The 57,671-nt window shown below is 73.3% G+C and carries 38 protein-coding genes (1 of these 38 running past the window's edge); 23 read left to right on the top strand and 15 right to left on the bottom strand.

The window, feature by feature from the left end:
* A protein-coding gene (locus ACWCYY_RS34640) for a DUF7927 domain-containing protein (protein WP_449798282.1) crosses the window boundary here: on the bottom strand, positions 1-10,601 show its 5' portion. Its footprint begins 298 nt before the window's first position; only the first 10,601 of its 10,899 coding nucleotides appear in the window; its start codon is at positions 10,599-10,601; the stop codon falls past the left edge of the window.
* 294 nt (positions 10,602-10,895) lie between these two features.
* Between ACWCYY_RS34640 and ACWCYY_RS34635 the strand changes: the two genes are divergently transcribed.
* Together ACWCYY_RS34635 and ACWCYY_RS34630 are read left to right on the top strand one after the other, a co-directional pair.
* Complete coding sequence (locus tag ACWCYY_RS34635) at positions 10,896-11,813, top strand: alkaline phosphatase family protein (protein ID WP_449798281.1); 918 nt, start codon at positions 10,896-10,898, stop codon at positions 11,811-11,813.
* 114 nt (positions 11,814-11,927) lie between these two features.
* Positions 11,928-12,947 (top strand): TolB family protein, encoded by a 1,020-nt coding sequence (locus ACWCYY_RS34630; RefSeq protein WP_449798280.1) that lies wholly within the window; start codon positions 11,928-11,930, stop codon positions 12,945-12,947.
* 29 nt (positions 12,948-12,976) lie between these two features.
* Here ACWCYY_RS34630 and ACWCYY_RS34625 read toward each other — a convergent pair whose 3' ends face one another.
* Positions 12,977-13,654 carry an NAD(P)H-binding protein gene (locus tag ACWCYY_RS34625; protein WP_449798279.1) on the bottom strand — a complete coding sequence of 226 codons (678 nt, stop codon included), beginning with the start codon at positions 13,652-13,654 and terminating at the stop codon, positions 12,977-12,979.
* 128 nt (positions 13,655-13,782) lie between these two features.
* On the opposite strand from ACWCYY_RS34625, the gene ACWCYY_RS34620 reads away from it, so the two are divergent.
* Positions 13,783-14,982 (top strand): hypothetical protein, encoded by a 1,200-nt coding sequence (locus tag ACWCYY_RS34620; RefSeq protein ID WP_449798278.1) that lies wholly within the window; start codon positions 13,783-13,785, stop codon positions 14,980-14,982.
* Positions 14,983-15,071: 89 nt separating this feature from the next.
* Here the strand turns inward: ACWCYY_RS34620 and ACWCYY_RS34615 are convergent, their stop codons facing one another.
* Positions 15,072-18,371 carry a tetratricopeptide repeat protein gene (locus ACWCYY_RS34615; RefSeq protein WP_449798277.1) on the bottom strand — a complete coding sequence of 1,100 codons (3,300 nt, stop codon included), beginning with the start codon at positions 18,369-18,371 and terminating at the stop codon, positions 15,072-15,074.
* Positions 18,372-18,478: 107 nt separating this feature from the next.
* On the opposite strand from ACWCYY_RS34615, the gene ACWCYY_RS34610 reads away from it, so the two are divergent.
* Together ACWCYY_RS34610 and ACWCYY_RS34605 are read left to right on the top strand one after the other, a co-directional pair.
* On the top strand, positions 18,479-19,393 hold the full coding sequence (locus ACWCYY_RS34610) for a hypothetical protein (protein WP_449798276.1): 915 nt from the start codon (positions 18,479-18,481) through the stop codon (positions 19,391-19,393).
* A gap of 73 nt (positions 19,394-19,466) precedes the next feature.
* Positions 19,467-19,847 carry a hypothetical protein gene (locus ACWCYY_RS34605; RefSeq protein ID WP_345282324.1) on the top strand — a complete coding sequence of 127 codons (381 nt, stop codon included), beginning with the start codon at positions 19,467-19,469 and terminating at the stop codon, positions 19,845-19,847.
* On the opposite strand, the gene ACWCYY_RS34600 is transcribed toward ACWCYY_RS34605, so the two are convergent.
* Positions 19,840-21,405 (bottom strand): alpha/beta fold hydrolase, encoded by a 1,566-nt coding sequence (locus ACWCYY_RS34600; RefSeq protein WP_449798275.1) that lies wholly within the window; start codon positions 21,403-21,405, stop codon positions 19,840-19,842. The genes ACWCYY_RS34605 and ACWCYY_RS34600 overlap by 8 nt on opposite strands.
* Before the next feature lie 70 nt (positions 21,406-21,475).
* Here ACWCYY_RS34600 and ACWCYY_RS34595 point away from each other — a divergent pair, with 70 nt between their 5' ends.
* A complete protein-coding gene (locus ACWCYY_RS34595) occupies positions 21,476-22,411 on the top strand; it encodes a MerR family transcriptional regulator (RefSeq protein ID WP_449798274.1) in 936 nt (311 codons plus the stop codon).
* Between the two features lie 155 nt (positions 22,412-22,566).
* Here the strand turns inward: ACWCYY_RS34595 and ACWCYY_RS34590 are convergent, their stop codons facing one another.
* Both ACWCYY_RS34590 and ACWCYY_RS34585 read right to left on the bottom strand, forming a co-directional pair.
* Positions 22,567-23,613: an acyltransferase family protein gene (locus ACWCYY_RS34590; protein ID WP_449798273.1), complete on the bottom strand. Its 1,047-nt coding sequence runs from the start codon at positions 23,611-23,613 to the stop codon at positions 22,567-22,569.
* A 62-nt stretch (positions 23,614-23,675) separates the two neighbouring features.
* Positions 23,676-23,981 carry a hypothetical protein gene (locus ACWCYY_RS34585; RefSeq protein ID WP_449798272.1) on the bottom strand — a complete coding sequence of 102 codons (306 nt, stop codon included), beginning with the start codon at positions 23,979-23,981 and terminating at the stop codon, positions 23,676-23,678.
* Positions 23,982-24,468: 487 nt separating this feature from the next.
* Here ACWCYY_RS34585 and ACWCYY_RS34580 point away from each other — a divergent pair, with 487 nt between their 5' ends.
* The 3 genes from ACWCYY_RS34580 (at position 24,469) to ACWCYY_RS34570 (ending at position 28,384) form a co-directional block, all read left to right on the top strand.
* Complete coding sequence (locus ACWCYY_RS34580; RefSeq protein WP_449798271.1) at positions 24,469-27,075, top strand: tetratricopeptide repeat protein; 2,607 nt, start codon at positions 24,469-24,471, stop codon at positions 27,073-27,075.
* A gap of 139 nt (positions 27,076-27,214) precedes the next feature.
* A complete protein-coding gene (locus tag ACWCYY_RS34575) occupies positions 27,215-27,988 on the top strand; it encodes an SDR family NAD(P)-dependent oxidoreductase (protein WP_449798270.1) in 774 nt (257 codons plus the stop codon).
* Positions 27,989-28,039: 51 nt separating this feature from the next.
* On the top strand, positions 28,040-28,384 hold the full coding sequence (locus tag ACWCYY_RS34570) for a hypothetical protein (protein WP_345282312.1): 345 nt from the start codon (positions 28,040-28,042) through the stop codon (positions 28,382-28,384).
* 21 nt (positions 28,385-28,405) lie between these two features.
* Here the strand turns inward: ACWCYY_RS34570 and ACWCYY_RS34565 are convergent, their stop codons facing one another.
* Complete coding sequence (locus ACWCYY_RS34565) at positions 28,406-28,975, bottom strand: helix-turn-helix domain-containing protein (RefSeq protein ID WP_345282310.1); 570 nt, start codon at positions 28,973-28,975, stop codon at positions 28,406-28,408.
* Between the two features lie 153 nt (positions 28,976-29,128).
* Here ACWCYY_RS34565 and ACWCYY_RS34560 point away from each other — a divergent pair, with 153 nt between their 5' ends.
* The 5 genes from ACWCYY_RS34560 to ACWCYY_RS34540 all read left to right on the top strand — a co-directional run bounded on the left by ACWCYY_RS34560 (position 29,129) and on the right by ACWCYY_RS34540 (position 33,540).
* Complete coding sequence (locus ACWCYY_RS34560) at positions 29,129-29,899, top strand: ABC transporter permease (RefSeq protein WP_345282308.1); 771 nt, start codon at positions 29,129-29,131, stop codon at positions 29,897-29,899.
* Positions 29,896-30,624, top strand: coding sequence for an ABC transporter ATP-binding protein (locus ACWCYY_RS34555; RefSeq protein WP_449798269.1), 729 nt, complete (start codon positions 29,896-29,898; stop codon positions 30,622-30,624). Before ACWCYY_RS34560 ends, ACWCYY_RS34555 begins: the two co-directional genes overlap by 4 nt.
* A gap of 28 nt (positions 30,625-30,652) precedes the next feature.
* Positions 30,653-31,642 carry an ABC transporter substrate-binding protein gene (locus ACWCYY_RS34550; RefSeq protein WP_449798268.1) on the top strand — a complete coding sequence of 330 codons (990 nt, stop codon included), beginning with the start codon at positions 30,653-30,655 and terminating at the stop codon, positions 31,640-31,642.
* Between the two features lie 32 nt (positions 31,643-31,674).
* Positions 31,675-32,784 carry an aryl-sulfate sulfotransferase gene (locus tag ACWCYY_RS34545; protein WP_345282302.1) on the top strand — a complete coding sequence of 370 codons (1,110 nt, stop codon included), beginning with the start codon at positions 31,675-31,677 and terminating at the stop codon, positions 32,782-32,784.
* Positions 32,785-32,877: 93 nt separating this feature from the next.
* Positions 32,878-33,540, top strand: coding sequence for a deoxynucleoside kinase (locus tag ACWCYY_RS34540; protein WP_345282301.1), 663 nt, complete (start codon positions 32,878-32,880; stop codon positions 33,538-33,540).
* A gap of 73 nt (positions 33,541-33,613) precedes the next feature.
* Here the strand turns inward: ACWCYY_RS34540 and ACWCYY_RS34535 are convergent, their stop codons facing one another.
* Complete coding sequence (locus tag ACWCYY_RS34535; RefSeq protein ID WP_345282299.1) at positions 33,614-34,873, bottom strand: extracellular solute-binding protein; 1,260 nt, start codon at positions 34,871-34,873, stop codon at positions 33,614-33,616.
* Positions 34,870-35,748 (bottom strand): class II fructose-bisphosphate aldolase, encoded by an 879-nt coding sequence (locus tag ACWCYY_RS34530; RefSeq protein ID WP_449798289.1) that lies wholly within the window; start codon positions 35,746-35,748, stop codon positions 34,870-34,872. Before ACWCYY_RS34530 ends, ACWCYY_RS34535 begins: the two co-directional genes overlap by 4 nt.
* A 268-nt stretch (positions 35,749-36,016) precedes the next feature.
* Here ACWCYY_RS34530 and ACWCYY_RS34525 point away from each other — a divergent pair, with 268 nt between their 5' ends.
* The 4 genes from ACWCYY_RS34525 (at position 36,017) to ACWCYY_RS34510 (ending at position 45,228) form a co-directional block, all read left to right on the top strand.
* Entirely contained in the window at positions 36,017-38,563 is a 2,547-nt protein-coding gene (locus ACWCYY_RS34525; protein ID WP_449798267.1) for a phosphocholine-specific phospholipase C, read from the top strand.
* Positions 38,564-38,753: 190 nt separating this feature from the next.
* Complete coding sequence (locus ACWCYY_RS34520) at positions 38,754-41,876, top strand: TIM-barrel domain-containing protein (protein WP_449798266.1); 3,123 nt, start codon at positions 38,754-38,756, stop codon at positions 41,874-41,876.
* Positions 41,877-41,990: 114 nt separating this feature from the next.
* A complete protein-coding gene (locus ACWCYY_RS34515) occupies positions 41,991-43,946 on the top strand; it encodes a family 20 glycosylhydrolase (RefSeq protein WP_449798265.1) in 1,956 nt (651 codons plus the stop codon).
* Between the two features lie 61 nt (positions 43,947-44,007).
* Entirely contained in the window at positions 44,008-45,228 is a 1,221-nt protein-coding gene (locus ACWCYY_RS34510) for an aminotransferase class V-fold PLP-dependent enzyme (protein ID WP_449798264.1), read from the top strand.
* Here ACWCYY_RS34510 and ACWCYY_RS34505 read toward each other — a convergent pair.
* Positions 45,225-46,409 carry a cytochrome P450 family protein gene (locus tag ACWCYY_RS34505; protein ID WP_449798263.1) on the bottom strand — a complete coding sequence of 395 codons (1,185 nt, stop codon included), beginning with the start codon at positions 46,407-46,409 and terminating at the stop codon, positions 45,225-45,227. The genes ACWCYY_RS34510 and ACWCYY_RS34505 overlap by 4 nt on opposite strands.
* Before the next feature lie 146 nt (positions 46,410-46,555).
* On the opposite strand from ACWCYY_RS34505, the gene ACWCYY_RS34500 reads away from it, so the two are divergent.
* Positions 46,556-47,113 carry a GNAT family N-acetyltransferase gene (locus tag ACWCYY_RS34500; protein WP_449798262.1) on the top strand — a complete coding sequence of 186 codons (558 nt, stop codon included), beginning with the start codon at positions 46,556-46,558 and terminating at the stop codon, positions 47,111-47,113.
* A gap of 119 nt (positions 47,114-47,232) precedes the next feature.
* Here ACWCYY_RS34500 and ACWCYY_RS34495 read toward each other — a convergent pair whose 3' ends face one another.
* On the bottom strand, positions 47,233-47,859 hold the full coding sequence (locus ACWCYY_RS34495) for a carbonic anhydrase (protein WP_380150256.1): 627 nt from the start codon (positions 47,857-47,859) through the stop codon (positions 47,233-47,235).
* A gap of 67 nt (positions 47,860-47,926) precedes the next feature.
* Between ACWCYY_RS34495 and ACWCYY_RS34490 the strand changes: the two genes are divergently transcribed.
* Positions 47,927-49,024, top strand: a complete 1,098-nt coding sequence (locus ACWCYY_RS34490; protein WP_449798261.1) for a barstar family protein — start codon at positions 47,927-47,929, stop codon at positions 49,022-49,024.
* A 43-nt stretch (positions 49,025-49,067) separates the two neighbouring features.
* On the opposite strand, the gene ACWCYY_RS34485 is transcribed toward ACWCYY_RS34490, so the two are convergent.
* The 4 genes from ACWCYY_RS34485 to ACWCYY_RS34470 all read right to left on the bottom strand — a co-directional run bounded on the left by ACWCYY_RS34485 (position 49,068) and on the right by ACWCYY_RS34470 (position 52,801).
* The gene (locus ACWCYY_RS34485; RefSeq protein WP_380150258.1) at positions 49,068-49,508 is read right to left on the bottom strand and encodes a hypothetical protein; all 441 of its coding nucleotides are present in this window, start codon (positions 49,506-49,508) and stop codon (positions 49,068-49,070) included.
* A 218-nt stretch (positions 49,509-49,726) separates the two neighbouring features.
* Positions 49,727-50,959 (bottom strand): NAD(P)/FAD-dependent oxidoreductase, encoded by a 1,233-nt coding sequence (locus ACWCYY_RS34480; protein ID WP_449798260.1) that lies wholly within the window; start codon positions 50,957-50,959, stop codon positions 49,727-49,729.
* A gap of 17 nt (positions 50,960-50,976) precedes the next feature.
* Positions 50,977-52,308 carry a cryptochrome/photolyase family protein gene (locus ACWCYY_RS34475; protein ID WP_449798259.1) on the bottom strand — a complete coding sequence of 444 codons (1,332 nt, stop codon included), beginning with the start codon at positions 52,306-52,308 and terminating at the stop codon, positions 50,977-50,979.
* A 166-nt stretch (positions 52,309-52,474) separates the two neighbouring features.
* The gene (locus ACWCYY_RS34470; protein WP_380150261.1) at positions 52,475-52,801 is read right to left on the bottom strand and encodes a rhodanese-like domain-containing protein; all 327 of its coding nucleotides are present in this window, start codon (positions 52,799-52,801) and stop codon (positions 52,475-52,477) included.
* A 39-nt stretch (positions 52,802-52,840) separates the two neighbouring features.
* Here ACWCYY_RS34470 and ACWCYY_RS34465 point away from each other — a divergent pair, with 39 nt between their 5' ends.
* The 3 genes from ACWCYY_RS34465 (at position 52,841) to ACWCYY_RS34455 (ending at position 57,464) form a co-directional block, all read left to right on the top strand.
* A complete protein-coding gene (locus ACWCYY_RS34465) occupies positions 52,841-53,464 on the top strand; it encodes a TetR/AcrR family transcriptional regulator (RefSeq protein ID WP_449798258.1) in 624 nt (207 codons plus the stop codon).
* Positions 53,465-53,683: 219 nt separating this feature from the next.
* The gene (locus tag ACWCYY_RS34460) at positions 53,684-55,396 is read left to right on the top strand and encodes a cation:proton antiporter (protein WP_449798257.1); all 1,713 of its coding nucleotides are present in this window, start codon (positions 53,684-53,686) and stop codon (positions 55,394-55,396) included.
* A 166-nt stretch (positions 55,397-55,562) separates the two neighbouring features.
* Positions 55,563-57,464 (top strand): stealth family protein, encoded by a 1,902-nt coding sequence (locus tag ACWCYY_RS34455; protein WP_380150264.1) that lies wholly within the window; start codon positions 55,563-55,565, stop codon positions 57,462-57,464.
* The last annotated feature ends 207 nt before the right edge of the window (positions 57,465-57,671 follow it).

Here is a 57,671-nt window from a genome sequence, read left to right as displayed (position 1 = left end):
GCCGCGCCCACGGCGAGGTCGCCGGTCCAGGTGAGCTTCGGTGCGGCGTAGGCGGTGGTGCCGGTGCCGGCCTTGGCGTCACCGTTGTAGGTGGCGCTGCTCAGGACGCCGCTCAGGTCGTCGGCGAAGGTCGCGCCCGGGTAGGCGGCGGTGCCGTCGTTGGTGACCGTGACGGTGTAGGTGACCCGCTCGCCGGCCTCTGCGTACTGCTTGTCGGCCTTCTTGGCGACCCGCAGCTGACGGACCGTCTGGTGGGTGGTGCAGTCGGGGTCGTAGGGGACGGCGGCCCGGGTGAGGCGGCGGGGTTCCATCGGGATCGGGCAGTTGCTGTCCGGGACGACGGCCGCGTTGTCGAGCAGCTTGTCACCTGCGGCGGTGACGGTCACGGAGTAGGTGATGACGGCCTTGGCGCCGACCTTGAGGTCGCCGGTCCAGCCGATCGTCGGTGCGGTGTAGGAGGCGGTGCCGGTGGTGGCGGCGGCGTCCTGGTTGTAGGTGGCGTCGTCCAGCACCTTGGAGAGGTCGTCGGTGAGGGTGGCGCCGGCGTAGTCGACGGCTCCGGTGTTGGTGACGGTCACGGTGTAGGTGATCTTCGAGCCGACCGTGACGGTGGTGACGTCGGAGGTCTTGGTGACGTCCAGCTTCTTCACCGGGGTGACGGTGGTGCAGGCCGGGTCCGTGGAGTCGGGCGGGCAGTTGCTGTCCGGGACGGCCACCAGGTTGGTCAGCTGGTCGGCCCGGACGGGGGTGCGGAGGGTCACGGAGTAGGTGACGGTCACCTTCTGACCGATCGCCAGGTCGCCGGTCCAGGAGAGGTGCGGAGCGCTGAACGAGGCGCGGCCGTGGGTGGCGGCGTGGTCGTTGTTGAAGTCGGCGCCAGCGATGACCTTGCTCAGGTCGTCGCGGAACGAGGCGCCGGGGTAGGCGGTGCCGCCGTCGTTGAGGACGGTGAGGGTGTAGGTGACCTTGTCGCCGGCCTTGGCCTCGGTGCGGTCGGCGGTCTTGGAGACCGTCAGGTGCCGGACCGGGACGACGGTCGAGCACTCCGGGTCGGTGGAGCCGGGCGGGCAGGTGGAGTCCGGCGCGACCACCGCGTTGGTGAGGACGCCGTCGCCGCTGATCGGCTTGTTGACGGTGACGGAGTAGGTGACGGTCGCCGAGGCGCCCACCGCCAGGTCACCCGTCCAGGACAGGGTCGGCGCCGCGTACGACGCCGTACCGGCCGAGGCGGTGTGGTCGTTGCCGTAGGTCGCGTCGTCCAGCACCTTCGACAGGTCGTCCGAGAAGGACGCACCCGGGTAGGCGGCCTTGCCCGTGTTGGTCACGGCGACCGTGTAGGTGATCTTGGAGCCGGGCATCGCCGACGTGTGGTCGGAGGTCTTCTTCACCGTCAGGTGCTTGACCGGGACCACCGTCGAGCAGTTCGGGTCGGTGGAGCCGGGCGGGCAGGTGGAGTCCGGCGCGACCACCGTGTTGGCGAGCTGCTTGTCGCCGGTGGCCGGGTTGTTGACGGTGACGGAGTAGGTGACGGTCGCCGAGGCGCCCACCGCCAGGTCACCCGTCCAGGACAGGGTCGGCGCCGCGTACGACGCCGTACCGGCCGAGGCGGTGTGGTCGTTGCCGTAGGTCGCGTCGTCCAGCACCTTCGACAGGTCGTCCGAGAACGAGGCGCCCGGGTAGGCGGCCTTGCCGTCGTTGGTCACGGTGACGGTGTAGGTCACCTTGTCACCGGGCTTGGCCTGGGCCGGAGCCGAGGTCTTCTTCACCGTCAGGTGCTTGACCGGGACGACGGTGGAGCAGTTCGGGTCGGTGGAGCCGGGCGGGCAGGGGCCGTCCGGGGAGACCACGGCGTTGGTGAGGACGCCGTCCCCGGTGATCGGGTTGTTGACGGTGACCGAGTAGGTGACGGTGGCCTTGGCCTTGGCGGCCAGGTCGCCGGTCCAGCTCAGGGTCGGCGCCGCGTACGAGACGGTGCCGGTGGTGGCGGCGGCGTCCTGGTCGTAGGTGGCGTCGTCCAGCACCTTGGTCAGGTCGTCGGAGAAGGAGACGGCGGTGGCGGGCTCGTCGGCCAGGTTGGTGACGGTCACGGTGTAGGTGAGCTTCTGGCCGGCCTTGGCCTCGGTGGCGCCGGAGGTCTTCACGATGGTGATGTTCCGGGCCGGGACGACGGTGGTGCAGGCCGGGTCCTTGGAGTCCGGCGGGCAGTTGGAGTCGGGCGAGACCACGGTGTTGGCGAGCTTGCCGTCCCCGCTGACGGGGGTGTTGACCTTCACGGTGTAGGTGACGGTGGCGGAGGCGCCGACCGCGAGGTCGCCGGTCCAGCTCAGGGTCGGCGCCGCATAGGTGGCCGTGCCGGCCGAGGCGGTGTGGTCATTGCCGTAGGTGGCGTCGTCCAGCACCTTCGACAGGTCGTCCGAGAAGGACGCGCCCGGGTACGGGGCCTTGCCGTCGTTGGTCACGGTCACCGTGTAGGTGACGGTGTCACCCGGCTTGACCGCCGCCTTGTCGGAGGTCTTCTTCACCGTCAGGTGCTTGACCGGGACCACGGCGGAGCAGTTCGGGTCGGTCGAGTTCGGCGGGCAGTTGGAGTCCGGTGAGGTCACCGTGTTCGCCAGCTCGCGGTCCCCGGACGGCGGGTTCTTCACCGTCACCGAGTAGGTGATGGTCGCGGAGGCGCCCACCGCCAGGTCACCCGTCCAGGACAGGGTCGGCGCCGCGTACGAGGCGGTACCGGCCGAGGCCGTCGCGTCGTTGCCGTAGACGGCGTCGTCCAGCACCTTCGACAGGTCGTCCGAGAACGAGGCACCGGGGAAGGCCGTGCCGCCGTCGTTGGTGACGGTGACGGTGTAGGTGACCTTGTCACCGGGCTTGGCCTCGGCGGGGGCCGCGGTCTTCTTCACCGTCAGGTGCTTGACCGGGACCACCGTCGAGCAGGCGGGGTCGGTGGAGCCGGGCGGGCAGTTGCCGTCGGGCGAGGTCACCGTGTTGGCGAGCTGCTTGTCGCCGGAGAGTGGGGAGTTGACGGTGAAGGAGTAGGTGACGGTGGCGGTGTCGCCGGGCTTGAGGGCGCCGGTCCAGGTGAGGGTCGGGGCCGCGTAGGAGGCGGTGCCGGTGGAGGCGGTGGCGTCCTGGTTGTAGGTGGCGTCGTCCGTCACCGCGGAGAGGTCGTCGGAGAAGGTGGCGTCGGGGGCGTCCGCGGTGCCGTCGTTGGTCACGGTCACCGTGTAGGTGACGGTGTCGCCCGGCTTGACCACGGTCCGGTCGGAGGTCTTCTTCACCGTCAGGTGCTTCACCGGGACGGTCGTCGAGCAGGCTGGGTCGGTGGACCCGGGCGGGCAGTTGGAGTCCGGCGAGGTGACCGTGTTCGCCAACTGGCGGTCGCCGGACGGCGGGTTGTTCACCGTCACCGAGTACGTCACGGTGGCGGAGGCGCCCACCGCCAGGTCACCGGTCCAGGAGAGCACCGGGGCCGCGTACGAGGCGGTGCCGGCCGAGGCGGTGTGGTCGTTGTTGTAGGCGGCGGTGTCGATGACCTTCGACAGGTCGTCGGAGAACGAGGCGCCGGGGTAGGCGGCGCTGCCGTCGTTGGTGACGGTGATGGTGTAGCTGACCTTGTCACCGGGCTTGACCTCGGTGGTGTTCGCGGTCTTGCGGACCGTCAGGTGCTTGACCGTCACCGTGGTGGAGCAGGCCGGGTCGGTGGAGCCGGGCGGGCAGGTGGAGCCCTCGGCCTCGACCTTGTTGACGCCCGGGGTGGCGGTGACCTTGCTGACCTTCACCGTGTAGGTGATGACCACGCTACCGCCCTTGGCCACGGTACCGGTCCAGCTCAGCTTGGGCGCCGTGTACGTGGGGGCGGTCAGGGCCGCGCCGGTGCCGTCCTTGGCGGCGGCGTCGTTCTGGTAGTCGCCGAGGGCGAGCGTCCCGGTCAGGTCGTCGCCGATGACCGCGCCGGTGAAGTCGGCCGCGCCGGTGTTACGGGCGGTGATGGTGTAGGTGACGGTGTCACCGAGCTTGGCCGGGTTGGGAGTTGCCGTCTTGGTCAGCTCCAGGCGGGGCAGCGGGGTGACGGTGGAGCAGTTCGGGTCGGTGGAGCCGGGCGGGCAGACGTCGGGGACGTTGGTGGTGACGGCGTTCTTCAGGGTGGTGCCGTCGGCCGGGACCGGGTTCTTGACCTTGACGGTGTAGCGGATGGTGACGCTTCCGCCGGCGGCCACGTCCCCGGTCCAGGTCAGCTGGGGCGAGGCCCAGACCGGCGCGGTGAGCGGGGCACCCGCACCGTCGACGGCGGTGGCCGTGCCGGTGTAGTCGGCGCCCTTGAGCACGCCGGTCAGGTCGTCGGCGATCCGCAGGCCGGGGTAGGCGCCGGTGCCGCTGTTGGTGGCGGTGACGGTGTAGGTGACGGTGTCACCGGGCTTGGGGTTGGTGGGGGTCGAGGTCTTGGCGACCTTGAGGGCGGGGGTGGGGACCACCGTGCGGCACTGCGGGTCGGCCGGGTCCGGCGGGACGCAGTTGGAGCCCTCGGAGGTGACGGTGTTGATCAGGGTGACCCCGACCTTGGCGACGGTGACGCTGTAGGTGAAGGTCACGGTGGCGCCGGTGGCGATCGGGCCGGTCCAGTTCAGGGTGGTGCCGGTCACGGTCGGGGCGGTGCGGGTGGCGCCCGCGCCGTCCTTGGCTGCGGCGTCGCCGTTGTAGGTGGCCGCGCCGCCCGCGCCGTCGGAGCCGTTGAGCACCTTGGACAGGTCGTCGCTCACGGTGGCGTCCCGGTAGTCGCCGGGGCCGCTGTTGGTGACGGTGACGGTGTAGCTGACCTTGTCACCGACGTTCAGCGGCGTCGTCGACTGCGGGCTGACCTGCTTCTTGATCTCCAGGCGGGGCAGCGGGGTGACGGTGGAGCAGTCCGGGTCGGTGGAGCCGGGCGGGCAGACGCCGGGGACGTCGGTGGTGACGGCGTTCTTCAGGGTGACCCCGTCGGCCGGCACCGGGTTCTTGACCTTGACGGTGTAGCGGATGACGATATTCGCCCCGGCGGGCACCGATCCCTTCCAACTCAGCTTGGGCGAGACCCAGTTCGGGGCCGGGGTGGTGGAGCCGTCACTGGCGTTCGCGGTGGCCGTGCCGGTGTAGTCGGCGCCCTTGAGCACGCCGGTCAGGTCGTCGGTGACGGTGGCGTCCGGGTAGGCGGCGGAGCCGCTGTTGGTGACGGTCACCGTGTAGGTGACGGTGTCACCGGGCTTGGGGTTGGCGGGGCTCGCGGTCTTGACCACGCTCACCTTGGCGAGCGGCACCACCGGGTTGCACCGGGGTTCGGTGTTGCCGGGCGGGCAGTCGGAGCCGGAGGCCTCGACGTGGTTCTTCAGGCTGGTGCTGGTCGCTCCGGTGGCCTTCACCGTGTAGGTGATCACCACCTGCTCGCCCTTGGCGATCGGGCCGGTCCACTTGATCTTCGGAGCCGTGTACGTGGGCGCACCGAGCATGCCGCCCGCGCCGTCGGAGGCGGCGGCGTCACCGTTGTAGGTGGCACCGGTCAGCACGTTCGTCAGGTCGTCGGTGACCTCGGCGCCGGGGAAGTCGGCCTCGCCGGTGTTGCGGGCGGTGATGGTGTAGGTGACGGTGTCACCGACCTTGGCCGGGTTGGGAGTTGCGGCCTTGGTCAGCTCCAGGCGGGGCAGCTTGACGGTGGTGGAGCAGTTCGGGTCGGTGGAGCCGGGCGGGCACATGTCGGGGTCGTCGGTGGTGACGGCGTTCTTCATGGTGGTCCGGCCCGCCGGGACGGGGTTGGCCACCGTGACGGTGTAGCCGATCCGCACCAGGCCGCCGGCCTTGACGGTGCCGGTCCAGCTCAGCTTGGGCGCGGCGTAGGCCGGGGCCGGGGTGACCGCGGCGCCGGAGCCGTCGGTGGCGGCCGCGTCACCGTTGTAGGAGGCCGCGCCGAGCACGCCGGTCAGGTCGTCCTCGACCCGGTACCCGGTGGCGTCGGTGCCGCCGGTGTTGGAGACGGTGATGGTGTAGGTGACCTTTCCGCCGGGCAGCGGGTTGCTCGGGCTCGCGGTCTTCACCACCCGGACGGCGCCGACCTGGGCGCAGGCCTCCTTGGTGGTGGTCTCGCCGTTGATGGTGGCGGTGGCCCGGTTCAGGGTGCCGGTGCCGGATTCGCCGGCGTCCAGGGTGCAGTCGCCGGAGCTGTTGGTGACGGCGGCCCGGTCCAGGGTGTAGCGGACCGTGATCCGCCACAGGTGCTCGGTCTCGCCCGGGAGTTGGGCACCGCTCTTGATGAGGGTCTTGTCCCGGCCGTTCCAGTCGAAGGCGTCGGCCTCGTACGGCTCGGCGGGGGTGAGCGCGGCGGAGACCACGGTGACGCCGGTGCCGTAGGCGAGCCTGTCGCTCAGGTCGTAACTTCCGGCACCGGCGCCGGTGTTGGTCACCTTGACGTCGTAGACCAGGTCGTAGGTGTCGGCCTGCCCGGCGACCTGGGTCGGGCCGCTGGAGACGGTCTTGTCGACGGCGATGTTCGGGGTGCGGCGGCAGGCGACGCTGGTGCCGATCTCGCCGGCCACCGTGGTGGTGGCCTCGTTGGCCAGGCCGGTGCCGCTCTCGCCGCTGCCGAAGGTGCAGTCGGTGGAGGCCGGGTCGGCGGTGCCGCCGGCGGGCAGCTTGACGGTGACCGTGACGGTGTAGCTGTGGGTGGCACCGGCGGCGAGCTGCTGGTCCGTCACCACCCGGGTGTCGCCCTGGCCGTTCCAGCTCGCCGAGGGCGTCACGCCGGTGGCGGTGGTCGCCACGGCGGGGGTGGGCTGGACGGTGATCCCGGCGCCGAAGCGGAAGCGGTCGTCGAGCGTGTAGCGCCCGTCCCCCTTACCGCTGTTGACCACGTCGATCCGGTAGGTCTGGGTCCAGGTGCCGTTGCCGTTCGGGGTGAGGTCCAGGCTGGTCTTGGTGGTGCGGATCAGCGGGGTGCCGGCGCAGGCGGTGGTCTCGCTCTTGGTGCCGTTGGTGTCGATGCCGGCCTGGTTCAGGGTGCCGGTGCCGCTCTCGCCCGCGTCCAGGGTGCAGTCGGTGGACTTCTCGGTGGCGGTCGTGCTGTCCACCGTGTACCGGACGGTGACGGACCAGACGTGGGTGGTGCGGGCGCCCAGGGCCTCGGTGTTGCTCAGCTGGGTCTTGGAGGTGCCGTTCCAGTCGGGGCGGACGGCCAGGCCGCCGGGGGTGGTGTTGGCGCCGGTGGCGGAGGTGACGGTCAGTCCGGTGCCGTACTTGAGGGTGTCGCTCAGGGTGTACGAGCCGGGGCCCGCACCGGTGTTGGCCACCGTGAGGTCGTAGCGGACCTCGTAGGTGCCGGCCTGCCCGGGGACGGCGGTGGGCTGCTGGGTGAAGGTCTTGGTGACGGTGACGCTGGGGGTCTCCACGCAGGCCCGGCTGGTCTGGGTGCCGCCGGAGGAGGAGGTGGTCGCGGTGTTGGAGAGGCCGGTGGCGCCGTTCTCGCCCGGGTCCTCGGTGCAGTCGGTGGACTTCGGGTCGGTGACGGACGCGGGGACCTTGGCCACCACGGTCACCGTGTAGCTGTGGGTGGTGTTGGCCGGGACGGCCTGGCCGGTGACGATCCGGGTCCTGTCCTGGCCGTTGAAGGCCGGGTCCACGGTCAGCGAGCCGGGGGCGGTGTTGGCGGCCCGGGCGGAGACCACGGTGATCCCGGCGCCGAAGTTCAGCTTGTCGTCCAGGTCGTACGCACCGCTGCCGCCCCCGGTGTTGGCGACGTCGATCCGGTAGGTGACGGTGGTGGTGCCGTCGCCGTTCGGGGTGGAGCGCTGCACCGTCTTGGTGGTCTTCAGCAGCGGCACGCCCGCGCAGGTGGTGTCGGTGGAGGTGCGGCCGTCGGTGGTGACGCCCGCGGTGTTCATGGTGCCGGTGCCGGACTCGCCGGCGTCCAGGGTGCAGTCGGTGGACTTCTGGGTGGCGGTGGCCTGGTCGACCCGGTACCGGACGGTGACGGTGTAGACGTGGGTGGCCGAGCCCGCGATGGTCTGGCTGTCGGAGACCTTGGTGTCGCTGGTGCCGTTCCAGCCCGCGTTGACGGCCAGGCCGCCGGGGGCGGTGTTGGCGACGGCGGTCGAGACGGTGGTCACGCCGGTGCCGAACTTGGTGGTGTCGTTGACCAGTTGGTAGGTGGTCGGGGCGGAGCCGGCGTTGGTGACGGTGAGGTCCCACTTGATCTCGTACACGCCCGGGCTGCCCGGCACGGCGGTGGGCTGCTGCGAGATCTTCTTGCTCATCGACACGTTGGAGGTGGCCTTGCAGGCCTGCTTCTTCTCCTCCTTGCCGTCCACGGTGGTGGTCGACTCGTTCAGCAGGCCGGTGCCGCTCTCCCCCGCGTCCAGGGTGCAGTCGGTCGACTTGGGTTCGGCCGGGTTGGCGGGCACCTGGGCGGTGATGGTCACCCGGTAGGTGTGGGTGGTGCCGGCGCCGATCGCCTGGTCGGTGACGATCCGGGTGGTGCCCTGGGCGTCCCAGGCCGGGTTGGTGGTGACGCCGGCCGGGGCGGTGGTCACCTTGGCCGAGCTGACGGTGGTACCGGCGCCGAACCGGGCCCGGTCGTCCAGCGAGTAGGTGCCGGGCGCGGCGCCCTTGTTGGTGACGGTGATCTCGTAGACCGCCTCCCACTGGCCGCCGCTGGTCGGCTTGCCCGAGACCAGGGTCTTCTCACTGGTGACGGCCGCGACCGGGCTGCAGGCGTCCTTGCTGGAGGTGGTGCCGCCGGAGGTGGCGCTGGCCTCGTTCCGGGTTCCGGTGCCGCTCTCCCCCGCGTCCAGGGTGCAGTCGGTGGACTTGGAGGTGGCCTGGCCCGGGTCCACGGTGTACCGCACCGTCACCCGCCAGACGTGGGTGGCCGGGGCGGCCTCGGTACCGGCCGCGATGGCCTGGTTCTGGGCCACCTTGACCTGGCCGCGCCCGTCCCAGCCGGCCACCGGGCTCAGCCCGCCCGGGGTGGTGTTGGTGACGGAGGCGGAGGTGACGGTCAGTCCGGTCCCGTACTTGAGGGCGTCGTTGAGGTCGTAGGTGGTGGCCGAGCCCGCGTTGCCGACCTTCAGCTCGTACTGGGTCTCGTAGGTGCCGGGGCTGCCGGGCACCGGGGCGGGCGCCTTGGTGACGGTCTTGTCCAGGGTGACCCGGACCGGGGCGGGCCCGGCCGGGATGGTGACCTGGCGCTGCGGGGTGGTGACCTCGGTGCCGTTGGGGTCCTTGCCCTTGGCGGTGGCGTGGTTGGTGACGCTGCCCGCCGTGGCGTCGGCGGCGGTCACGGTGTAGGTGGCGGTGCAGGTGGTGCTCTCGCCGACCAGCAGGGTGGTCTTGGCACAGCTGACCGCTCCCGGCGCGGTGATCTTGTCGTCCGCGACGGTGATCGAGCTCACGGTGATGTTGCCGGTGTTGGTGACGGTGTAGCCGTAGGAGATGGTCTCGCCGGGGTTGGCCTTGCCGTCGCCGTTGGTGTCGTTCAGCTTGCCGGTCTTGGCGAGGTCGAGCTTGGGGTCGGCCTTCGGCTCGAAGGTGAAGCCGACCACGCCGTAGCCGATCTCCTCGATCGAACTCTCCCGGCCCTGCACGACGGAGAAGGTCCGGGTGGTCGGGGCGATGGAGGTGATGTCGATGGTGTCGACGTCCATGTCCGGGCAGGGCATCGCGACATTGCCCCAGCCGGTGCCGGAGCTAGGGTTCCGCCCGGGGATGTCGTTGCCGTACTGGGTGCAGGTGCCGTTGGCCCAGTCGGTGGCCGGGTTGGCCGAGTCCGAGACCTGGCGGCCGGCGACCTGGATGGAGTCGCCGTAGTTGACGTCGCCGTAGGTGGCGGTGGCGTAGATCGAGGCCCGCTTCAGCTGGGCGCCCGAGTAGGGGGTGACGCCGAGGTCGAAGGTGTTGCTGACGGCGGTGCCGTTCATCCGGGCCCACTGGTCGCAGAGCGCCACCTGCGTCATCGGCGCGCTCGGCGAGGAGTAGACGACGGCCAGCGCCCAGCCGCCGAAGCCGCGGCTGCCGTAGTTGGTGTAGTAGGGCGTGTCGCCGAAGCCGTAGCTGCCCGAACCCCCGGCCCGGACCAGGGCGGTGACGTCGCGGTAGGCCTGGTGGTTGTTGCCGTAGGTGCCGTTGTTGTACAGCACGTTGTCCACGCCGTCGGCGGTCAGCCGCTGGTAGTCGGCCGCCGGGGTGCGCATCTGGAAGGTGTCCGGGTTGGCGTAGTACGGGCTGCCCGGCGCGTAGTACTGGCTGCCGTAGACGTAGGCCATCGCCTTGACCACCGTCGCGTCGGCCGGAAGCACCAGATCGGCGCGCGAGGAGTCGTTGCGGGTGGTGTAGGCGTAGTTGGTGGACTGCCCGGTGAGGTTGTCGACGTTGGCCGGGCCCTTGCCGTTCTGGAACAGCAGGCCGTTGCCGGTCATCACCATCCCGCCCTGGAGCGTGTCCTTGTAGCGGCACGTCAGGCCGGTGCGCTCGGCGTGCGCGGGGAACGCGGGGACCATCACCGCCGCCACCGAGAGCAGGGTGGTGAGCAGCACGGAGAGGACGCGGTGCAGCAGGTCCGCTACGGGCCGGGCGCGGTGTTCCATGGTCGATCGCCTCACTGACGACGGGGCAGCACGCAGGACGCCGCCGGTGACGGGGCGTCAGCCCAGAAATACGTCATAAACGATCAATCCGATCTACCGGACACCACACCATCGGGAGAGTCGTCCCCACGACCACCCGGACGGCCGCCCCCGGGCCCCGCGCAGGCTTTACCAGACCATGTACTCCGTTCTTCCTTCCTTCACCCGCGCAGCGGGTACGCGTCAACTGCAGCGCCCTAGGGTTACGCCCGCTCTCACCCCGTGCACCGTCACCCCCTCACCAGGAGACCGGCCATGACTGCTCCTCAGGCTCCGCAGGACCAGCAGACCGCGCAGCCCCCCAAGCGCACCCGGCGCACCCTCACCGCCATCGGCAGCGCCGTCGCGCTGGCCGCCGGTTCGCTCGGCGTCTGGGCCGCCACCGGCACCGCCGCCCGGGCGGCCGCGCTCCCCGCCCCGGACCACATCGTGGTCGTGGTGATGGAGAACCACGCCTACACCCAGGTGATCGGCAGCTCCAGCGCGCCGTACATCAACAACACCCTCAAGGCGGGCGGCGCCAACCTCACCCAGTCCTTCGGCCTGACCCACCCGTCCGAGCCGAACTACTACATGCTGTTCTCCGGCTCCAACCAGGGCCGCACGGACGACAGTTGCGTGGGCGTCGGCTCGATCTCGGCACCGAACCTGGCCTCCGAGCTGATCGCCGCCGGCAAGACCTGGAAGAGCTACAACGAGGGCCTGCCGTCCCAGGGCTCCACCACCTGTTCCAGCGGCAAGTACGCGCAGAAGCACAACCCGTGGTTCGGCTTCTCCAACGTGCCGACCAACACCGCGCTCACCATGACGCAGTTCCCGACCGACTACACCACGCTGCCGAAGGTCTCCTTCGTGGTGCCGGACCTGTGCAACGACATGCACGACTGCTCGGTCGGCACCGGCGACACCTGGGTCAAGAACAAGCTGGGCGCGTACGCGACCTGGGCGCAGACCCACAACTCGATGCTGGTCGTCACCTTCGACGAGGACAACCGCCTCTCGGGCAACCGCATCCCGACCGTCTTCTACGGCCAGCACGTCACCCCCGGCAGCTCCACCGCCACCACCTACAACCACTACAGCGTGCTGCGCACCCTGGAGGACCTGGCGGGCCTGTCCACCCACGCGGGCAACGCCGCCTCCGCCACCACCATCACGGGCATCTGGAACTGACGCCCCGCCGTGCCGCCCCGGGCGCCGGCCCGGGGCGGCACACCCCCGTACCGCCGACCTCCGACCTCCGACCTCCGACCGCTGACCTCCGACCGCTGACGAGGTGTCACCCGCATGACGCGTACCACCCGCCTGCTCGTCCTCCTGTTCGCCGTCCTGCTGCTCGGCGGGGTGGGCACGGGGGCCGTCCTGTACGCCGCCGACCGCGCGGACCGCAAGGACCAGGAGCAGGTCGGCGGCCCGCCCGTCCGCCCGGGCACCGTCACCCTGGCCGGCGGCCAGGGGCAGCTGCTCTTCCGCAACCTGGCCTGGGGGCCGCACCGGGACGAGATCGTCACGGTCCCGGCCGGTGAGCCGGGCTCCACCCGCACCTCCTCCGGCCTCAAGTGCCTGCGCTTCCACGCCGCCGCCGGGACGGGCATCTGCCTCCAGGCCGTGCACGGCACGCTGGACGACACCTACCGCGCCGTCGTACTCGACGACAGGCTGCACGAGCTGCGCTCCTTCCCCGCCGCCGGCATCCCCTCCCGAGCCCGGGTCTCCCCCTCCGGCCGGCTGGCCGCCTGGACCGTCTTCGTCAGCGGCGACTCCTACGCGGGCTCAAACTTCTCCACCCGGACCGCGATCGTGGACACCCGTGACTGGCGGTTCGAGTCCAACCTGGAGGAGTTCGCCTTCCTGGTGGACGGCCGGCCCCAGCGCGCCTCCGACCTCAACGTCTGGGGCGTCACCTTCGCCGACGACGAGCACTTCTACGCCACCGTCGCCACCGGCGGCACCACCCACCTGGTCCGGGGCGACCTGACCGCCCGCACCCTGACCTCCCTGCACCAGAACGTCGAGTGCCCCTCGCTCTCCCCCGACGGCACCCGGGTCGCCTACAAGAAGCGCGTCCCCGGCGCCTCGCCGGACGCCCCCTGGCGCCTGTACGTCCTCGACCTGGCCACCATGGCCGAGACCGCCACCGCCGAGCAGCGCAACATCGACGACCAGGCCCTCTGGGCCGACGGCTCCACCCTGGTCTACTCCCTCCCCGGCGAGTACGGCGCCGACCTGTGGACCGTCCCCGCCGACGGCACCGGCGCCCCCGCCACCCTCGCCGCCTCAGCCGTGGCCCCGGCGTACCTGCGCTGACGGTCGGCGGAGGCGAGGCCGATGCTCCGTCAGCGGCCCTCGGTGGCGGCCCGGTTGATCTCGGGACTGCGCAGGACGTGCTCGCCCGCGCCGTTCCGTCCGGCGACGGCGATCATCGCGCGGGCGATGTTCTCGGTGGTGGTCACCCGGCCGGGGGCCAGGCGGCGCAGCAGCGGGAAGAGCAGCGAGAGCACCGGGTAGAGCCGCCGGTAGGCCGGGGTCCTGGAGACCTCACCGTGCACGGCGTGGATGTACGCCGGGCGGAACATGTAGGCGTGGAAGTCCATCGCGAGCAGCTCGTTCTCGGTGCGGCCCTTCACCCGGGCCCACATCAGCCGACCCTGCTCGGTGCTGTCGGTGCCGTCGCCGGAGACGTAGACGAAGGTGAGTGGGGCGTCCGGCCGCACGGGCAGCGCGCGGGCGGCGGCGAGCGTGTAGTCGTGGGTGATCCGGCGGTACTCGTCCTCCCGCTTGCCGGCCGAGGTGACGCCCAGGCAGAAGAAGCAGGCGTCGACGTCCGCGAACTCCCGCTCCAGGGAGCTGAAGTCGGTGAAGTCGGTGTGCACCAGCGAGGTCAGCTTGGGGTGGCTCACCTCCAACGGCCCGCGCACCACGGCCTGCACGCCGGTGACCCGGTCGTCGAGCAGGCACTCGCGCAGGACGCCCTGCCCGACCATGCCGGTGGCGCCGAAGAGCAGCACGTTCACGGGGTTCTCCGTCCCTTCCCAGGTGGTGGCCCCCAGTCTGCCCGGTCCACGGCCCGGCGCCCGCCGACGGGGCCGACGGCCGGCAATCAGGTGGCGGCGGCCTCGCCGACCGGGCATCGTGCGGGCCGATGACTGACGACGACACGATGCCCTACCGCCCCGTCAACTCGCTGGCCGGCATGCTGCAACGCGGCCACGGCAGTGGCGCCCGGTCGGCACTCGGCCACCCGGACCACGCCGCGCCGCTGGTCCTCGACATGATCCGCAGGGACTGGCGCTGGGACTCCACCGACGACCGCGCCCTCTACCTCGCCCGGCTGGTCCGCGACCTGGCACTTCCCCGGGGCCCGATCGCCGCTCTGCTCGGGGAGGACGATCAGCAGACCGAACGGGCCTGCGAGGTCCTGGAGTTGCTCGCCCTGGACGGTGACGGGGAGGCCCGGGAGGCGCTCCGCTCGTACGTCCGGGCGGGGGCGCACTGGGTACCGGTGCTGGAGTCGCTGGCCGGCCGGTGGCCGGTCACCTGGTGGGAGGAGTTCGGGGAGGTCGCGCGGGAGCGGATCGGCGCTCACCCCGATCCGCTCTGGATGACCGAGCCGTGGGCCCGGTTCGGCATCCCGACGGAGCGGTGTGCGGCGCGTCCGGCGGCACCGGACCTCTCCGGGCCGGCCGACGGCGAACTCCTCGCCCTGCTCGCCACCGGGGCCGGGGACAGGACGGCCTCCCTGCGTGAACTCGCCCGCCGCGCGCCGACGGAGGAGCTGCTCCCGCTCGTCCCCTCGCCGGCCACCCCGGACGGCCGGCGCCCGCTCCCCCTGCTCCGCCGGGCCGTCGACCGCCTCGGCCCGGCGGCCGTCCCGGCGGCGCGGCGCTGGGTGGGCGACGAGCGGCCGTGGTTGGCCCGGCTCGGCGCGGACGTGCTGGCCGATCACCTGGGCCCCGAGGTGATCCCGCACCTGGTGGCCCAGCTGGCCGAACAGCGGGCGGCCCGCGCCTGGTGCGGGCCCGATCTGACGGCCCGGCGGCTGGCCCGGTTCGGGCCGGAGGCGGCCGGCGCGGCGGCGGACCTCCGGTGGTTCTGGCTGCGCACCCCGCACTCGTACGAGCGGGCCGCCTACCTGGAGGCCCTGGCCGCGATCGTCCCGGCGGGTCTGCAGCAGGGGTACCTCCTCTCGCTCTGGGACTGCGAGGAGGCGTCCAGGCTGCTGGGCGTCGCCCGCGCTCCGGACGGTCCCGAGGTGGCGGCACGGCTCGCCGAGCTGCGTGACGACCCGATGGAGGAGCCCGAGGTGCGGGCCTCAGCCCGGGCACGGCTGGCCACCCCCTGACTCTCCCGAGATTTTGCCGCCGCCCTTGCCCTGCTCCCCCTGGCTCCTACTCCTGGCCGCTCACCGTCGCCGCCCCGTAGGGCACCGCGTCAGTCGTCCGCACGGGCCGCGACCGCGGCCAGGCGCTCGCGGGTGGCACGGGTCTGCGGGTGGTCGGCGCCGCTGCGGGCCTCCTGGGCCGGGACGGTCACCCGGAGGAGTTCGGAGGCCTCGTGGAGGGAGGGGCCGCCGAGGAGGGTCAGCAGGTGGCCGAGGCGGGAGGCGGCGTCGAGCGTCTCGGGGTGGTCGGGGCCGAGGGCGCGGGTGCGGCCGGCCACCACGGCGCGCAGGAGGGTGACCCCGTCCTCGGGGGCGCCGTCCAGGGCCGTCCACCAGCCGAGGCCGAGCCGGAGGGTGAGCAGGTCGGGGTGGTCGCCCTCGCCGTGGTGGGCGAGGAGGACGCGCTGGACCTCCGCCAGCTCGGCCCGGGCGCGGCCGGTGTCCCCCAGGTCGCCGTGCAGCCAGGCCGCGTACTGCCGCGAGGTGAGCACCGCCGGGTGCTCGGGGCCGACCACCCGCTCCTGAACCCGCATCAGTTCGTCCAGCAGCTCCAGCGCTTCGGTCCGCCGCCCCACCTCGCCCACCAGCCGGGCGACGTACTGGCGCACCAGGAGCGTGTCGGGGTGCTCCGGCCCCTTGTGGCGGACGACCTCGGGCAGCAGCTGCCGGTAGGCCTCCAGCGCCTCCCGGTGGTGGCCCGCCTCGTAGGTGAACTTGCAGATGTTCATCCGGCTGTAGACCACCTGCTCGTGGTCCTCGCCGAACTTCGCGATCCGGTCCCGCAGCAGGACCCGGTGCCGCTCCAGCGCCTCGTGCGGCCGGCCGAGCCGCCCGTACCAGTAGGCGATGTAGTGGCGGGACTCCAGGACGTCCTGGTCCTGCGGTTCCAGGCAGCGGAGCTGGTCGGCGAGGAGTTCCTCGTGCATCCGCAGGCTGTCGGCCATCTCCCCGCCGCGGCCGGTCCAGTAGGCGAGGTGGTGCCGGGTCTCCAGGGTGCGGCGGTCGTCGGGGCCGAGCACCCGGGTCTGGTCGGCGAGCAGGGCCCGGTGCAGCTCGACCGCCCGGCGGAAGTGGGCGGCCTTCCCGGTGGCGTAGGCGATCCGGTGGCGGCTCTCCAGGACCTCCTCGTGGTCGGGGCCGAGCACCCGGATCTGAAGCGGCAGCAGCTCCTCGTACATCGCGCGGGAGCGGGCGTAGAGGCCGGCCCGCCCGGCCCAGTAGGCGGCGGCCTGCCGCGCCCGGAGGGTGACGGGCGAGTCCGGGCCGGGGCGGCCCGGTTCGGAGAGGCGGTCGCACCAGGCCAGCCAGCGTTCGGAGTTGACGGTCGCGTCGGGCGAGCGGCGGCGGGTCAGGACCTCCAGGACCCTTTCGTACTCGCCGAGCTCCCAGCAGTGCCGGGGCTCGGCGTCCTCGGCGTAGGCGTGCAGCGGGTCGGTGGCGTCGTGCTGGTCCATGGGAGCCAGTGTGGCAATCGCGCGGACCAGGGCGTGGTGGCCGCGCGCGGGTCGCACGTCCGGTTCGTGGCGCAGCAGGTGCTCCAGCAGCGACTGGTGGTGGATGCCCAGGTACTCCTGCACCTCCGCGTCGGGCACCCGGTCGAGCAGGCCCGGCAGCAGGGCCAGCAGGGCGTCGAGCGGGCCCCGGCCCGCCCCGGCGGCCGGGTCGGCCGGGGCGGCGAACTCGGTGGGGTCGGCGAAGTCGGCCAGGTCGGCGAGGGCCGCCTCCAGCAGCGGCCGGGGCAGCGCGGGGCCCTGGCCGGCGGCGCACAGCACGTCCAGCAGGGCGTCGACCCCGGCGGGGTCACCGTCCGGGGCGAGGCGGCGGGCCCGGTCGAGGTCCGCGTCGTACAGGGCGTGTGTGGTCGGTGCCTCGTCCGCGCTGGGCCCCGAGGCGGCCAGCAGCGCCGCCAACTGCCAGTGACCGGCCGCCTGGTGGCGGATGAGCCGGCGGTCCCCGGCCGACCAGGCCGAGTGCGCCTCGACGAAGGCCTCGATCTGCGCGTCCGAGGCGGCGGCCATCGCCACCGGGTGCCAGGGGCCGGGCAGCGGCAGGCCGGTGCGCGCGGTGGTGATCACCCCGAACCAGTCCGGCGAGTCGGCGACCAGCACGCCCAGGCTCTCCAGCAGCCGGGGCGCGGTGCCGGGCCCCAGCTGGTCCAGGGCGTCCACCACCACGCGCACGGGCCGGCGCACGGCCATCCGCGCCAGCGGCTCGGTGACCAGCCGTCGGATGCCGGGCAGGGCGTTGCGCTCCAGCTCCGGCACCTCCTGTTCGAAGGCGGCGACCGCGGCGGCGAAGCCCGGCAGGTAGGCGGTGAGCTGGCGGCGCAGCTCGTCGGTCACCCGCTGCTCCAGCGAGACCTCGGACAGCTGGACCAGTCCGACCACCGTGAACTCCGGTTCCTTCAGCAGGAGTTCGGGCCTGCACAGCGCCGCCGCCAGCACGCTCTTGCCCTGCCCGCTGTGCCCGACCAACACCACCGCGCGCCGCTCGGCCAGCACCTCTACCGTCCGCTCCAGGGCCGACGAGGACTGGAACAGCCGCAGCTGCGCCAGCTGGGCCAGACCGGCCGGGGAGGCCGCCAGCAGGCTGAACGGCCGCAGGTGCGCCGCGTTCCGCGCCACCCAGACCAGCCCCTGGGGCCCGGCCGCCGGGCTCGCCAGGCCGGTGTGCCCGGCGCTCTGCGGCTGCTGCCCCGACACCTGGAGGCCCAGCACCCAGCGCAGCCCGTCCGGCTGCAGCAGGCGACCCAGCCTGGCGTGACCGCCCGTCAGCACGCGGTTCAGGCCGCGGACGAACGCCAGGTCATACGCCCGCTGGTCGACTCCGGCCGAGGTGAGCAGGGCGACCTCGCGCCCCCGCTCCACCGAGGCGGGCAGCCACTCGGGCAGGCCCGTGAGCACCGTCGTGCCCGAGTCGCAGGCGTCGACGACCGCCACCAGGCCGAGCACGTCGCCGTGGCGCTCCAGGCCTCGGCGCAGCCCGGTCGGCACCGCGTAGGCGGTGTGCGCGTCGGGCGGGGACGGGCTGTCGAGGACGGGGAACAGGAAGTCGTCGGCCCGTACCGGGTGGCCGTGGCCCACGAAGGCCAGTAGCAGCGTGCCGGGCTCATCCGATCGCTCGCCGCCCGGGGAGGAGCCGCCGGACCCGTCACCGCCGGCCCGGGCGAACGCGGCGTCCACCGCCTCGGCCACCTCCGCGGCCGAGGCCGGGTTCAGCAGCAGGCCGTCGCCGTGCGCGGGCAGGCAGCCGCCGAGGGCCGGGTCCACCAGCGCGTCGCGCAGCGCTTCGGCCTGCTCGGCCAGCCGCGGCAACTCCACGCCCGAGGCCCGCCACTGGGAAGCGATCACCAAGGCATACCGGATCGTCACCGCACTACATCTACAATAGGCGCGCTCGAGAAGCCAGTTGACGGCACGTCAAGGGGCTCGCCGCACCGGTGAAGAGGAGTGTCCCTTTGGCTGAGGTGGTCTTCGTCCACGGCATCGGGCCGGTCGGCCAGAGCGCCGAGGACCTGCTCGCCGACTGGCGCACGGCCCTGGTGGCCACCCTGCGCGGGGCCGAGGAGCACGCACTCGCCGAGCGGCTGGAGGGCGGGGGCACCGACCTCGCCATGGCCTACTACCGCCACCTGTTCCGGCCGTACGACCCCGCCGACCAGTGGGACGTCAAGCTCTCGCCCGAGCAGGCCCGGACCGCCACCGAGGTCGGCGTCGGCCTGCTCGGCGGCATCGAGGAGCACGCCGGCCGGGAGCGCGACCGCGACGAGGCCGCCCGCGAACTCACCGCCTTCCGCACCGAACTCGGCCCCGCCCAGGGCCCGCCCGAGCTGCTCCGCCTGGCCGTCGGCGGCCTCGCCCGCTGCGGGGTGGTGGCCCGGGCCGGCTTCGCCGCGCTCAAGACCGTCCTGCTGCGCGACCTCTCCCAGGTCGCCGTCTACCTCGACGACGAGGACGTCCGCGAACGCGCCGTCGCCGCGCTGCTGGAGCTGATCGGCCCCGACACCCGCGCCGTGTACGCCCACTCCCTCGGCAGCGTGGTCGCCTACGAGGCCGTCCACCGCCTGGAGCACCCGCTCCCCCTGCTGGTCACCTTCGGCTCCCCGCTCGGGCTGCGCACCATCGTCCGCGAACGCCTGCGCCCCCAGCCACCCGCCGTGCCGCCCACCGTGAAGCGCTGGGTCAACCTCGCCGACCGCGACGACTTCGTGGTCGCCCTGCTCAACCTCGACAGGGTCTTCGGCGACGGCACCGGCGTGCTGGAGCCGACCGTCAAGGTCACCAACCCGGGCTTCGACGCCCACGCGGCCACCAAGTACCTCGGCCACCGCCAGGCCGTCGCACCGCTGGTGGAGGCCCTGCGCGGACTCTGACGCGGTGTCAGTGCCGCCTGGTACAACTGTGCCCGGGCCTGCTCCACGGACGGGGCGGGGGGAAGGAGTCGAGATGTCGACGGCGATGCGGCGTTCGATCGCGGCGGCGGCGACCGTGGTGGTCGCGGCGGGGACCGGGATCGTCACCAACGTGGCGACGGACAGCCCCAGCGCGGGGTGGTGGGTCGCGCTCGGGGTGCTGGTGGTGCTCGGGGGGATCCTGCAGGTGTACCTGACGACCTCTTCGGGCGGACCGGTGCCCGTGACCGCCTCCGGACCCGGGTCGATCGCCATCGGTGGCAAGGCGACCGGCGCGTTGAAGACGAAGGTGCGGGGCGCCTCCACCGCCGCCTCCGGCCCCGCCCCGGCTCCGGGCGGGGTCTCGGCCACGGGCGCGGGCACCATCGCGGTCGGCGAGGGCGCCGAGGGCCCGGTCGAGACCGACGTCACCTGAAGCGCACACCGGCCGTCCTGGCCGACGGCGTCGGCGCGGGCGTGCTCCTCACCTGAGCCTGAGCACCCGTCAGCAGGTGGCGCCGGACCGCCGCGTGGGCGTCGGTGACGGCTCGGCGTGACGCCGGGGTCGGGTCGGCCACGTCGAAGGCGTGGCCGCCGGTGGGGTGGTCGATCAGGTCGAGCGGGGTGCCGGCGGCCCGGGCGGCCGTCAGGAAGGCGTCGACGGTGGCGCCGATGGGTGGCTGCTCCAGGCCGGCGCGGGTGAGGACCAGCGGGAGGCCGGGGCCGGGGGTCGGGCGGAAGCGGGGCGGGACGGTGGCCCAGCCGGGGAGCGGGGCCAGGACGGGGTAGCTGAAGGCGACGCAGCGCAGCCAGGCCGGGGGCGCGGCGAGGTGGTCGGCGGCGAGGAGTCCGCCGCCGGAGAAGAACCAGAGGGCGATCCGGTCCGGGTCCACCCGGGGGTCGGCGCGGAGGGTGTCGAGGGCCGTGCTCAGGTCGTCTGCGGCCTGCGGGTAGTCGGTGAGGGCGTGCAGGCGGTGGTCGAGCACGGCGCCGACCAGGCCGAGGCTCGCCGCGTGGGCGGCGTGGCCGGTGTAGAGCGGCCAGTCCCGTGGGGTGGGGCGGGCGTCGGCGGGGAGCGGGCCGCCGTGGACCAGGAGGACGGCAGGGCGGGGCCCGTCCGCCTCCGGGAGGTGGAGGTCGAGCGCGCCGGTGCGGATGCGCGGGCGCGCGGGGACGTCCAGGACGAAGGGCCGCTGGTGGGGCGGGGCGGTGTCGGGAGCGGCCGTGATCCGGTGGCCCTCGTCGGCGGCGGCGCGCAGCAGAGCATCGGTCAGGGCCGGCGGGTCGGAGAGCATCGGCCAGTGGCCGGTGGGGAGTTCGACGAAACCGACCCGGGGGTCGGCGAGGGCGCGCAGGTGCGGCGGGCCGAAGCGGACGGCAGTCTCGACGGTGGCGAGGTCGGTGCCGCCCCCGGCGGTGCAGAGGATACCGGTGGTGGGCCAGGGCGCCGGGTCGCCGCCGAGGCGGAGCGGCTGGAGCAGGGTGGCGGCGGGCTGCGGTGCCGCGTACCGGTCGAGGAGGTCGAGCGCTTCGGGGGTGAGCCCGGCGGTGGAACCCCAGCGGTGCCACTGGTCCGGATCCGGGACGGGGACGGTGGCCGCCGGCCCGCCGGGAGCGGTGAGCAGCTCGCGGGTGAGGTGATCGGGCGTCAGGGCGAGCGCGGTGTCGCCGTCCCGGGGCAGGCCGGCGTCGAGGTGGACGATCCGGCCGATGCGTTCGCGGCGGCGGTCGGCGGCGCCGAGCACGGGGTGGATGGCGTAGCCGTGGCCGACCAGGACGAGCAGCTCGGGGCCGTCCAGGTGGTCGATCTGCTGGACCACGTCCTCGACGTGGGTCTCCAGGTCGGTGCCGGGGCCGGCCAGGTGGCGGCGTTCGCCGAGGCCGGTGAGGGTGAGCGGGTGGGCCTGCGCGCCCGCGCGGCGCAGCAGTTCTGCGGTCTCCCGCCAGATCCAGCCTCCGGTGAAGGGGCCGGAGACCAGGACGAACACCGTCATGTGGGACCTCCTGAGGGACGGTTCGGGTTCGCCGGTACGGTAGGAACTCCCCCTGAGGGAGGTTCAACCCTTGTCCGCTGAAGGCGATGTGTGGAGCATCGGCGAGCTCGCCGAGCGGGCCGGTACCACGGTGAAGACGGTCCGGTTCTACTCCGACCGGGGTCTGCTGCCCGAGGCCGGGCGCAGCTCGGGCGGCCACCGGCGGTACGGGCCGGAGGCCCTGGAGCGGCTGCGGCTGATCCGTTCGCTGCGGGCCCTGGACCTGCCGGTGCCTGAGGTGGGCCGGGTGCTGGAGCACGGGGACGGGCTGACGGCGGGTCTGACGGACGCCATCGACGGGCAGTTGCGGGTGCTGGGCGGGCAGTTGACGGCGCTGCGCTGGCGGGAGGCGGCGCTGCAGCTGCTCCGGGACACCCCGGTCGAACTGCGGGCGGAGCGGCTGCGGCTGGTCGGTGCGCTCTCCGCCCCGCCGGGGACGACGGCACTGGCCCGGTTCTGGCGGGCGGCGCTGCCCGCGCGGCTCTCGCGGCCGTTGGTCGCGGCGGTGCTGGACCACGCCGTGCCGCAGCCGCCCTCCGATCCGTCCCCGGCGCAGGTGCTGGCCTTCGCGGAGCTGCACGCGATCGCGACCGCTCCGTGCGGGGAGGGCGGGCGCTCGGGGACGGTGTGGACGGACCGGGTGCGGCGGCCGGACGTGCTGTACGACGGCCTGTTCGAGGCGTACTCCCTGGCCGTGCCGGAACTGACGGCGGATCGGGCACCCGGCCGGGGAACGGTGTTGGAGCGTTTCGTCGCGGCCCACGCGGAGAGCCGCTCGGAGCCGGACGGGCCCGGCTTCCGGCGGCGCCTGCACGGCCTGCTGTCCGCCGCCACCGATCCGGCGGTGGAACGCTACTGGGCACTGACCACCGCGTTCGCCCCGGCCGGGCGGACACCGACGGTGGGCGCCGCGCACGCCTGGATGCGGGACGCCCTCGCCGCGGACGTGGCGGCCACCGGCGGCTGAGCGACTGAGCGGCTGAGCGGCTGAGCGGCTGAGCGGCTGAGCGGCACGGTCCCGCTGGACGGCACCGGCCCGGCGGGACCGCCCCTGGGGCGGCAGACCACGGTGCGGGTCCTCGGCGGCGCCGTGCCACCGGTGTCACCGCGAGCGGTACCGGGTCACCTCCCCCGAATCAGCCGCTCGGCCGGGCGTTCGACGGCGTGGTGGCAGAGCGCCGCCAGCGCCGTTCCGGCCGCCAGCCAGCAGAGCCAGAGGAGGGCGGACGGCCAGAGGCCGTACCCGGCCTCGCCGTACGGGCCGATGCCGAGGCTGCGGGCGGTCAGGTGCAGCAGCGGGTAGTGCACCAGGTAGAACGCGAAGGACCACTGCCCCAGCAGCACGAACGGCCGCCTCCGCAGACCGAGTTGCGGACGGCCGCGCAACTCGCCGGCTGCCACCGCCGCGATCAGCAGCGCGAAGCCGGGAGCCAGCGCCTGATCCGACCACCAGTGGCCCCACCAGCCGAGCACGCGGCCCGACCAGACGGCCGCCAGGGTGCAGGCGATCAGGCCGAGCGCGGTCGGTGCACCGCAGCGGGGCCGCCACCCGCGGCGCATCGCCAGCGCGGCCGCCACGCCGAGGACGAAGGCCGTGATGCGGTAGGCCGGCAACCGCAGCACGAGGACCAGAACCGGTGTCGGCATCGGCTCCAGCAGGTGGAAGGCCAGCCACCGGTAGACCCAGGCGACGGCTACGGCGGCCACCGCCACGGCCGCCAGGGAGCGGCGGGAGAGGCGCAGTCCGCAGACCACGAGCAGCGGGAACAGCGCGTAGAAGTAGGCCTCGCAGGACAGCGACCAGCTGACCGGGTTGCCCGCAGGCGGCCCGCCCGGCAACCACGCCTCCAGCAACAGCAGGTTGCGCACGACACCCGGCCAGGCCGCCGACCACGCCTCGCCGAGTGCGGGCACGGCGAGCAGCGTGCCGAGCGCGAGCAACGGCCAGACCCGGGCGAACCGCCGGCGGTAGAAGGTGCCCACGGGTGTCCCCGGCCGCCAGGACCAGGACAGGACGAACCCGGAGAGGACGAAGAAGAACGTGACACCACCGTCGGCACACATCTCGGCCAACGAGGACGGCGTGCTCGCCGTCAGTTCCCGGGCGTGGCAGGCGAAGACCGCCAGTGCCGCGAACCAGCGCAGCGCGGTGAGCGACTCCAGTCGCACGCCCGGCCCGGACACCTGGGCGCCCGGGTCTCGGACGACGGCGCCACGAAGGGTGGCCAGGCTCAGCGCGAGCCCGCCTCGGCGGCGACGGTGGCCTGCGGGGCAACGACCGCGACAGTGGCCTGGGGAGCGACGACCGCGACGGTCGCCTGCGGACGCGGCGCAGCGACGGTGGCCTGCGGGCCCACGACCGCGACGGTGGCCTGCGGGGCGGCGACGGTGGCCTGCGGGCCCGGGGCACCGACCTGGGTGGCGCGCGGCTGCGGGCTCGTCGCACCGGAGGCCGACACGTTGCCTGCCAGGAAGCCGAGCGTGGCGAGGGCGGCCGTGCCGACCCCGGCCGTGATCAGACCGGCTTTGATGCGCATGGGAATTCCTCCGTCAGAAGTCGCCGGACGACGGCTCCGGGGCATGGTCCGCCCAGCCATCGCGGCGTGTCGTACACGTATCGGCCCAGGTGAAGGGCGTTTGACCGCAGCATAGTTGATCATCAGGAAGGTTCCCGCGCCATTGCCCGCCCGGCACCGAAGGTCTGCCTGAAGAGGCAGTTCGTCCCGATCCGGGCCCGCGGTGACGGTGGTCCACCGGTCGACGGCCCCGGCCTTCCCGGACGCATGGCGGCCGGGACCCGCGTGGTCACTGCCTTTCCACGGCACGGCTTCTGACGGCATCTCACAGGGGTCAGGTCGGTGGCGGCTGGTAGAACTGGGGCGGGTCCGCTCCAGCGGGCGGGCAGAGGGGGTGCGGGATGACGTCGGGTGTGCGGCTTTCGATCGCTGCGGGTGGGGCGGTCGTGGTCGGTGTGGTCTCGGTGGGCGACGGGTCGACCGGGCCGATCGAGACCGGCGTCGCCGCATGAAGCGTGCGCCGACCGTCCGGGCCGACGGGACGAGCTCGGTCGCGGTGGGCGGGGACGCCCACGGGCCGATCCTCACCAACCCGGTGTTCAACGTCTTCGCCGCGCCGGGGCCGGAGCGGCCCTCGGCCCTCCCCCGCACCCTGCCGCCGCAACCGGCGGACTTCACCGGGCGGGAGGAGGAGATCGGCCGCATCCTCGGCCGGGCCGGCGACCGCTCCGTCAGCGGATCGGGAGACGGCTCGGGAGGCCACTCCGGCGATCGCCCCGGCGGCGCCGCCGGGGACGGCCCCGGCCCGGAGGGGGCGGACCGAGTGGTGGTGATCACCGGCAAGCCGGGGGTCGGCAAGACCGCCCTCGCGCTGCACCTTGCGCACCACCCGGACGGCGACTTCCCCGACGGTCGGCTCTACGCCGACCTGCGCGGCATGGCCGACCGACCGTCCACGCCCGAGGACGTGATGGCCCGCTTCCTGCTCGCCCTCGGCATCCCGCAGGCCGAACTCCCCGGCAATCCGGACCGGTTGCTGGACGCGTACCGGCTGGCGCTGTCCGGCCGCCGCCTGCTGCTGGTGCTCGACAACGCCGCCGAGGAGCAACAGGTCCGCCCGCTGCTCCCGCCCGGGGGCGACGGAGCTCTGGTGCTGGTCACCAGCCGCAGCCGGCTGGCCGGGCTGGAGGGCGCGGACCGGCTCGACCTGGACACCTTCACCCCGGGGACGGCGCTGCGCTTCCTCCGGCAGGTCTGCGGTGCCGAACGGATCGACCGTGACCTGCTCGCCGCCGAGGCCGTGGTCGGCTACTGCGGCGGCCTCCCGCTGGCGCTGCGGATCACCGCCAACCGGCTGGTCACCAACCCCCGGCTGGGCACGGCGGCCCTGGTCCGCGAACTGCGCGACGAGCACGACCGCCTGGAGGCCCTGGAGGCGGGTGACCTGACGGTCCGTGCGGCCTTCGGACTCTCCTACGGCAGGCTGAACAAGGCGGCGAAGAGCACCTTCCGACGGCTGTCCCAGGTGCCGGGCGAGGACTTCGGCCCCGGCGTCTGCGCGGCCCTCACCGGCTTCGGGCTCCGCGAGGCCGCCAAGGCGCTCCGCAGGCTGGCCGAGGCCAACCTGATCGAGCCCGCCCCGGGCGACGAACGCTACCGGCTGCACGACCTGCTCCGGCTCTACTCGAAGGAGCAACTCGCCGAGGAGGGTGCCGAGTCGGTCACCGCCGCCGCCCGGCGGATGTACGAGTGGTACTTCCACGCGGCCGAAAGGACGCTGTGCCACCTCAACGGAATGCCGATGCCGCAGGCCCTCCAGGAGGGCGGTGCACCGGAGATCGCTTCCTCGGAGGACGCCGTCCGCTGGGCCGAGGCGGACCTCTCCGGCGCGATCCCCGCCCTCCGGCAGTTGCTGCGGCTGGCCGCACCCGACAGCGTCGTCAGCTTCGCGAGCGCCTTGGCGGACGTGGGTGAGATGACCGGCCGCTGGCGCGAGTGGGACGAGGCGATCACGGTCGGCCTCGAAGCCGCCGAGCAGGTCGAGAACCAGGACTTCAAGGCCGTTCTCCTGCTGCAGCGAGCCGAACTGGCCCGGGCCCGAAGGCAGTTCCGGGAGGGCATGGAGATCGCCCAAGAGGTCAGCGCCCTCGCCGAGGCCGAGGGCAATGCCCTGCTGCTCGCCACCTCGGACAACCTGGTGGCCCTCCTGTACATGTCCCTCGGGACCCCGGCGCAGGCGCGTCCCCTGCTGGAGCGGTCCCTACGACTGTCGCAGGAGCTCGGAGACCACCGCCTGGCCAGCAGGGTGCTCTTCAACCTGGGCACCGTGCACAGGGCGCAGGGCGACTTCGAGACGGCCGTCGAGTACTTCCGCCGTGACCTCCGGTTCTGCGAGGAGGTGCAGGACACACCGGGCACCGCCGAGGCGCTCAACACGCTGGCCACCACCCTGGTGGAGGTCGGTGACCGGGCGGCCGCCGAGCCCTACCAGCGAAGGGCCCTGGACATCTTCCGGCAGCTCGGCAACGGGTACAAGGAGAGCATGGTCCTCAACGACCTGGCGGTGACGATCCGTCACCAGGGCAGGTACGAAGAGGCGCTGGGCATGCATCTGGCGGACGCCGAGCTCTGCGCCGGTCTGGGGCACCGCTCCGGCGAGGCACTGGCCAAGTCGAACGCCGCGATCGTCCTCACCTCTCTCGGCCGCAACGAGGAGGCGCTTCCGCTCGCGGAGGAGGCCGTCGCCGTGCTCGCCGAGCTCGGTGACGACCAGTGGTTGGTGCAGGGCCTCGGCATCCACGCGGTCGTGCTCTTCGCCGTCGGGGAGGACGACGAGGCGGGGCGGTCGGCCGGGCGTGCGCTGGAGATCCTCGACCAGCACGGGTGGCACAGGGGCCGGGCCGAGCTCCATTTCAACCTCGCGATCGGGTACGACAAGGCGGGCTGCCCCCGAGAGACCCTCGATCATGCCGAAGCCTTCCTCTCCCTGCGGGAACGGCCGTCCGAGCAGCTCCGTACGCCCGCCCTCGTGATGGCCCGTGGGGCCGCCGCCGAGCTCGGCGACGAGGCCAAGGCCCTTCGCTACGAGGAGTTGCTGTCCACCACCGGGCCCTGAGCCTCCGGCGGCCCTGCCGGCCACGGGTGTCCGACGGGCCGTCAGGTCCGTGACGGCCGTGTAGCAGACTGCTGGTGATCAAGGCGGCCGTGCCGGAGCTCCGGGGCGGCCGCCCCGCCGTCCTCGGAGGAGCACCGTCATGACCTTTCCCGCCACCGGCCGCCGCGTCCTGATCAGCGGGGCCTCCCGCGGCCTCGGCCGCGCCGTCGCCCGCGCCTTCGCCGCCAACGGCGACCGGGTCGCCGTCCACTACGGCTCCCGGGAGGAGGAGGCCCGGGCCACCCTGGACTCGCTCGACGGCACCGGGCACGTCCTGGTCGGCGGCGACCTGACCGATCCGGCCGGGGCGGGGGCCGCCGCGGTGGTGGGGGCCGCAGCGGAGGCGCTCGGCGGGATCGACGTCCTGGTCAACAACGCGGCGGTGAACACCCCGCACCCGCCTGCCACCACGCCCTACGAGGACTGGGTCGCCGCCTGGCAGCAGCACGTCTCGGTCAACCTGCTGGCCACCGCCCACCTCAGCCACCTGGCCGCCCGGCACATGATCGACCAGGGCGGCGGCGGACGGATCGTCAACATCGGCTCCCGCGGCGCCTTCCGCGGCGAGCCCGACCACCCCGCCTACGGCGCCACCAAGGCCGCCGTCCACGCCCTCGGCCAGTCCCTGGCCGTCGCCCTCGCCCCGCACGGCATCGCCGTCGCCTCCGTCGCCCCGGGCTTCTTCGCCACCGAACGCGTCGCCGCCCGCCTCGACGGCCCCGAGGGCGCCGCAATCCGCACCCAGAGCCCCTTCGGCCGCGTCGCCACCCCCGAGGAGATCGCCGCCGCCGTCGCCTGGCTCGCCTCCCCCGCCGCCGAGTGGTCCTCCGGCACCATCCTCGACCTCAACGGCGCCTCCTACCTGCGGACCTGACGCCCAGGAATGTCGAAGCGGGCCGGTGTGCACGCATGGCACCCTGACCGGATGGCAGCGGAAACGGAGCACACCACGGCAGCGGGCTGGATCTGGCGCGTCCATCTCCAGGCGTTCCTGGGCCTGGTGGCCCGGTACGTGGGCCACGACTTCGACGCCACCGACTGGCAGGCCGTGTCCGTCGGCCTCGAGTCCACCGACGACGACCTCCCCGATCGCTGGTTCGCCTACCCGTTGGCCGGCACGCGTCACCGGGTGGACGTCCACCTCGCCAACGCCGTCGGAGGTGACGAGGTCTCCGTCCGCGTCCTGGGCTCGACGGACCGAGAACTGGTGCTGCGCGTGGACACGTTGATGGCCGCGTACGCCGCCGCTCCGCCCTGCCGGCCCACCTGACGCCGCCAGGACGGCCGGGGTTCAGGGAGTGGCGATGACCAGGAGGGTGCGGGCGGGGGCCGGGGTGGCGAGGCGGCAGCGGTGGGGGACGTCGCCGCGGTGGTGGGCGCTCTGGCCGGCTTTGAGGGTGAGGGGTGGCTGGCCTTCGACCTCGAGGACGATCTCGCCCTCCAGGACGTAGAGGAAGTCCTCGCCGGGGTGTTCGAACCAGCCGCGTTCGCCGAGACCGGGTTCGAAGTGGTGCTCGTAGGCCTCCATCAGGGTGCTGCTGCCGCCGGGGATGAGGACGCGGGCGATCTGGCCGGCGGCCTCGCTGACGCGGATGACCTGGGGGTCGCTCTCGTGGCTGACGGTGCCGGGGCGCTCCGGCGGGCGGAGGAAGGCGCCCGGGGGGACGTCCAGGGCCTCGGCGATGCGGTAGATCGAGGTGAGGCTCGGGGTGGTGAGGCCGCGTTCGAGTTGGCTCAGGAAGGGCTGGGAGAGTCCGGAGCGGGCGGCGAGCACGGCCATGGAGACGCCGCTCTCCTTGCGGCGGCTGCGGACCAGCCGGCCGACGGCGAGCGCCTCGGGTGCGGGTTCGGGTCGGGACACGCTGGTGAACGTACCCCATCGGTTCCTGACGGCCCGTCGGCCCGGAGAGGTTTCGCACGGCCGCAACACGGCGTTGATAAGTGACGTCAATTATTGACCTCACTTATATCGGCCCCGGCGGACGACGCCGTGGCTCCCCGAGGAGACGTCCGCGTGCACCCCACCGCTTCACCGCCGCTCGCCCGGCTCGCGCCACCCCTGCTGGCCGCGCTCGCCGTGCTGGCCGGCTGGACCGCCCTGGCCGGCTCCGGCGCCCTGGCGCCCGGCCTGCTGCCGACCCCCGCCGCCACCTGGCGGGCGCTTGAGGAGAGCGCCCGCACCGGCACGCTGTGGAGCGACCTCGCCGCCAGCCTCGGCCGGGCCGGACAGGGCTTCGCCCTCGGCGCGGCAGCGGGCTGCGCGCTCGGCTTCGCCACCGGCTACCTGCCCCGGCTGTCCGCCGCCGTGACGCCGCTGGTCTCCTTCCTGCGCCCGATCCCGGCGATCGCGCTGGTGCCGCTGGCCACCGCCTGGTTCGGCATCGGCGAGACGGCCAAGCGCCTGCTGATCGCCTACGCCGTCCTGCTGGCCGTCTGGCTCTACGTCCACGACGGCGTCTCCCGGGTGCCCGCCGCCCACCTGCGCGCGGCCCGTTCGCTCGGCGCGCCGCTGCACCGCCGCTTCGCCGAGGTGCTGCTCCCGGCCGCCGCCCCGGCCCTGCTGGCCGCCCTGCGCTACGGCGCCTCGGTCGCCCTGCTCGCCCTGGTGGCCGCCGAACTGGGCGGCGCCCAGGCGGGGTTGGCGTACCGGCTGCAGGTCGACGGGCAGTTCCTGCGCACCGACCGGATGTTCGCCGGGCTGCTGGTGCTGGGCCTGCTCGGCGTCACCGTCGACCTGCTGCTGGCCGCGCTGGGCCGCCGCGTCGTGCACTGGAGCGCGGCATGAGCCAGTCCATCCGCCTCGACGCGCTGACCGTCGGATACGGATCCCGCCGCCGCCCCACCACCGTCCTCGACGCGACCGAACTCACCCTCCCCGCAGGCTTGTTCACCGCCCTGCTCGGCCCGAGCGGCTGCGGCAAGTCGACCGTGCTGAACGCCGTCGCGGGCTTCGTCCGCCCCACCGCCGGCCTGGTGCTGGTGGGCGGCGAGCCGGTCACCGCCCCCGGCGCGGACCGCGGCGTGGTCTTCCAGCACTACGCGCTCTTCCCCTGGCTCACCGCCCGGGGCAACGTCGAGTTCGCCCTCAAGCGGCTCGGCCTGCCGCGCGCCGAACGCAGGCGCCGCGCCCTCGAAGCCCTGGCCGAGGTCGAGCTGGCCGACGGTGCGGAGAAGTACCCCGCCCAGCTCTCCGGCGGGATGCAGCAGCGCGTCGCGCTGGCCCGGGCGATCGCCGCCGAACCCCAAGTCCTGCTGCTGGACGAGCCGTTCGGCGCGCTCGACGCGCTGACCCGGCCCCGGATGCAGGAGCTGCTCATCCGGCTCTGGCGCCGCACCGGCCCGACGGTCCTGTTCGTCACCCACGACATCGACGAGGCGCTGGCCCTCGCCGAGCGGGTCGTGGTGCTGGGCGGCCGGCCCGGCCGGGTGGTCGCCGACCACACCGACCCGTCCGCTCCGGGGCTGCGCGAGCTGATCTCGCGGCAGCTCGGCCATGGCCACGAAGCCTGAACCCCCCTCCCCCGTAAGGAAGTCCACCGTGCTCCGCAGACCCCGTACGCTCGCCGCCGCCCTGCTCACCGTCCTGTTCACCGCCACCGCGTGCGCGGGGACGGAGCAGCCGACCGCCACCCCCGCCGTCACCATCGCCGGCAGCGACTACCTGGGCGGCGCCCCGGTCTACCTGGCGCAGGACCGCGAGCTCTGGCCGGCCGAGGGCGTCCGGGCCACCCTCCAGTCCTTCCCCACCGGCCGCGACGCGCTCAACGCCGTCCTCGGCGGCCAGGCCCAGCTCGGCGTGGTCGGCGACCTGCCCGCCGTCACCGCCGCGCTCTCCGGGCGCGACCTGCGCGTGGTCGCCGACCTGTCGCGCTTCGCCGACTGGCGGCTGCTCACCCGCACCGACCACGGCATCACCGGCTTCGACCGGCTCAAGGGCCGCAAGATCGGACTGCCGCAGGGCACCAACGTCGAGTACGCGCTCTCCCGGATGCTCGCCTCCGCCGGCCTGACCCCGGCCGACGTCCAGGTGGTCAACCTCGCGCCCAACCAGCTGCCCGCCGCCCTGACCCGGGGCGACGTGGACGCCGGGCTGACCTTCCCCAGCTCCTACGACGCCGTCCGCACCGCCCTCGGCGAGCGCTACGCCGAGCTGCGCTTCACCGGATACACCGCCCGCACCCTGCTGGTGGCCGGCCCCGCCGCCACCGACGACGCCCGCACCACCGCCGTCCTGCGCACCCTGCTGAAGGCCCAGGGCGAACTCACCGCCGACCCGGCCGGTGCCCGCCGCGCCGTGCTGGCCCAGTCCAACGGCACCCTGCGGAGCGGGTACGTGGAGGCCTTCCAGCCCGCCTACGAGTACCGGCCGACCCTCTCCGCCGAGCTGCTCCAGCAGCTCCAGGACGAGGCCGCCTGGGCCAAGGCCGCCCAGGGCCTGCCCGGCTCCGCCGACCGCGCCGCGCTGCTGGCCCGGCTGCACACCGCCCCGCTCGCCGCGGCCGACCCGGCCGCCGTCACCGTCCGCTGAACACCGTCGAACTCCCGTCCAGGAGAAGGAACATGACCGTCGACCAGAACACCCTCCGCCGCCGCGGCCTCGGCCTGCGCGCCCACGACCCCGAGCGCAGCTGGGGCGGCTACACCCTCTACACCCCGATCGCCGGCCCCGGCGAGGTGAAGCTCCTCGACATCCACGGCGAGGCCGTCCACACCTGGACGCTGGCCCACCCGCCCGGCCGCCACGGCCAGTTGCTCCCCAACGGGAACCTCTTCTACCAGGGCAAGGACACCGAGGGCCCCAGCCTCTTCCCGATCTGGGACGTCTACCACGGCGGCATCCTCCAGGAGGTCGCCCCCGACGGCACCGTGCTGCGCGAGGTCCGCCACCCCTTCCACCACCACGACGCCTCGGTGCTGCGCAACGGCAACCTTCTGGTGCTCGGCGTCGAGCCGCTGTCCACTTCCGACGCGGCCCGCATCCGCGGCGGCATCCCCGGCTCGGAGGCGCCGGGCGGGGTGATCTACGGCGACGTGGTGTACGAGCTGACCTGGGACGGCGAGGTGCTCTGGCGGTGGGCCGCGATCGAGCACCTGGACCCCGAACTCACGCCGCTCAACCCGCACTTCGCCCGCGAGCACTGGCCGATGGCCAACACCGTCAACGAACTCCGGGACGGCGGCGTGGTGGTGGGCTTCCGCAGCGCCTCCACCGCCGTCGCGGTGGACCGCGCGGACGGCTCGGTGCGCTGGCGGATCGGCCCGGAGGTGCTGGCCCAGCAGCACTACCCGCACGAGCTGGCCAACGGCAACGTGCTGGTATTCGACAACGGCACCTACCGCGACACCACCTCGGTGCCGTACTCCCGGGTGGTGGAGGTCGACCCCGCCGACGGCCGGACGGTCTGGAGCTACGAGGACAACCCGCCGCAGAACTTCTACAGCCCCTACATGTCCAGCGCCCAGCGGCTGCCCAACGGCAACACCTTCGTGGCCGAGGGCTCCTTCGGCCGGCTCTTCGAGGTGACCCCGGACGGCGACGTGGTCTGGGAGTTCGTGGTGCCCGAGTTCGGGGCCTTCGGACGGGGCGTCGGGCTGGAGTCCTCCCGGGGTGCGCAGAACGCGGTGTTCCGCGCCTACCGGTACTCGGCGGAGCAGGTCCCCTGGCTCTGAGCGCTCCGCACGGACACGTATGATTCTCGCTTGCCCTGGTTGGGGCGCTCGCCCGGTCCACCCACGGACAGACCCCCCAGGGAGAAGTGAGGAATGCCAGTGATCTGCGTCGGAGGCATGATCGGCATCGGCAAGACCAGCGTCGCCGAGCTGCTCGCCAAGGAGCTCGGCAGCGAGGTCTTCTACGAGAGCGTGGACGAGAACCCGATCCTGCCGCTCTTCTACACGGCGAGCCCCGAGGAGATCCAGGCCAACCGGTACCCCTTCCTGCTGCAGCTGTACTTCCTGCAGACGCGCTTCGCCGCGATCAAGGAGGCGTACAAGCAGGGCGACAACGTCCTGGACCGCTCGATCTACGAGGACTGGTACTTCGCCAAGGTCAACCACGACCTGGGCCGGATCAGCTCGCTGGAGATGCAGGTCTACGAGGGCCTGCTCGCCGAGATGATGCGCGAGATCGACGGCCTTCCGTACCGCAAGGCGCCGGACCTGATGGTCTACCTGAAGGCGGACTTCGAGACGGTGCTGCACCGGATCGGGCTGCGCGGGCGGGACTTCGAGCAGGACGAGGGCCTGGTGGAGTACTACCGGACGCTCTGGTCCGGGTACGACGACTGGGTCAACAAGCACTACTCGGCGAGCGAGGTGCTGGTGATCGACATGAACGACACCGACGTGGTGCACATCCCCGAGGATGCCGCCCGCGTGGCGCAGCAGGTGAAGGACGCCCTCGCGGCGGTCCGTCAGCCGGTCTGACCCCCGCCTCGTCCCGCGTCCCGTCACCACCGGGCCCGGCCCGCTCCCCCGAGCCGGGCCGGGCCCGGTCGCTTCACTTGGCGGGCGCGGCGGCCTTCGTCCTGGCCTGGAGCGCGCCGAGGACCTTGGCCGGCTCGTCCAGGGCGGCGCCGACGTTCTTCTTGATGTCGGCCGAGACGCCGTCCCAGCCGGTGTCGCCCAGGGGGTAGAAGGCGGCCTGCGGGAGCAGGGCGAAGAAGGGCTCAAGGTCCTTGTGGGTGCCGCTGGTGGTCATCGCGTCGAGGGTGTCCTGGGTGACCGGCATCAGGTTGTAGAGCTCGTCGAACGCCAGGGTGTTCTCGGTGGCGTACACGAAGTCGAGGAACTGCTTGATCTGCTCCCGGTGGCCGTTCTTCCTGAACGCCATCGTCCAGTCGGCCACGCCCAGCGTGGACTTGAGCGCGCCGGAGCGCCCGGGGATCGGGGCGACGCCGTAGTCGACCTTGCCGTCGCGGGCCTGCTGGATCAGCGAGGGGTGGCCGTTGAGCATCGCGGTCCGGCCGGCCGCGAAGTCCGCGAAGGCGGTCTTGCGGTCGGTGGCGGCGGGCTTGGCGTAGGTCAGCCTGGGTGCCACCAGGTTGGACTTGAGCCAGCCGAAGGTCTCGATGTTGGCCTGGCTGTCGAGCGTGTAGCCGCCGGCGTCGGCGATGCCGCCGCCGTTGCCGAGCTCCCAGAGGGTGCTCTCGGCCTGGGCCTCCTCGGGGCCGAGCGGGAGGGCGTAGGGGACGACGCCCGGGACCTTCGCCTTGATCTGCTCGGCGGCCTTCCTGACGTCCTCCCAGCTCCTGGGGACCTCGGTGACGCCGGCCTTGGCGAGGAGCGCCTTGTTGTAGAAGAAGGCGCGGGCCGAGGAGACGAACGGGATGCCGTACTGGACGCCGTCGACCTCGCCGGCCTTGGCGAAGGTGGGGAGGATCTTGCCGAGCGTGCTGCCGGAGAGCACCTCGTCGGCCCGGTAGAGCAGCTTGTCGGCGACCTTGTCGGCGTAGCCCCCGGTCTGCACGACGTCGGGCTGCTCCCCGTCGCGGATCATGGTCTTGACCCGCTCGTCGATGTCGTTCCAGCTGACCACCTGGACGTGGACCTTGATCTTCGGGTGGTCGGCCTCGAAGCGCCGGGCGAGGTCGCCCCAGTAGACCTCGGAGCTGTTGGCCGCCTTGTCGCCGTAGTCGGCGGCGACCAGTTCGAGGGTGACCGTCCCGCCCGGGGTGGTGGCGCCTCCGCTGCCGCAGGCGCTCAGGGCGAGCGCGCCGACGGTGCCGCAGGCCAGCAGGGTCAGGAGTCTGCCGTTCACAGCGGGACGGCCTCGCCCTCGGGGGCGGTGGTGACCGTGGTCAGCAGCGCGGTGACCACCTCGGTGACGGCGCGCCGGCCGGCCGCCAGGTAGCCGCGCGGGTCGACGGCCTGCGGGGCGGCGTCGAGTGCGGCACGCACCGCGCCGGTCATCGCGATGTTGAGCGCGGTGCCGATGTTGACCTTGCTGATGCCACCCCGGACGGCGCGCCGGATCTCCTCGTCGCTGACGCCGGAGGAGCCGTGCAGGACCAGCGGGACGTCCAGCGACAGGCGTATCCGGTGCAGCAGTTGATGGTCGATCAGGGCGTCGCGCGAGGTCATGGCGTGCGAGCTGCCGATGGCGACGGCGAGGGCGTCGACGCCGGTCTCCTCGACGTAGCGCCGGGCCTCGGCGGGGTCGGTGCGGGCACCGGGGGCGTGGGCGTCGAGCGGGCCGTGGCCGTCCTTGCCGCCGACCTCGCCGAGCTCGGCCTCCAGCCAGAGGCCGTTGGCGTGCGCCCAGTCGGCGGCCTCCCGGGTGGCCTCGACGTTGCGCTCGTAGGACAGGTGCGCGGCGTCGTACATGACGGAGCCGAAGCCGCAGTCGGCGGCCTGCAGGAGCAGGGCCCGGTCCTTGACGTGGTCCAGGTGCAGGGCGACCGGGACGGAGCTGCGGCGGGCGGCGCTGACGGCGGCCGCCGCCAGCGGGTGCAGCTGTCCGCCGTGGTACTTCACGGCGTTCTCGCTGACCTGGAGGATCACCGGGGCGCCGACCGTCTCGGCGGCGGCGATCACGCCCTGGAGGTGTTCGAGGGTGATGACGTTGAACGCCGCGACGGCGCTGCGGTGGGCGGCGGCTTCGGCGACGAGTTCGCCGGAGGCGGCGAGCGGCATGGCGGGCCTTTCGTGGGCGTACGGGCAACCGATCATGATCATTTGCATGAACGTGATTACGGTGGGGCTTATTTAAGCAGTTTCGAGCACGCATGCCCATGGTCCGGCGGATCGCGATCCCGTCACGAAGCCCGAGCCGCCGCCCGACCTCTTGACTGAACACGGCCGTACTGCCACGGTTTGCGCAAAACTGCGCTCGATTGCCATGTATCGCGCAGCTTTGATCACCCCTCTGATCACCCACACCACGCAGTGACGAGGAGTCACCATGAAGCGTCGTGATCTGCTCCGGGCGGGCGCGCTGGCGTCCGGATTCGCCCTGCTCCCGGTGAGCGTGCGCAACGCGCTCGCCCTGGAGGCCCCCACCGGCGGGCTCGGAGCCATCGAGCACGTCGTGATCCTGATGCAGGAGAACCGTTCGTTCGACCACTACTACGGCACCCTGCGCGGGGTCCGGGGCTTCAACGACCCGGCGGCCGTCACGCTGCCGAACGGGAACCTGGTCTTCAAGCAGCCGAACGGCGCCGGATCGGTCCTGCCGTTCCGGGTCGGCGACCAGTTCCTCTCCGGCACCGCCCACGACTGGACCTCGGGCCACGCCGCGTGGAACAACGGCCGCAGCGACCAGTGGGTGGCGAAGAAGGGCACCCAGACCATGGCCCACTTCGACCGGGCCGCGCTGCCCTTCTACCACGCGCTCGCCGACGCCTTCACGATCTGCGACGCCTACCACTGCTCGGAGCTCGGCCCCACCAACCCCAACCGGCTCTTCATGTGGTCCGGCAAGCTCGGCTACGAGCCCGGCAGCACCACCACGCGCGCGATCGGCAACGCGGCCTGGCAGAACCCCGGCCACACCGGCTACACCTGGACCAGCTACGCCGAGCGCCTGGAGGCGGCCGGCCGCAGCTGGAAGACCTACCAGGAGTGGGACAACTACGGCGACAACAGCCTCGACTACTTCACCAGCTTCCTGACCGTCGGCCGCAAGGCGGTCGCCTTCGCCCGCGACGACGCCGGCAAGCCCTTCCCCAACGTGGAGTACTTCCACTACGCGCTCCAGGCCGCCGCCCCGGCCCGGCAGAGCCAGCTGCTGGCCCAGCTCGACCAGGGCCTGACCACCCTCACCGCGGCCGAGCGCAGCCTGTACGACCGGGGCCTGGCCCGCCTGAGGCCCGGTCAGCTGGCCGCCGCCTTCCGCGCCGACGTCGCGGCCGGGAAGCTCCCGGCGGTGTCCTGGATCGTCGCCCCGGAGAACCAGTCCGAGCACCCGGACTGGGGCCCGAACACCGGGGCCGAGCTGGTGAAGCAGATCCTGGACGCCATCGCCTCCGAGCCGACGGTGTGGAACAAGACCCTGTTCCTGCTCAACTACGACGAGAACGACGGCTACTTCGACCACGTGCCGCCGCCCGCCCCGCCGGTCTCGGCCAACGACGGGCTGTCCACCGCCGCGCTCGGCGACGAGCTCTACGGGAGCGAGGTGATCGGCCTCGGCGTCCGCGTCCCGCTGCTGGTGGTCTCCCCGTGGAGCCGGGGCGGCAAGGTCTGCTCCGAGGTCTTCGACCACACCTCGGTCCTGCGGTTCCTGGAGAGGTGGACCGGCATCGCCGAGCCGAACATCTCGCCCTGGCGCCGGGCCGTCTGCGGGGACCTCACCTCGGCCCTGGACACCACCCAGGCCACCGCGAGCTACCCGAACCTGCCCACCCCGGTGCCCACCGGCGGCCCGCGCTCCACCAACCCCGCCCCGCCCGGCACCCAGGTGATGCCCGGTCAGGAGCCGGGCGTGCGCACCGCCCGGCCGCTGCCGTACGACCTCACAGTCTCGGCGAGCGCCACCGCCGCCTCGCTCGGGATCACCTTCACCAACAACGGCACGGCCGGCGCCCACTTCTACGTGCACGCAGGCGCCTTCCGGACCGACGGCCCGTGGCGCTACACGGTCGAGGCGGGCAAGTCGCTCAGCGACACCTGGCAGGCGGGCACCCCCACCGGCGCCTACGACCTCACCGTCACCGGCCCCAACGGCTACGTCCGCCGCTTCGCGGGCAACCGGGTGACCGCCACCACCTCCGGCAACGCCAACCCCGAGGTCACCCTGCGGCACGACCCGGCCGCCGGCCTGGTCTGGCTGCGGATGGCCAACTCCGGCTCCGCCGCCTGCACCCTCACCGTCCGCACCGGCAACCGCGGCGGCGGCCCGTGGACGTACCAACTCGCGGCGGGCGCGAGCACCGAGGACTACTTCTCGGCCGGCGGCACCCTGGCCGGCTGGTACGACCTGACGGTGACCGCGTCCACCACCGACGGATTCCTCCGGCGCTTCGCCGGCCACCTGGAGAACGGCGCCGAGAGCATCAGCGACCCCACCATGGGCTCCGCCCAACTCCCTTGCACCGTCAAGTACTTCGACAGCCAGGAGCTCACCGGCGAGAACGGCGCCGCGGTCAACGCCGTGGACGGCAACCCCGCCACCCTCTGGCACACCCGCTGGTCCGGCACCACGGACCCGCTGCCGCACGAGATCCAGCTCGACCTCGGCACCAGCCGCACCGTCACCGGCCTGCTCTACCTGCCCCGGCAGGACGGCGGCGCCAACGGCCGGATCGGCTCGTACGAGCTGCAGTTGAGCACCGACGGCACCACCTGGGGCACCCCCGTCGCGAGCGGGACCCTGGCCGACACCGCCGCCGCCAAGACCATCCGCTGCTGGCCCACCACCGCCCGCTACCTGCGCCTCCGGGCCCTGACCGAGGCCGGCAACCGCGGCCCGTGGACCAGCGCCGCCGGCCTCGCCCCGCTCGGCTGGTAGTGGCGGTTCTGCGCAATAGTGATTGAAACTGTGCACCTCTAAGCACGTTCGCACTCTTGACTGCACTTTTGGCGAATGATGTCATGCCGTGCGCAGCCCGCGATCCGGGCTGCGCCCATCCCCCCGTGAAGGACGTCGCATGCGCCTGAGCACAGCACGCTGGTTGGAACGATGGGGCAGGAAGCGGCCGTTGGCCGCCGGGTTGGCCGCCGCGATGCTGGGAGCCGTGCTCTCGGTGGCCGGGCCGGTCTCCTCTGCGGCGGCCGTGACCGCCGGAAACGCCACCGGAGTCACCCAGTCCGGGAACACCTACACCGTCAGTTCGTCCACCGGCGCCAAGGCCCGGGTGGTGATCGCCCGCGCCGACATCTTCCGGATCTGGCTCTCCCCCAACGGTGCCTTCACCGAGGACCCGGCCGGCACCGACCTGGCCGTGAAGACCGACTTCGGCCCGGTGACCAGCAGTTGGACCGACGCCGGGAGCTACTTCCGGATCTCCACCGCCTCCATGACCATCCGGGTCAACAAGTCCCCGATGCAGTTCGCCCTCTACCGGGCGGACAACACCACCCTGGTCTGGCAGGAGTCCCAGCCCACCAGCTGGACCGGCACCCAGACCACCCAGTACCTCGCCCAGGGCGCCGACGAGCAGTTCTACGGCACCGGTCTGCGCCTCGGCGAGTGGGCGCTGCGCGGCAAGACCGTGCCGATCTCGGTCAACAACAAGTGGCGCGAGAACGACAACGCCAGCCCGGCGCCGTTCTACATGTCGACCAACGGCTACGGCGTCATGCGCAACACCTGGACACCCGGCAACTACGCCTTCACCGCGCCGGGTTCGTTCACCCACGACGAGAAGCGCTTCGACGCCTGGTACGTGGTCGGCGACTCGCTGAAGGGCGTGCTCAACAACTACACCGACCTGTCCGGCAAGCCGTTCCTGGCGCCGATGTGGGGCTTCGAACTCGGCAACGCCGACTGCTTCAACGCCTCCAACCCGGACTACCAGGGCGACCACAACCGGGCCCGCCACCAGACCACCCCCGACGTGGTGGGCTACGCGACCGACGCCCGCAACGCCGACATGCCCTCGGGCTGGTTCCTGCCCAACGACGGCTACGGGTGCGGCTACACGGACCTGAAGAACACCGTCGACGGCCTGAAGGCCAAGGGCTTCCAGACCGGTCTGTGGACCTCCACCGGCCTGTCCGGCATCGACAACGAGGTCGGCGTGGCCGGCAGCCGGGGCGTCAAGACCGACGTGGCCTGGATCGGCGGCGGCTACAAGTACGCCTTCGACGGTGTCAAGCAGGCCGTCAACGGCATCGAGAACAACTCGGACGCCCGTCGCTACGTCTGGACCGTGGACGGCTGGGCCGGCACCCAGCGCAACGCGGTCGTCTGGACCGGCGACACCTCGGGCACCTGGGACGCCATGCGCTGGCACGTCCCGGCCATCACCGGCGCGGGCCTGTCCGGCCTCAACTACGCCTCCGGCGACATCGACGGCATCTTCGGCGGCAGCCCGAAGACCTACGTCCGCGACCTGCAGTGGAAGGCCTTCACCCCGGCGTTCATGACCATGTCCGGCTGGGGCCCGGTCAACCCGACCGCCGGGTACTCGGACAAGCAGCCGTGGCGCTTCGCCGAGCCGTACCTGTCGATCAACCGCAAGTACCTGCAGCTGAAGATGCAGCTGATGCCGTACCTCTACACCGCGAGCCAGACCGCCTCGCAGACCGGCGTGCCCTCCACCCGCGCCATGGTGCTGGAGTACCCGAACGACCCGGTCGCCCGCGGCAACCTGACCAGCGGTCAGTTCATGGCCGGTGACTCCTTCCTGGTCGCCCCCGTGGTCACCGACACCGCCACCCGGGACGGGATCTACCTCCCGGCCGGCACCTGGACCGACTACTGGACCGGCAAGGCCTACAACGGCCCGGGCTGGCTGAACGGGTACTCCGCCCCGCTGGACACCCTGCCGCTGTTCGTCAAGGGCGGTGGCATCGTGCCGATGTGGCCGAAGATGAACTACACCGGGGAGAAGCCGGTCGACACCCTGACCTACGACGTCTACCCGCGCGGCAACTCCGCCTTCACCCTCTACGAGGACGACGGCATCACCCGGGCCTACCAGAGCGGCGCCTCGGCCACCCAGGCGGTCACCGTCACCGCGCCCGCCTCGGGCACCGGCAACGTCACCGTCAACGTGGGTGCCAGCAACGGGAGTTACACCGGCAAGCCGGCCTCCCGCGGCTACCAGTTCTCGCTGCACGCCGCCGCGGCGCCGAGCAGCGTCTCGGTCGACGGCACCGCGCTGACCGCCCAGGCCTCGAAGAGCGCCTACGACGCCGCCGCCAGCGGCTGGTACTTCGACGCCACCGACCGCTCCGGCGTGCTCTGGGTGAAGACCGGCAGCAAGTCCGGTGCCTTCACCGTGACCGCCAACGGCCTTGCCGTGACGCCCGGTTCGGCCATCCCGTCCAGCTCCGCCCCGATCTCCCAGGCGGGGTGGACCCTGGTCGGCGCCGACAGCCAGGAGACCTCGGGCGAGAACGGCGCGGCCACCAACGCCTTCGACGGCAACACCGGCACCATCTGGCACACCAAGTGGTCCGGCACCGCCGACCCGCTGCCGCACGAGATCAGGATCGACCTCGGCGCGCGGTACGACGTCGACAGCGTCACCTACCTGCCCCGGCAGGACGGCGGCGTCAACGGCCGGATCGGGAACTACGAGCTCTACGTCTCGGACTCCCCGACCAGTTGGGGCACGGCGGTCGCCACCGGCACCTTCGCCGACACCGCCGCCGCGAAGGCCGTCACCTTCGCCCCGGTCACCGGCCGGTACCTGCGGCTGCGGGCGCTGACCGAGGCCGGCGGCCGCGGGCCGTGGACCAGCGCGGCGGAGATCACCGCCACGGGGAAGGCCACGCCGCTGCCCAGCAACGTCGAACTGGTCAACGGCGCGTCCTCCACCTGCGTGGACCTGCCGGGCAGTGCCACCACCCCCGGCACCCAGCCGACCCTCTACAGCTGCCACGGCGGCCCCAACCAGCGCTGGACCTTCCAGCCGAACGGCACCCTCACCGGCCTCAACGGCGTCTGCCTGGACGGCGGTTCGACCACCGTCGCCGTCCAGACCTGCGCCACCGGCGCGGCCGCCCAGCAGTGGAAGCCCGGCAGCGGGAACACCGTCACCAACGGCACCCGCTGCCTGACCACCGCCGGGGCGGCCACCGCCAACGGCACCAAGCTCCAACTCGCCACCTGCGACGGGAGCGCGGCCCAGCGGTGGACCCCCACCCCGTGACGCCGCACTGAACCCGACGCACCGACACCGGCCGGGCGGCCGCACCCCTTCCCCGGGTGCGGCCGTCCGGCCGGCCCGCACGCTCCTTCCCCCTCTTCCCCCAGGGAGTTCGGAATGAAGCCGAGCACCATCCTGGGCCGCGCCCTCGCCGCCGCCCTGCTCACCACCGCCCTCTCCCCCGTCGCCGTGTCGGCGGCGGCCGAACCCGTCAACCCCGCACCCGGCGTGGTCCCCGCCCTCCAGCAGTGGACCGGCGGCACCGGCCGGACCACCCTCACCGCCGCCACCCGGATCGTGGTCCCCGCCGGGGCCTCCCCCGCCGTCCAGTCGCTCGCCGCACAACTCTCGGCCGAGTCGGCGGAGTTGACCGGCCTCCGGCCCGCCGTGGCGACCGGCACCCCGGCCGCCGGGGACATCGCCCTGTCCGTCGACCCGGCGGCCGACTTCGGCACGGCCAAAGCCGAACTGCGCCCGGAGGCCTACCGGTTGAGCGCCGGTGCCGCCGTGAGCATCGTCGGCGGCGGTGACAAGGGCCTCTACTACGGGACCCGGACGCTGCTCCAGGCCGTCCTCGGGTCGGCCGACCGGGCCAGCGTCCCGGTCGGCACCGCCGTCGACTACCCCGACTACGCGGTGCGCGGCTTCATGCTGGACGTCGGACGCCGGTACTACACCCCGGAGTTCATCAACTCCTACCTGCACTGGATGGGCTGGCTGAAGCTCAACACCCTTCAGCTGCACCTCAACGACAACGAGATCAGCCCGCCGAACGGCGACTGGTCCCAGGCCATCTCGGCCTTCCGCCTCAAGAGCACCAACCCCGCCTTCGCCGGCCTGGCCGACGCCCAGGGCTACACCCGCCAGGACTGGGACGGCTTCGAGTCCACCGCCGCCGCCAACGCCGTCACCCTGGTCCCCGAGATCGACGCCCCGGCCCACGCCCGCGCCTTCATCAAGTTCCGGCCGGGCCTCGGCCTCAACGGCGGCAACTCCGACCACCTCGACCTGTCCAAGCCCGCCACCACCGACTTCATGAAGAGCGTCTACGCCGAGTTCGCCCCGTGGTTCCGCGGCCCCGCCGTCCACATCGGCATCGACGAGTACCCGCGCGAGCTGACGGCCCAGTACAAGACCTACGTCAACGCCATCGCCCCGTACGTCCGTTCGCTCGGCAAGCAGGTCAACGCCTGGGGCAGCTTCACCGTGATGGGCGGCAGCGGAGCCGGCTACGACAAGGGCATGGCCGTCAACAGCTGGAACAACGGCTGGTACGGCCCCAAGGCGGCCATCGCCGACGGCTACAAGGTCATCAACTCCAACGACGGCCTGCTCTACGTCGTGCCGTTCGCCGACTACTACCACCCGCAGGGCCTCGACGGGCAGTCCATCTTCAGCAGTTGGGCCCCGAACGTCTTCGGCGGCGGCCAGGACCTGCCGGCCCAGGACCCGAACCTGCTCGGCGCCATGCCCGCCGTCTGGAACGACAAGGTCCGGCTGAGCTACACCGAACTCCAGACCCACACCCTGATCGAGAAGAGCTTCGCCGCCCTCGCCCAGAAGATGTGGTCCCCCGCTGCCGGGGGCAGCGACTACACCGCCTTCCTCACCAAGGTCGCCACCGTCGGCCAGGGCCCCGGCACCGCCTACCTCCCCGACACCGTCACCAGGCCCACCGGCACCCCGGGCGACCTGGCCTTCCAACGGCCCGTCACCGCGTCCTCGACGGAGACCACCGCCTTCCCGGCCTCCTATGCCGTCGACGGCAACGCCACCACCCGCTGGGCCAGCCAGTACAGCGACAGCCAGTGGATCCAGGTCGACCTCGGCTCGCCCCAGCGGATCGGCTCCGTCCGGCTCGCCTGGGAGGCCGCCTACGGCAAGGACTACGACCTCCAGACCTCCACCGACGGCACCACCTGGACGACCGTCGCCCAACGCCGCGGCCGCACCACCGCCGGCACCGACACCCTCACCTTCACCCCCACCACCGCCCGCTACCTGCGCCTCCAGGGCATCACCCGCGGCACCACCTACGGCTACTCCCTCTACTCCCTGGAGGTGTCGGCCTGACAGGATGGCCCGGGGCGGCGGGAGGGCCGCCGGCGACGACAGCAGAGGAACCGAGCACGACATGACCACCGAAGCACCCAAGCCCCTGCTGCTGCCCGACGGCCGCCCCGCCGCCCACGCCTGGACCCTGGACCCGACGCTCCGTCACCTCAACCACGGCTCCTTCGGCGCCGTCCCGCTCGCCGCACAGCAGGAGCAGCAGCGGCTGCGCGAGGAGATGGAGCGGGCCCCGGTGGTGTGGTTCCCCGGGCTGGCGGGGCGGGTCGCGGCGGCCCGTGCGGAGGTGGCCGGCTTCCTGCGGGTCCCGGCGCGGGACCTGGCCCTGGTGCCGAACGCGAGCGCCGGGGCCAGCGTCGTCTACGGCAGCCTCCCGCACCGGGCGGGCGGCGAGGTGCTGGTCACCGACCACGGCTACGGGGCGGTGACCATGGGTGCCGAGCGCCTGGCCCGCCGCTGGGGCGGGCGCGTGCGCACGGCGCACGTCCCGCTGGAGGCCACCGCCGAAGAGGCCGCCGCCGCCGTGCTCGACGCGGTCACCGACCGCACCGCGCTCCTCGTCCTCGACCACATCACCTCCGCCACCGCCCGGCGCCTGCCGGTGGACCTGATCGGCACGGCCGCCCGGGCGGCGGGCATCCCGCTGCTCGTCGACGGGGCGCACGTGCCGGGTCTGATCGAGGACCCGCTGGCCGGGCTGGAGTTCGACGCCTGGGTGGGCAACCTGCACAAGTTCGGGTGCGCCCCGCGCGGGGCCTCGGCCCTGGTGGTCCGCAGTGAACTCCGGGACGAGCTCTACCCGTTGGTCGACTCCTGGGGCGCGCAGGAGCCCTTCCCCGAACGCTTCGACACCCAGGGGACGCTGGACGCCACCAGCTACCTGGCCGCCCCGGCCGCCCTGGACTTCGTCGAACGGACCTGGGGCTGGGCCACCGTCCGCACCTACCTCTCCGACCTGGCCGACCACGCCGAGCACCTCATCGGCCGGGCCTTCGCCGAGCTGACCGGCGAGAGCGCCGCCGCCGAGGTCGGCATGCCGGTGAACGCCCTGCGGCTGGTCCGCCTCCCCGACGGCCTGGCCGGCACCCGCCTGGAGGCCGACGCCCTGCGCGACCGGGTCGCCGCCGAACTCGGCGTCGAGGCCGCCTTCACCAGCTTCGGCGGCACCGGCTACTTCCGGCTCTCCACCCACGCCTACAACACCGCGGCCGACTACGAGGACTTCGCCGAACGCTGCGTCCCCGTCCTCGCGGACTGGGCCCACCGGGCGCGGAACGCCCGCTAGAGGCGGACCGGCAGCGCCGTCAGGCCCCGGAACAGCCGGGAGTGACGCCAGGTCAGCTGCTCCGCGGGTACGGCGAGCCGCAGGGCGGGGAAGCGCTCCAGCAGGACCCGCAGGGTGATCTCCACCTCGGCGTGGGCCAGCGGTGCGCCCAGGCAGCGGTGGGCGCCGTGGCCGAAGCTGAGGTGTGCGGCGGCGTCCGGCCGGGCGAGGTCCAGCCGGTCGGGGTCGGCGAAGCGGGCCGGGTCGCGGTTGGCCGCGCCCGGGCAGACGAAGACCGGGGTACCGGCCGGGACGGGGGTCGCGTCCGCGCCGAGGGTGGTGGCGGCCGGGGCCCAGCGCCAGGTGGCGATGGAGACCGGGGCGTCGTAGCGCAGCAGTTCGTCGACGGCGGCGGGGATGCGGCCCGGGTCCGCGAGCAGCTCGGCCCAGGCCTCCGGGTGGCGCAGCAGCGCGAGCACGCCGTTGCCGATCGCGGCGGTGGTGGTCTCGTGGCCGGCCACCAGCAGCAGGACGGCGAGGGAGAGCAGCTCGTGCTCGTCCAGCGGGGCGTCCTCGCCGTCGCGGGCGGCGATCAGTTCGGAGATCAGCGCGCCGTCGGGGGCGGTGCGCTTGGCGGCGATCAGCTCGGCCATGTACGCGGACAGCGCGTGCGAGGCGGCGTCGATCCGGGTGTGGTCCCCGGTGACGAACAGCTCCGCCGACCAGACGCCGATCGCCGGCCGGTCCCGCTCCGGGACGCCGAGCAGCTCGCAGATGACGGTGACCGGCAGCGGGGCGGCCAGGCCCTCCACCAGGTCGACCTCCTGCCCCGGCTCCCAGTGGGCGGTCAGCTGCCGGGCCAGCGCCTCGATCGCGGGGCGGAGCCGGTGGACGGTGGCGGTGGTGAACGCGCGGGAAACCAGGCGGCGCAGGCGGGTGTGCTCGGGCGGGTCGGTGGTGAGCATGTTGCGCGCGACGGCGGGGTGCAGGGCGCGGTCGGAGTCCTTGTCCGCGAAGTACGCCCCGGTGTCCTTGGACAGGGCCCCACCGGCGAGCGCCTGCCGCGCCTCCTGATGCCCCGTCACCACGACCGCCCCGTCCGGCGCCCCCGCGAACGGGATCGGGAGGACCGGCGCCTTCGCGCGCAGCGCGGCGTAGTACGGGTACCGGTCGCGGTAGAAGGCCGGGTCGTTCAGCACCATGCGTCCGTCCGTCCCCCTCGGCGTCCCGGGCAGCAACGATCGTATCCCCCCGGGTTCCCGCCGCGTTCGATCCGTCGGCACCCCGGTGCGGCAGACCGCCCGGAAAACCCGGTGGCAACAGCTCTCCGGATCCTTATGATCACCGGATGATCGAAGGCACGTTGGTACGACTGCGGGCGCCGCGCGCCGAGGACGTGGACGCCCACGTTCGGTGGCGCAACGACCCGGAGGTGGTGCACTGGGCGACCGGGGGTGACCCGCACTTCGGGCCGATCACGCGGGAGTCCATGGAGCGCTTCCACGACGGCAGGCTCCGTCAGGACCCGCGCGTGGAGGCCACGTTCACGGTGGAGGACTTGGCCGAGGGGCGCGTGATCGGCAGCATCGGCTACCGCGACCTCGACCCGTTCGCGGGGCGGGCCACCGTGGGGATCCTCATCGGCGAGCGTGACCGCTGGGGCGGCGGGTACGGCTCCGAGGCTCTGAACCTGCTGCTGGGGCACCTGTTCGGGTCGTGCCGGCTGCGGCGGGTCGAGCTGGACACCTGGAGCGGCAACGAACGGGCCGTCCGGGCCTTCCGCAAGGCCGGCTTCGTCGAGGAGGGGCGGCGGCGCGAGAGCGTGCGGGTGGGCGAGCGGTGGTACGACAGCGTCCTCTTCGGGCTGCTCGACCACGAGTGGGCAGCGCACCGCGCCGCCTCGTAGCGGCCGCTCCCGGCCGGAGACCGCCCCGAGGTCGCGGTCGGGCCGTCGCTCCTCGGACCGGCTCCCGGTGGCGGAAGCGTCGGGAACGGCCCGGGGAGCGAGGTGGCGGTGAGGCCGCGTCAGGCGGCGTCGATGCCGTGGGCGGCGATCAGGTGGGCGCTGCCGTCGACCAGGCGGTAGGAGAGGCCGACCACGGCGAGGCGGCCGGCGGCGATGGCGTCGGCGAGGATGCGGGAGCGGTCGACCAGCAGGTCGACGGTCTGGCGGATGTGCTCGGCTATGAACTCGCCGTCCTCGGTGTGGCCGGCCGCGCGGGCGGTGAGCACGCTGGGGGTGACGCGCTCGATCACGTCGCGGACGAAGCCCGGGGCCCGGGTGCCCGCCTCGACGGCGGCGCGGGTCGCGGCCACGGCGCCGCAGGAGTCGTGGCCGAGCACGACCACCAGCGGGGCGCCGAGCACGGCCACGCCGTACTCGATGCTGCCCAGCACCTCGGGGCCGACCACCTGGCCGGCCGTGCGGACCACGAAGAGGTCCCCGAGGCCGCGGTCGAAGATGATCTCGGCGGCGAGGCGGGAGTCGGCGCAGCCGAACATCACCGCGAAGGGGTTCTGCTCGGGGGCGGTCTCGGTGCGGCGGGCGGCGTCCTGGTTGGGGTGCTCGGGCTCGCCGGTGACGAACCGTTGGTTCCCGGACATCAGCATCGCGAAGGCGTCGGCGGGGGTGGTGGGGAGCGTGGTCGACATGACCGCAGCCTACGGCGCGGATCGGACGCGTGATCGAACGGGTCCGCCAGTCGGGCAGGATGACGGCGTGAACGGGCGTGGAGAGGGGCCTGGGGTGGCGCGGTACGCGTTGGTGGGGTGGGACCGGAGCGAGGTCTGGGGCACCTGCGAGGAGGTGACCGGACTGTCCGGGGAGGACCGGCGCGAGACGTACGAGCTCTTCGGCTGGGTCCCGGAGCAGGGCACGGCGGCGGGCTGGCTCGGCGACCGGGTCTGGCTGGTGCCGCAGGGCCCCGGCGTCCAGGACCCCGAGCACGACGACCCCTGGCTGCTGGAGGACGTGCTGAGCCTCGGCGGGCGCGCCGGGGCCTTGGCGGTCTCCGCCAGGGCCGCGTACCTGGCCCCGCCCGAGGACCACGAGGGCCCGGTCCGGCTCACCGACGGGCACAGGTGGCTCGGCTCCTGCGAGGGCTTCACCCGGATCGTCCCGGCCGAGGAACCGCGATCCCCCGTGGTGCTGCGGGGGCTGGCCCCGGGTGCAGGACTGCGGGCAGCCCTGGCGAAGGGGACCCGGCAGGCGCTCCACCTGGACGAGACGTACCTGGAGATCCGCGACGACCGCAGCGAACTGCTGACGGACCGTCTGATGTGGGCCACCGTCACCGCGTGGCATCCGTCCGCCGCCGGGCCGGGGCTCATCGACCTGGAGCTGGACGGCGGCGACTTCGAGCCGCTGCCCGAGCACGCCCGGCCGCTCCTGGAGCGCTGGTTCACCGGCCCGCCGGCCACCCCCGGCACCTGGGTCGGCCTCGGCCCCAGGGAACGGCAGGCCTGGCTCGACCTCGTCCGCGAGCGCGGCTGCCGGATCCACCACCAGCCCCGCCCACCCGGCCGGGCCTATGAGCTCGACGGCCGCCACATCACCGACGCGACCTCCCTGTACCTCGCCCTCGGCGAGGCGGTGAACGGCCCGGGCGGCTACTTCGGCGCCAACACGGCCGCCGTCGACGACTGCCTCTGCGGCTCCTTCGGGCACACCTCCCCCGCCACCCTGACCTGGCACTCCTCCGCGACCGCCCGCGAGCACCTGGCGGCGGAGCTCGACTCGGACGGAACGCGGTACGACCTCTTCGCCGTGATCCTCGAGATCATGGCCAAGCACCGAGTGACCGTCACCCTCGCCTGAACGGACACCCCGTCGGACGAGGGTGAACTCGGGGCGTCGGCGGTCAGCGGCGGGCGGTCGACAGGACGAGGAGGAACTGGCCGCCGCCCGGTTCGACGGTGGTGGTCAGGGGGAGCTCGGGGGTGAGGCGGGTGAGGCGGTCGGCCAGCCAGTCGGCGGCCTGCTGGGCGTCCTTGCGGGTGGGGCAGCGGCCGACCACTTCGCGGCCGCCCTTGCGTTCCAGCCGGGCGGTCACGGCGATCAGCGCGGCGGGTTCGGAGACGTAGAGGTGGTCGGGCCAGGCGATCTCCACCTTGACCGCGCCCTTGCGGGTGTTGCAGCCGCGGTGGGCGAGCCGTTCGGGGATCTTGGCCTTGCGGTCGGCGGTGCGGCTGTCGACGCTCGGACCGCGGGGGTCGTTCACGGACATGTCGGGGTCGACCGGCTCGTCGCACACCCAGCACCGCCAGCCGTCGCGCTCGGCCACGTCGTCAAGAAGAGTCACCCGGGTAAAGCTAGCCTGCCCCGAAGCCGTCCGGCCCACCGGGACCCGGCGCGATCACTCGTCCGTGGGCGCCGGCGCCCGGCGGTGACGGCCGGCTCGGGGACGGCGACGTAGGCCTCCTCCGTCGTCGTGCGCTGCGGTCCGACCGAGATCGAGCAGCTCGTCATGTCGCGCCCCGGGTGGATCGGTGCGATCACCGTACCGGTCGCGTGCCCCGGTCAGCCGAGGCCGGCCAGGACTTCGCGGGCGGCGCGGGCGCCGGAGGCGAGGGCGCCCTGGACGGAGGCGGTGGCGCGGTGGTCGCCGCAGAGGTGGACGCCCGGGGAGTGGCGGGTGGGGCGGGTCAGGGGGTGCGGGGCGGGCATGGCGGGGAGGGCGTAGGGGATGCGGTGGGCGGCCAGGAGGTGCCAGTCGGAGGTGTCGGTGGCGTAGAGGACGGCGAGGCGGCGGCGGACCGCCGCTTCGTCGGCGGCGGTGCCGAGGACGGAGGTGGTGACGAGGTGGCGGCCGCGCGGGGCGTACTCGGGGGCGACCTGGGAGAGGACCACGGAGTTGAGGAGCTGCCGGCCGGCGTCCACGACCAGGGTGGGTTCGGCGAGCGGCGGGCGGGTGGCGGCATGGTGGAAGGTGGTGACCGAACGGGCCTCGGGGACGGGGAGGCCGGGGAGCAGGGTGGCGGCCGTGACGGGGTCGGTGGCGACCACGACCGTGGTGCAGGGGATCTCCTGACCGTCCGTCAGGGTGACGGCGCCGGGTGCGAGGGAGGCCACCGGGGAGTCGAGGCGGAGGGTGCCGGGCGGGAGGCGGGAGGCGAGCTGTTCGGGGACGGCCTGGATTCCGGCGGCGGGGAGGGCGAGGGTGCCGCGCAGCATGCTGCGCCAGTAGAGGTGGAACACCCGGCTGGAGGTGGTGAGTCGGTCCTCCAGGAAGATCCCGGCGAGGAACGGCCGCAGGACGTGGTCGATGACCGGTTCGGAGATCCCGGCCGCGAGCAGGGCCGAGGCCGTGGTGCGGTCGGGGGCGCCGCGCAGGCGGGCGGCCGGGGTGAGGAGGTCGCGGGCGCTGAGCAGTCCGAGGGCGGCGGCGTCCCGCCGTGGGGCGAGCCGGCCGGTGAGCAGGTCGCCGCACCGGGCGGGGCTGCGCAGCGGGTGGGCGAAGCGCCGCCGTCCGAGGGAGCCGGCCAGCAGGAAGCCGGGGGTGAACGGCCGCAGGTCCAGCGCCCGGGTGTCGATGCGTGAACGCACCTGCGGGTAGCCGGTGTTGAAGACCTGGAAGCCCCGGTCGAGGAGGAAGCCGTCGACCCGGTCGGTGCGCATCCGGCCGCCGACGGCGTCGGAGGCCTCCAGCAGCAGGACGCTGCGCCCGGCGGCGGTGAGGTCGGCGGCGCAGGCGAGGCCGGCCAGGCCGGCGCCGATCACCACGACGTCGGGGCGGCGGGGGGCGGAAGTCATCGGTGGCTCCTCCGTGCTCAGTCGAGGGCGCGGGCGTGGCGGAAGCGGGCGCCGAGGGACTCCGGGGCGACGATCGGTGCGGGGTAGTCGGGGGCCAGGTCCCGGTCCAGGCTCCACGGCTGGTGGACGGCCGGGCCGGGGACGTCGGCGAGTTCGGGGATCCAGCGGCGCACGTACGCGCCGTCGGGGTCGTAACGGAGCGCCTGGCGCAGGGGGTTGAGCAGGCGGTTGGGGCGGGTGTCGGTGCCGGTGCCCGCGACCCACTGCCAGTTGAGCTGGTTGTTGGCCACGTCGCCGTCGACCAGGAGGGAGAGGAAGTGCCGGGCGCCGGTCCGCCAGTCCAGGTAGAGGGACTTGGCCAGGAAGCTCGCGGTCAGCAGGCGGGCGCGGTTGTGCATCCAGCCCTCGTGGAGGAGTTGGCGCATGCCGGCGTCGACGATCGGGTAGCCGGTGCGGCCCTGCCGCCAGGCTTCGGCCTCGGCCTCGTCGTGGTGCCAGTGGTCGCTGCGGCTGCGGTAGTCCTGGTGGGCGACGGCGGGCCGGGCGGCGAGCACCTGGTGGTGGAAGTCGCGCCAGGCCAGCTGCCGGACGAAGGCCTCGGCGCCCTCGCCGCCGTGGGCGGTGGCGTGGGTGGCGAGCTCGTTGGCGGAGAGGCAGCCGAAGTGGAGGTACGGGGAGAGCCGGGAGGTGCCGTCCTCGGCGAGGGCGTCGTGGAGCTCGGCGTAGGCGTCCGGGTCCCAGCGCCTCCAGTGGCGGCGGGCGGCGCTCTCGCCGCCGGGGGGCAGGGCGGGTGACGTGCCGTCAGCGGTGGGCAGGCGTTCGCCGGTGACGGCGCGCGGTGTGTGCAGGGCGCGCGGTGCGGCGAGCACCTTGCGGCGGGGCGCCTGCTGCCAGGCGCGGTGGTACGGGGTGAAGACGGCGTAGTGGTCCTTGCCCGCCGGGGTGACCTCGCCGGGCGGGACGACGGTCAGCGAGGCGTCGTGCACCCGGAGCCGGTCACCGAGCAGTTCGCGCAGGCGGGTCTCACGGCGGTGGGCGAAGGCACTGACGCCGGCGGCCACGTGGACGGCGGCGGCGCCCGTCTCCTCGGCCACCCGGGCGGCCTGCTCGGCCGGGTCGCCGTGGCGCAGGACCAGTCGGGAGCCGCGGCTGCGCAGTCCGGTGTCGAGGTCGGCGAGGCAGTCGGCGAGGAACGCCTGCCGGTTGGGGGCGGCGAAGCCGGCCGTCTCGACGGCCGGGTCCAGGACGAACAGCGGGACGACCTGGCGGCCGGCCTCGGCGGCGGCGTGCAGGACGGGGTTGTCGTGCAGCCGCAGGTCCTGGGTGAACAGGGCGATGGAGACGGTCATCGATGGTTCCCGGGTCGGTGCGAACGGTTCGTGCGCGGAAGCCACTGGTGGTCCGCAGCCTAGGTTTCGGAGCCGACGCGATCCCGGATTGCCGCGGGCCGGACCGGATCGCGGCGGGCGGGACCGGGGTGTCCCCGGCGGACCCCGGGCCCGCCCGCCGCGGGAATCAGGCCGACTCGGTGGGCAGGCCCGCCTCCACCCAGTCCTGGATGCCCTCGCGGTACTTGCGGACGTCGGTGTAGCCGAGGGCGGTCAGCCGGTCGGCGACCTGGCCGCTGTTGGGGCAGGCGGTGTTGGAGCAGTAGGTGACGATCGCGGCGGTGCGGTCGGGCAGCACGGTGGCGGCGCGGGCGTCCACCTCGCCCGGCGTCAGGGCGAGCGCGCCGGGCAGGTGCTGCTGGGCGTGGTACTGGCCGCCGAGGGTGTCGACGACGGTGACGGTGCGGGCCTCGATGGCCGCGGCCAGCTCGTCACGGGTGATGAGTGCGGTCATGGCAGTGCCTCCTGCAGAGAATCGGACTACAGTCCTCTTGTGGCTCACGACATTAACGGACCGCAGTCCGCTTCCGCAACGCCCCTGGAACTCCTGCGCACGCCCCCGCCCAAGGAGCGCGCCGACGCCGCCCGCAACCGGGCCGCCGTGCTGGAGGCCGCCGCCCGGCTGTTCGCCGAGCACGGCGTCGAGGCGGTCTCGATGGACCAGGTGGCGGCCGCGGCCGGCGTCGGCAAGGGGACGCTCTTCCGCCGCTTCGGCGACAAGTCGGGCCTGGCGGCCGCCCTGCTCGACGCCCGGGAGCGGGTCCTCCAGGAGGCCGTCCTCCAGGGGCAGCCCCCGCTCGGCCCCGGCACCCCGGGGGCGCCCGCCGCCGAGCGGCTCACGGCCTTCCTCTCCGCCTACCTGGACTACCTGCTCGACCACCTCGCCCTGGTCCGGATGTCCGAGACCGCCTCCCCCGGCGCCCGCTACCGCATCGGCTCCTACCGCTTCTGGCACCGCCACGTCGCGCTCCTGCTCTCCGGCACGCCCGACCCGGAGGCCACCGCCCACGCCCTGCTCGCCCCGCTGGCGGCCGACCAGGTCTCCGCGCTGCTCCCGGAGCTGGGGCCGGAGCGGATCCGCGCGGCAGTGCTCCGGCTGGCCCGCTCGGCACTCTGACGGACCGTCGGAGCGGCCTCAGCGGCAGCAGTGGCGGTCGGCCTGGAGGTACCCGACCGGAGGAGGCCCCGGCCGAGGAGCTCGGCTGACCCTCCGTCAGGACCAGGGCCCCCGCGCCCGGCACGCCGTGCGTCCGGGGAAGCGCGCCCGGGCCCGTCGCGGCGTCCATGATGCGGGGGAGAACACCCGTCACGGTCCTCGCGGAACAGGAGCCCGCCCATGGGATGGACGCTGGTCGCCGTACTCGGCGTGATCAGCATCGTCGCGGTGTCGGCCGCCTCGCGGCGGATCGGGGTCGCGGCACCGCTCTCCCTGGTGGTGGTCGGGACGGCGCTGAGCTTCCTGCCCGCGGTGCCGCACGTGGAGGTGGAGCCTGACCTGGTGCTGACCGTGGTGCTGCCGCCGCTGCTGTACGCCTCCGCCGTCCACATGCCGGCCGTCGACTTCCGGCGGGACCTCAAGGCGATCCTGCGCCTGGCGGTGCTGCTGGTGGTCGTCACCACGCTCTGCTCGGGCTACCTGTTCGCCTGGCTGCTGCCCGGGCTCGGGCTGGCCGCCGCCTTCGCGCTCGGGGCGATCGTCAGCCCCACCGACGCGGTGGCCGCGACCTCGATCGGCAAGCGGCTCGGACTGCCGACCCGGCTCACCACCATCCTGGAGGGCGAGGGCCTGGTCAACGACGCCAGCGCGCTGGTGCTGCTCGGCTCGGCGGTGGCGGCGATGACCTCGACCGTCCACCTCTGGAAGGTCGGGGTCGACTTCGTGCTCTCGGTGGTGGTGGCGAGCGTGATCGGGGTGCTGGTCGGTCTGCTCACGGTGCTGGTGCGCGGGCGGCTGCACGACACCGTCCTGAACACCGCGCTCTCCTTCGTGGTGCCGTTCCTGGCCTTCCTGCCCGCCGAGGAGCTCGGCGCCTCGGGCGTACTGGCCGTCGTGCTGACCGGCCTGGTCAGCGGACACCTGAGCCCCCGCTTCCTGCGCGCCCGCGACCGCCTCGCGGAGGACGTCAACTGGCAGACCATCGCCTTCCTGCTGGAGAGCTCGGTCTTCCTGCTGATGGGGCTCCAACTCCGCACCCTGGTCGACCAGGCCGAGGACGCCGGGCAGAACGTCGCGCACGCGGTCGGCATCGGGCTGCTGGCCTCACTGCTGGCCATCGCGATCCGGATGCTGTTCGTGGCACCGCTGGTCGCCTCGCTGCGCCGCGACGCGGACAAGGCGATGGACTTCCGGACCCGGCTGGACGACCTGGCCGACCGGCTCGACACCGGGCAGGAGCTGCCCCGGCGGTTCCGGAACACCGACCCCGAGCGGTTGGAGGGGCGGATCGAACACGGCCGCAACGACGCCGACTTCAGGATCAACGAGAAGTTCGGCTGGCGGGGCGGGACGGTCATCGCCTGGTCCGGCATGCGCGGCGCGGTCACCGTCGCCGCCGCCCAGAGCCTGCCGGCCGACACCCCCTACCGGCCGCAGCTGCTGCTGATCGCCTTCACCGTGGCCGGCACCACCCTGCTGCTCCAGGGGCTGACGCTGCCCCGGGTGATCCGCGCCCTGAAGCTCCCCGGGGACGACGAGGCCGCCGACCGCGCCGCCTTCGGCGAGCTGTACGCCGACCTCTCCGCCCGGGTGGCCGAGACCCTCGCCGACCCCGACCTCGTCATGCCCGACGGCACCCCGTACGACCCGGTCGTCCTCGAGCAGGCCCGCGCCTGGACCGCCACCCGCCACAAGCGCCCCTCGCTCGGCGCGGTCACCGAGGGCGTCGACCCGCGCGAGCAGTACCGCACGCTGCTGCTCGCCGCCGCCTCCGCCCAGCAGGACGCCCTGCTGACCATCCGCACCGCCGGCACCTACAACTCCCGCGTGCTGGCCCGTGCCCAGACCATGATCGACAACGAGCTCGCCCGCTTCCAGGACCCCGAGGGCTGACATACCGTCGACAGCGGGTGAAAACGGTCGATCGACCACGATTCCCTACGAATTACCAGGAAATAAAAAATGCTCCCAGAATTCTCCCAGGTTCCCTTCGGGAAATCCTCCCCCCCGAAGATCGTGTTACGGTGAGCCATCCACTCATCCCCCGGAGTGTCATCTCGTGTTCGTTCGCCGTTCCCTCACCGGCCCGCTCCGACGTCCGTTCGCCGGATTCCTCGGCCACCGGGATCCCACCGCCGAGCAGCAGGCCACCGTTCCCGCCCCCAGGTCCGAGGACGCCGCTCCGGATTACGCGGCAGTGCTGGCCCCGACGCGGACGGCGGAGGAGGAACGGCTGCTGCGCTCCCTGCCCGGGATTGTCCGACACACGGGTCAACTCGCGGAGACGGTACCGGGATTGCCGCCGACGGTGCGGCGGGACGGGAACCTCGCGGAGGTCGCCGACGTGCTCGCCGCCGCGGGCCTGGCGCACGGGATCGTTCCCGACGGTCCGGAGCACCACCGGCTGGCGATCGGCCCCGGTGACCGGCCCGCGGTGCTCGCGGCCGTGGCCGGGGCGTTCGCGGGGCAGGCGGTCTACGCCGATCTCCTGGAGCACGGCCGGACCCTGGCCACGGTGCCGGCCGCCCTGCTGCCCGAGGCCGTGGCCGCCCTCGAGACGGCCGCGTCCGCGTCCACGCCCGCGTCCGAGGACGGCGCTGACGCCCCGTCGCACACGCCGGAGACGGTGGACCGCGTCAAGGGCATCCGGGTCTACCGGCCGGCCGTGGTCGGCGGTCGGCTGTACGGGGCGGACCTGGGCTGCGACGTGGAGTTCTGGGACTCCGCCGCCCCCTCCCCCGGCGCCATCGCCTCCATCGGCCAGACGCCGTTCGGCTGGTGGCTGCCCTCGCTGGCGGCCGACGCCACCACCACCATCGGCGGCCGCGACTACCCGCTGGTCGACGCCTTCGCCGCCACCTTCCCCGACGACATCGACTTCCCCGTCGACGTGGTGGTCACCTGGGTCGACGGCAGTGACCCCGCCTGGCGCGAACGCCGCGACCGCGCCCGGCAGGCCCAGGGCCACCGGGCACCGATGGCCGACGACGGCGAGCAGCGCTACCGGAGCCGCGACGAACTCCGGTACTGCCTGCGCTCGATAGCCGCCCACGCACCCTGGGTGCGGCACGTCTTCCTGGTCACCGACGACCAGGTCCCGGCCTGGCTCGACACCGCGGCGCCCGGCCTGACCGTCGTCCCGCACCGCGAGCTCTTCGCCGGCACCGGTGCCGGCCCGGTCTTCAACTCGCACGCCATAGAGACCCGACTGCAGACGATCGACGGCCTGGCCGAGCACTTCCTCTACCTCAACGACGACATGCTGCTGGGCCGGCCGCTGACGCCCCAGCAGTTCTTCCTCGGCAGCGGCGTGCCGCGCTACTTCCCCGACAGCCGGATCATCCCGCCCGGGGAGATCGCCTCCGAGGACGGCGACCGCGGCGACGCGGTCTACGTGGCCGCCCAGTACACCACCCGCACCGCGCTCGCCCGCGCCACCGGCCGCACCTACCCCCACACCCTGAAGCACGCCCCCTACCCGCAGCGGCGCAGCGTCCTGGCCGAGACCGGCGAACGCTTCGCCGAGGCCCTCGCCGCCACCACCGCCTCGCCGTTCCGCTCCGGCACCGACCTCGCCCCGATCACCCTGGCCACCCACTACGCGCACGCCACCGGCCGCGCGGTCGAGAGCCAGTTGGTGGACGGCTACTTCAGCATCGACAGCAGCGAGGACCTCGCCCAGCTGGAGGAACTGCACCGGCACCGCTGGGCCGACGTGATCTGCCTGGCCGACACCGTCCGCGACCACCTGCCCGTGGAGCAGCAGGACCGCGCCCTGGCCGACTTCCTCCAGACCTACTTCCCCGCGCCCAGCCCGTACGAGCTGCCCGGTGCCGCCGCACCGGACGAGGCCGCGCAGGACGCGGACGCCGGCGCGGAGACGGGCACCGGCACCGGCACGGACGGCGTGGGCGCTGCTGCGGCCGCGGACACGGGCGCGCGGGAAGCCGCCCACGTGTAGCCCCGCCCGCGTCGGGCTGACGGAGCGTCAGCGGGGTGCATGACGGCGGGGATCCGGGGCAGGCGGGCGGCGACGGCACTCCCGCGCCCACGGACAAGGAGCGATCCGATGAACCGGCCGATCCCCGCACAGCTCTCCACCGCCGAACTCACCGCCGAGGCGGCCGACCTGGTCCGCGCCGCCGGGCTGGCCGCGCAGCCCGGCGGC

The sequence above is a fragment of the Kitasatospora sp. NPDC001664 genome, assembly GCF_053596675.1.
The sequence above is the reverse complement of the archived record's forward strand: the minus strand, read 5'-3'. Positions and strand labels throughout refer to the sequence as shown.

Excerpts from the sequence above, each read along its gene's own strand:
- ACWCYY_RS34620 (WP_449798278.1), top strand. The coding sequence starts at position 13,783 with ATGACTGACGACGACACGATGCCCTACCGCCCCGTCAACTCGCTGGCC.
- ACWCYY_RS34605 (WP_345282324.1), top strand. The coding sequence starts at position 19,467 with ATGTCGACGGCGATGCGGCGTTCGATCGCGGCGGCGGCGACCGTGGTG.
- ACWCYY_RS34580 (WP_449798271.1), top strand. The coding sequence starts at position 24,469 with ATGAAGCGTGCGCCGACCGTCCGGGCCGACGGGACGAGCTCGGTCGCG.
- ACWCYY_RS34500 (WP_449798262.1), top strand. The coding sequence starts at position 46,556 with ATGATCGAAGGCACGTTGGTACGACTGCGGGCGCCGCGCGCCGAGGAC.
- ACWCYY_RS34555 (WP_449798269.1), top strand. The coding sequence starts at position 29,896 with ATGAGCCAGTCCATCCGCCTCGACGCGCTGACCGTCGGATACGGATCC.
- ACWCYY_RS34495 (WP_380150256.1), bottom strand. The coding sequence starts at position 47,859 with ATGTCGACCACGCTCCCCACCACCCCCGCCGACGCCTTCGCGATGCTG.
- ACWCYY_RS34470 (WP_380150261.1), bottom strand. The coding sequence starts at position 52,801 with ATGACCGCACTCATCACCCGTGACGAGCTGGCCGCGGCCATCGAGGCC.
- ACWCYY_RS34505 (WP_449798263.1), bottom strand. The coding sequence starts at position 46,409 with ATGGTGCTGAACGACCCGGCCTTCTACCGCGACCGGTACCCGTACTAC.
- ACWCYY_RS34630 (WP_449798280.1), top strand. The coding sequence starts at position 11,928 with ATGACGCGTACCACCCGCCTGCTCGTCCTCCTGTTCGCCGTCCTGCTG.
- ACWCYY_RS34600 (WP_449798275.1), bottom strand. The coding sequence starts at position 21,405 with ATGACGGTGTTCGTCCTGGTCTCCGGCCCCTTCACCGGAGGCTGGATC.
- ACWCYY_RS34475 (WP_449798259.1), bottom strand. The coding sequence starts at position 52,308 with ATGACCGTCTCCATCGCCCTGTTCACCCAGGACCTGCGGCTGCACGAC.
- ACWCYY_RS34570 (WP_345282312.1), top strand. The coding sequence starts at position 28,040 with ATGGCAGCGGAAACGGAGCACACCACGGCAGCGGGCTGGATCTGGCGC.
- ACWCYY_RS34635 (WP_449798281.1), top strand. The coding sequence starts at position 10,896 with ATGACTGCTCCTCAGGCTCCGCAGGACCAGCAGACCGCGCAGCCCCCC.
- ACWCYY_RS34530 (WP_449798289.1), bottom strand. The coding sequence starts at position 35,748 with ATGCCGCTCGCCGCCTCCGGCGAACTCGTCGCCGAAGCCGCCGCCCAC.
- ACWCYY_RS34575 (WP_449798270.1), top strand. The coding sequence starts at position 27,215 with ATGACCTTTCCCGCCACCGGCCGCCGCGTCCTGATCAGCGGGGCCTCC.
- ACWCYY_RS34545 (WP_345282302.1), top strand. The coding sequence starts at position 31,675 with ATGACCGTCGACCAGAACACCCTCCGCCGCCGCGGCCTCGGCCTGCGC.
- ACWCYY_RS34460 (WP_449798257.1), top strand. The coding sequence starts at position 53,684 with ATGGGATGGACGCTGGTCGCCGTACTCGGCGTGATCAGCATCGTCGCG.
- ACWCYY_RS34515 (WP_449798265.1), top strand. The coding sequence starts at position 41,991 with ATGAAGCCGAGCACCATCCTGGGCCGCGCCCTCGCCGCCGCCCTGCTC.
- ACWCYY_RS34480 (WP_449798260.1), bottom strand. The coding sequence starts at position 50,959 with ATGACTTCCGCCCCCCGCCGCCCCGACGTCGTGGTGATCGGCGCCGGC.
- ACWCYY_RS34585 (WP_449798272.1), bottom strand. The coding sequence starts at position 23,981 with ATGCGCATCAAAGCCGGTCTGATCACGGCCGGGGTCGGCACGGCCGCC.
- ACWCYY_RS34525 (WP_449798267.1), top strand. The coding sequence starts at position 36,017 with ATGAAGCGTCGTGATCTGCTCCGGGCGGGCGCGCTGGCGTCCGGATTC.
- ACWCYY_RS34510 (WP_449798264.1), top strand. The coding sequence starts at position 44,008 with ATGACCACCGAAGCACCCAAGCCCCTGCTGCTGCCCGACGGCCGCCCC.
- ACWCYY_RS34540 (WP_345282301.1), top strand. The coding sequence starts at position 32,878 with ATGCCAGTGATCTGCGTCGGAGGCATGATCGGCATCGGCAAGACCAGC.